Raw genomic sequence first — 56026 nt, forward strand, 5'->3', positions numbered from 1 at the left:
ATACGCGGGTGGGGTGCTGCTCTGCCAGGCCGGCTGGCTGGGGCTGCTGTTCCTGCCGGAGAGCGGCCGGGGGTGGCTGTTCCTGGCGATGGTGGTGCTGGAGCTGTGCGTGCCGGCGTTCGCCGAGCGCAGGCACGCCTCGTCCTGGCATCCGCACCACATCTCCGAGCGGTACGGGCTGCTCACGATCATCGTGCTCGGCGAGACCATCGCGGCGGCCACGGTCGCGGTGAAGTCGGGCATCGAGGAGAACGACGCGCTGGGCGAGGTCCTCCCGATCGCGGCCGGCGGGCTGCTGATCGTCTTCGCGGCCTGGTGGATCTACTTCGTGGTTCCCGTCCACAGCCACCTGCGGTCCAACAGACAGTCCTTCCTGTGGGGATACGGCCACTACCTGGTGTTCGCCTCGGCGGCGGCGATCGGGGCGGGGCTGGAGGTGGCGGTGGAGCAGGCCGTGGGCAAGGCGCACGTCTCGGCGCTCGCGGCGTCCTTCGCGGTGACCCTGCCGACCGCCGTCTTCCTGCTCACGGTGTGGGGGCTGCACGCGCGGCACTTCAAGGTGGGCGTCGCCGAGCAGCTCGTCCTGCCGACGGCCGCGCTGCTGGTGCTCGCCTGCACCTTCCTGGGCGGCGGGGAGGCGGTGCTCGTGGCGGGGATCGTGCTCGCGCTGGCCGTCGCGGCCGGGGTGTCGCTGACCGCGCGACGCACCGGACGGGAGCGGAGGGCTGCGACACAGGCCGCCTGAGGAGCGGCTCGGACTGCCTGAGCAGCGGCTCGGACTGCCTGAGCAGCAGCTCGGGCTGCCTGAGGAGCGGTTCCCATCGTCCGAGGCGCGACACCCTCTCGCGCCGTCCGGGGAGGGAGCGGTTCCGCCCCTCCGGGAACGGTGACGGCCGTCTGAGGAGCGGCTCCGCACCTGTCGCGCCGCCGGGCCTCGTCGGCCGCGGTTCCGCCGTGGGCGGCTGGACGAGACTGGCCGTATGACAGTTGACGCATTGACGGATGTCGCCGGTCTGCGGGTGGGGCACGCGACGCGGGCCGGCGACGGATGGCTGACGGGGACGACGGTGGTGCTCGCGCCGGAGTGCGGGGCGGTCGCCGCCGTGGATGTGCGCGGCGGGGGCCCCGGCACCAAGGAGACCGACGCCCTCGATCCGCGCAACCTCGTGCAGAAGGTGCAGGCGGTGGTGCTGACCGGCGGCAGTGCCTACGGGCTCGACGCGGCATCGGGGGTGATGGCCTGGCTGGAGGAGCGGGAACGCGGGGTGCGGGTCGGCCCCGACCCGGCGCACGTGGTGCCGGTGGTGCCCGCGGCCTGCGTCTTCGACCTGGGGCGCGGGGGCGACTTCCGCGCCCGGCCGGACGCGGCCACCGGATACGCGGCGGCGGAGGCGGCCCACGCGAGCGCGCCGGGCGCCCAGATCGCCGAGGGGTGTGTCGGGGCGGGCACCGGTGCCGTGGTCGGCGCGCTGAAGGGCGGGGTGGGCACCGCGAGCACGGTGCTGGACACGGGGGTCACGGTGGCGGCGCTGGTGGTGGCCAACGCGGCGGGGTCGGCGGTGGATCCGGAGACGGGGGTGCTGTACGGGGAGTTGCTCCGCGGCGGGCGGGTGGCGTACCCGGCGCCGGAGGTCCACCGGGCCGCCGGGCGGAGGCTGGCCGAGGCCGCGGTGAGGAACGCGCCGCCGCCGCTGAACACCACGCTCGCCGTGGTCGCCACCGACGCCGTTCTGTCCAAGGCGCAGGCGCAGAAGCTGGCCGGCACCGCGCACGACGGCATCGCGCGTGCCGTACGGCCGGTGCACCTGCTCAACGACGGCGACACGGTGTTCGCGATGGCCACCGGGGAGCACCCGCTCGACGCCGGGCAGCCGCTCGCACTGAACGAGGTGCTGGCCGCCGGCGCGGAAGTGGTGACGCGGGCGATCGTGCGCGCGGTCCGCGCCGCCGGGCCGGTGGACGGCCCGGGCGGGGCCTGGCCGTCGTACGGGGAGCTGTACGGACAGTCGTAGGAGGTGCGAGCGCGAAGGGACCGTGCGGGTGCCGGGCGGGCAGGCCGGACGACGGTGTGAACAGGCGGTCTTCCGGGGCGGGTTGCACCGTGCGCGTTGCGATTGTCCGCGTTTTGTCACGTGTCGCCGCAGCGGGCGACCGGCGGGAACCCCACGGGCCACCGGGGCCCTCTACACCGCTGAAGCGCACACCGCACAACACCCGAACCTGGAGCAGCCCGTGACAACGCCGGACATAGCCACGCGGCGCGTACTGGGGGCCTGTGCCGCCCTGGTGGTCGGCGCCCTCACCCTCACCGCCTGCGGCGGAAGCGCCAGCGCCGACACCAAGAAGGACGGGAAGGGCGCCGGGGCCGCCGACACCTCGGTCGCCAAGCTCGTGATCTCGGCCGAGGACGGCTCGACCGGCGCCTCGATCAACTCGACCGGCGTGAAGGTCAGCGACGGCAAGCTGACCGAAGTGAGGATGACCGTCGCGGAGACGGGCGCCGCCGTGCCGGGCACGGTGTCGGACGACGGCGGGAGCTGGAAGCCGAAGGAGCAGTTGGAGCGCGGCACGAAGTACCGCATCACCGCGCGGGCGAAGGACGCCGACGGCCGCCCGGCCGCCGCCGACTCGGTCTTCACGACCGTCTCCACGCAGAACAGCTTCGTCGGCACGTACACCCCGGACGGCGGCAGCACGGTCGGGGTGGGGATGCCGGTGTCGTTCACGTTCGACAAGGCGATCACCGACCGGAAGAGCGTCCAGTCGCACATCACGGTCACCTCCAGCAGCGGGCAGAAGGTGGCCGGGCACTGGTTCGGTGCCCAGCGGCTCGACTTCCGGCCCGAGGAGTACTGGAAGGCCGGCTCCAAGGTCACGATGAAGATCGACCTGGACGGGGTGGAGGGCGCGAACGGCGTCTACGGCGTGCAGAAGAAGACGGTGACCTTCACCGTGGGCCGCGCGCAGGTCTCCACGGTGGACGTGAACACGCAGACCATGACGGTCGTGCGCGACGGCAAGACGCTCAAGTCGGTCCCGATCTCGGCGGGCAGCGCCGCGAACCCGACGTACAACGGGCAGATGGTGATCTCGGAGAAGTCCGAACAGACCCGTATGAACGGGTCGACGGTCGGGTTCGGCGGCGAGTACGACATCCCGGACGTGCCGCACGCGATGCGGCTGAGCCAGTCCGGCACCTTCATCCACGGCAACTACTGGTACAGCCGCGGCAATCCACCCTTCGGCTCCCAGGGCACCAGCCACGGCTGTGTCGGACTCGCGGACGTCCAGGGCGCGCAGGGCGACACCCCGGGCAAGTGGTTCTACGACAACTCCCTGATCGGGGACGTCGTGATCGTCAAGAACTCCCCCGACAAGACGGTCGCGCCGGACAACGGCCTCAACGGCTGGAACATGCCCTGGAGCGAGTGGATCGCCGGAAGTGAGGCCTGACTCGCCTCTGAGCAGGGTTTTTTGACGCTTCGTCGGGCCGCGCGGGAACTTTTCGCGCGGCCCCCGCGTTTTTCGTGCGTACGTTTTCCCGGTTCCCGGACACGACGCCCGACGGAGGGCTACGGTATGCACCCACAAGGTGACATGCAGCAACGCCGGGAGAAACCTTGAGCGTTCCGTACGAGACGGCAGCGTACGAACCCCCCGAGTCGCCCGAGTCTCCGGAGGAGCACCTCATGCGACTGCTCGGTCGCGCCCTGAACTCCTTCGAGCTGCCCGACGAGATCCTGCGGCGGCTGGACTGCGCGCTGGCGCACGACGGTTCGCTGCACTCCGCGCACCACAGCGCGGGGCTGCACCGCGAGACGTACCGCCACACCTGGCTGCTCCCCGACGGCTCGGCGCTCACCCTGTGGGAGCTGGTCCACAACACCGCCCCGGGCAGCGAGCCGCAGCACGAGGTGTACGTCGACGAGGAGGAGCTGCGGGCCGCCGGCTCCCGGCTCGCGCTGCAGCCGGACCCGCCCGGTTTCGAGCTGCCGGCGCAGGTGCCGTTGTCGCCCGTGCCCACCCCGCGACACGCTTACGTCCCCGACGCCTCGGCGGACCACGCCCGCCGGCTGCTGCGCCGCGCGGAGAACGCGGACCGGCCCGGTGCCGACCTCGCCGAGCGGCTGTCGACGGCGTGCGGGCACCAGATCACCCAGGCCTTCGGCGGTCCCGGCCGCGCGGGCCGCGCCCGGATCGGCTTCTCGCTCTACGAGCACGCGTTCCTGCTGCGCGACGGCGTCGAGGTCTCCCTGTGGGAGGTCGAGCACACCGCCACGCCGGACGGGCGGCACATGTGCGAGGTGTACGACAGCGAGGAGACGGCCCGCCTCGCGATGGAGCGGCGCGCGGCACGGGTGTCCCCGTAGCGCGCACCGCTCCCGTCCGGCCCCCTGGAGAGGGTTCCGGGCGGAGAGTGTTCTAGGCGGCCACCGGCTGCCTCTCCCCCGGCGCCGGTGCCGACGGGTCCGCGCCGTCCGGTCCCTGGGCCGCTGCTCCCGGCGCCGGCCTGCGCAGCCCCTTGAGGACGATCACCAGTGCCGCGGTGACGGCGACACCGGCCGCGACGGCGACCAGGTAGAGCAGCGGGTTGCCGATCAGCGGCACCACGAAGATGCCGCCGTGCGGGGCGCGCAGCGTCGCCCCGAAGGCCATCGACAGGGCCCCGGTGACCGCACCGCCCGCCATGGACGCCGGGATGACGCGCAGCGGGTCGGCCGCGGCGAACGGGATCGCGCCCTCGGAGATGAAGGAGGCGCCCAGGACCCAGGCGGCCTTGCCGTTCTCGCGCTCGGCGGCGTTGAAGAGCCGGCCGCGCACCGTGGTGGCCAGCGCCATCGCCAGCGGCGGGACCATGCCGGCCGCCATGACCGCCGCCATGATCTTCATCGCCGAGTCGCTCGGACTGGCGACCGCGATGCCCGCGGTGGCGAAGGTGTAGGCGACCTTGTTGACCGGGCCGCCGAGGTCGAAGCACATCATGAGGCCGAGCAGCGCACCGAGCAGGATCGCGTTGGCGCCGGAGAGGCCGTTGAGCCAGTCGGTCATCGCCGACTGCGCGGACGCGATGGGCTTGCCGATCACGACGAACATCAGGAACCCGACGACCGCCGCCGAGATCAGTGGGATCACCACCACCGGCATGATGCCGCGCAGTGCCTTCGGTATGCGGATCCGCTGGATCGCCAGCACCACCGCACCGGAGATCAGTCCGGCCGCCAGACCGCCGAGGAAGCCGGCGTCGATGGTGAGCGCGATCGAGCCGCCGACGAAGCCGGGGACCAGGCCCGGCCGGTCGGCCATGCCGTAGGCGATGTAGCCGGCCAGCACCGGGACGAGGAAGGCGAAGGCCACGCCGCCGATCTGGAACAGCAGCGCGCCCCAGCTTTCCGCCTGGGTCCACACGAAGTGGTCCATCACGGAGGGTGCCTTGTTGATCTCGTAGCCGCCGATCGCGAAGCCGAGGGCGATCAGCAGACCGCCGGCGGCGACGAACGGGACCATGTAACTGACGCCGGACATGAGCCACTTGCGCAGCTTGGTGCCGTAGCCCTCGCCGGACTCGCCGCCGCGCTCGACGGGTGTCGCGTCCGCGGACCGCGTCGCACCCGGGGAGGCGGCGGCCTCGCCGCGGGCCGCCTTGTCGCGGACCTCGCCGATCAGCTCGCCCGGCCGGTTGATGGCCGCCTTGACGCCGGTGTCGACGGTGGGCTTCCCGGCGAAGCGGTCCTTCTCCCGTACGGCGACGTCGTGGGCGAGGATCACGCCGTCCGCCGCCGCGATCACCGCCGGGTCGAGGCGGGTGAAACCGGCCGACCCCTGGGTCTCGACGACGACCTCGACGCCCGCCTCGCGGCCGGCGTTCTCCAGCGACTCGGCCGCCATGTAGGTGTGCGCGATGCCGGTGGGGCAGGAGGTGACGGCGACGATCCGGAACGGGCGCGCGGGTCCGGCCGGCTCCGGCGTCCCGTCGTCCGCGACCGTGGCGGGCCCGGCGGAGGCCGCCGCCGGGCCCGCCACGGAGTCCTGGCCACCGTCCGCCACGGAGTCCTGACCGCCATCCGCCACGGAGTCCTGACCGCCGTCCGCCACGGAGTACTGGCCACCGTCCGCACCGACGTCCTGGCCGCCTTCCGCACCGGCGTCCGCCGCGGTCGCCTCGGCGGCGGTGGGTTCCTCCCCGCGGATCAGCGCGGCGGCGCCCGCCGCGTCGCCCGCCGAGCGCAGCGCGGCGGTGAACTCGGCGTTCATGAGCTGCCGGGCCAGTGCGGAGAGGATCGTCAGGTGGGCGTCGTCGGCGCCCGCCGGAGCTGCGATCAGGAAGATCAGGTCGGCCGGTCCGTCCGCCGCCCCGAAGTCGACGCCGGCCGCGCTGCGCCCGAAGGCGAGGGTCGGCTCGGTGACGTGCTCGCTGCGGCAGTGCGGGATGCCGATGCCACCGTCGAGGCCGGTCGGCATCTGCGCCTCGCGGGCGGCCACGTCGGCGAGGAAGCCCTCCAGGTCGGTCACCCGGCCCAGGGCCGCCATCCGCTCCGCGAGGGCACGCGCCGCCGCTTCCTTGGTGTCGGCGGACAGGTCGAGGTCGACCAGGTCCGCGGTGATCATGTCGCTCATCGCGGGCTCCTTAGCTCGCGTATCGCCCGGAACGCGGGGCGCCGGGCGGGGAGGGGGACGGGGGCACTGCGGTGGGGGCTGGGGGCGGCCCCGGGGAGGGGGCCGTGAGCGGGGTGGGACGTCATGCCGCCGGCACCTCCTGGAGGCGGTCCGTCAGGACGCGGTCCACGGGCACCTCGGCGGTGACCGTGACGGCGGCCGGGTCCAGGTCCTGCGGCGTCGGCATCACGCTGCCGGGCAACCGGACGGCCGCGGCGCCGTGCGCGACGGCGGAGGCGAGGGCGCCGGGGCCGCTCCCGCCGGCGACGAGGAACCCGGCGAGGGAGGAGTCCCCGGCGCCGACGTTGCTGCGTACGGCGTCGACGCGGGCGGTGGCGAACCAGGTGCCCGCCTCGTCCACGAGCACCTGCCCGTCGGCGCCCAGGCTGGCGAGCACGGCCCCGGCGCCCAGTTCCCGCAGTTCCTCGGCGGCCTTCACGGCGTCGCCGACCGTGGCCAGGGGACGGCCGACGGCCTCGGCCAGTTCCTCGGCGTTCGGCTTGACCACGTCGGGCCGCTCGCGCAGCGCCCGCAGCAGGGCGGGTCCGGAGGTGTCCAGGGCGATGCGGACCCCGGCGGCGTGCGCGCGGGCGACCAGGTCGGCGTACCAGGAGGGGGCGAGTCCGCGGGGCAGGCTGCCGCAGCAGGCGATCCAGGCCGCGCCGGGCGACTGGCGCCGTACGGTCTCCAGGAGCAGTTCCCGTTCGGCCGGGGAGAGTTCGGGGCCCGGCGCGTTGATCTTCGTCAGGACGCCGTCGGCCTCGGCGAGCGCGATGTTGGAGCGGGTGGGCCCGGCGATCGGGACCGGCGCCACCTCGATGCCCTGCGCGTCGAGCAGGTCGGCGACGAGGGCGCCCGGCGCCCCGCCCAGCGGCAGTACGGCGACGGTGCGCTGCCCGGCGGCGGCCACCGCGCGCGAGACGTTCACGCCCTTGCCGCCGGGGTCGACCCGTTCGCCGGTGGCGCGGACGACTTCGCCGCGGTCGAGGGAGGGCACCTCGTAGGTGCGGTCCAGCGACGGGTTGGGGGTGACGGTCAGGATCATGCGCGTACCACTTCCGTGCCGGCGCGCTCGATGCCGGCCGCGTCCTCGGGGGTCAGTCCGGTGTCGGTGATGAGCAGGTCCACGTCGCCCAGGGCGCCGAAGCGGGCGAAGTGCTCCTGGGCGAACTTGGAGGAGTCGGCGAGCAGCACCACGCGCCGGGCGGCGGACAGGGCGGCCCGCTTGACGGCGGCCTCGGCGAGGTCGGGGGTGGTCAGGCCGTGTTCCGCGGAGAACCCGTTGGCGGCCACCACGGCCACGTCGGCGCGGATCTCGCCGTACGCGCGCAGCGCCCAGGCGTCCACGGCGGCGCGGGTGCGGTGCCGTACGCGTCCGCCGACGATGTGGAGCTGGATGCCGGGGTGGTCGGCGAGGCGGGCCGCGATGGGCAGGCTGTGGGTGACCACGGTCAGCGAGGTCTCCCGCGGGATCGCCGCGGCCATGCGGGCCACGGTCGAACCGGCGTCGAGGATCACCGTGCCCTCGGCCGGCAGTTCCGCCAGGGCCGCCCTGGCGATGCGGTCCTTCTCGTCGGCGGCCGTGGACTCGCGCTCGGCGAGGTCCGGTTCGAAGTCGAGCCGTCCGGCGGGGATCGCGCCGCCGTGCACCCGGCGGAGCAGACCGGCGCGGTCGAGGGCCTTGAGGTCGCGGCGGATGGTCTCCGCCGTCACCTGGAACTCCTCGGCCAGCGACACCACGTCCACCCGGCCGACGTCCCGGGCGAGCCGGAGGATCTCCTGCTGCCGCTCCGGTGCGTACATGACCGTTCACCTCCGACCGTGCCCGAACCTGTTGTTTCTCGGGGAGGCTACGCCCGGTTGTCCGGAATGTAAACAGTAAATGGAAACGTTCGGACTCAAGCAGGCATGAACGGGCATCGCATCGATGTGGCGGGAACCGGGCCGGGCACCGAGACGGGAAACGGGCCCGGCACGAGTGCCGGGCCCGCCCCTGGTCCCTCTTCGACCGGTCCTACTTCGCCCGGTCCGGTGTCGGCCGGTTCCGTGTCGGCCGGTTCCGTGTCGGCCGGTTCCGTGTCGGCCGGTCCGGTGTCGGCCGGTTCCGTGTCGGCCGGTCCCTCCTCGGCTCCGGTCCGTCTCAGGCCAGGACGGGCTCCTTGTCCTCCGACCGGTCGTTCTCCGCACCGGCGCCCTCCACGTGCTGGGCCGGCCGCCGGGGCAGCGCGAACATCAGCAGGAAGATCGCGACCAGCACCCCGGCCACCCAGCCCAGCGCGTTCTGGAAGGCGTCCACGTAGGCCGGTCCGACGCGGGCGGGGGTGAGGTGGTCGCTCATCGTGCCGAAGAAGACCACCGACACGAGGCCGAGTCCGAGCGCGTTGCCCATCTGCTGCACGGTGTTGATGAGCCCCGACGCCGCCCCGGCGTGCTCGCGCGGCACCTGGGAGAGCACCGCGTCGGTCAGCGGCGCGACGATCAGGCCCATGCCGAGGCCCATCACGGCCAGCGGCAGCGCCATCTGCCAGGACGTGATGGCCTGCCCGTAGTGCCCGGACTCCAAGACGTAGAGGAGCACTCCGGCCGCCATCACCAGCGCGCCCGTCTGCAGCACCTTGCGCCCGAAGCGCGGGACCAGTTTCTGCACCGAGATCCCGGCGGCCGTGGACACGGCGACCGAGAACGGTACGCCGGTCAGGCCGGCCCGCAGCGGGCTCCAGCCGAGCCCCACCTGCATGTACAGCGTCCACACCAGGAAGAAGACGCCCAGCCCGACGCCGAAGACGGTCTGCACGGCGATCCCGGCCGCGAAGCTCTTCACCTTGAACAGCGACAGCTCCACCAGCGGCGAACCGTCCCGCGCGCTCTTGCGCCGCTCGTAGGCGACCAGCACCGCGAGGACCACGACCGACCCGGCCATCGAGAGGTGCCCCCACAGCGGCCAGCCCAGCTCCTCGCCCCGGGTGAGCGGGTAGACCAGCATCAGCAGCCCGAGGGTGACCAGCGCGACCCCGACCAGATCGAGCCTCAGGGCGCGCGGCGCCTTGGACTCCGTGATGAAGCGGCCGCCGAGGACGAGGCCCGCGATGCCGACCGGCAGGTTGATGAGGAAGATGGGCCGCCACTCGAGCCCGAAGAGGTTCCACTCGGTGAGCAGGGCGCCCAGCAGCGGACCGGAGACCGCGCCGAGTCCGACGATCGCGCCGAACAGCCCGAAGACCTTGCCGCGTTCGTGCGCCGGGAAGGTGGCGTGCACGATCGACAGCACCTGCGGCACCATCAGCGCCGCCATCCCGCCCTGGAGGATGCGGGAGGCGACCAGCATCTCCGGGTTCACGGCGAGGCCGCACAGCGCCGACGCGAGGGTGAAGCCGCCGATGCCGACGAGGAAGACCCGCTTGCGGCCGTGGATGTCGCCGAGCCGCCCGCCGGTGATCAGGCCGGCCGCGAAGGCGAGGGCGTATCCGGCGGTGATCCACTGGATCTGGCTGAAGGAGGCGCCCTCGTCCTGCTGGATCGAGGGAATGGCGATGTTGACGATGGTGACGTCTACCAGGTCCATGAAGGCCGCGGTCATCACGATCGCGAGCGCGAACCAGCGGCGTCGGTCGCCCGGGCCCGCCGCAGCGGCGGGCGGAACGAGTGCCGGTTCCGGGGTGTGCGTGGAGGTCATGGGAGCAACCTAGGAGGGCAGTAGGTCAGATCATGTCCTAGATCTGCGGCATCCTCGGCCCATGACGACGGACACCCCGGCCCGGCTGCTGACGCTCCTCTCCCTCCTCCAGACGCCCCGCGAATGGCCCGGCGGCGAGCTGGCCGAACGGCTCGGCGTCTCCCGGCGCACGGTCCGGCGGGACATCGACCGCCTGCGCGAGCTGGGCTATCCGGTCCAGGCCACGATGGGCTCCGACGGCGGCTACCGGCTCGTGGCGGGCAAGGCGATGCCGCCGCTGGTGCTCGACGACGAGGAGGCGGTGGCCATCGCCGTCGGGCTGCGGGCGGGCGCCGGGCACGCGGTCGCGGGCCTGGACGAGGCGTCGGTGCGGGCCCTGGCCAAGCTGGAGCAGGTGCTGCCGTCCCGGCTGCGGCGCCGGGTCACCACGCTCCAGTCCGCCACCACGCCCCTGACCAGTGGGGACGGGCCGAGCATCGCGCCCGAGACGCTGACCGTGATGGCCTCGACGGTGGCCGGGAACGAGCGGCTGCGGTTCGCCTACCGCGCGGCGGACGGCACCGAGACGCGGCGCGTGACCGAGCCGTACCGGCTGGTGTCGACGGGGCGGCGCTGGTACCTGGTCGCCTACGACCTCGACCGGGCCGACTGGCGGACCTTCCGGGTCGACCGGGTGAGCGAGCCCTTCGCCACCGGGGCGCGGTTCGCTCCCCGGGACCTCCCGACCGGTGACGCGGCCGAATACCTGCGGCGCTCGATGTACCGGCGGAACGACTCCTACGGGATCACGGTCGTCTTCCACGCGCCGGCCGAGACCGTCGCGCCCCTGCTGCCGCCGTGGCTGGGGGTGCCCGAGCCGGCGGACGACGGCGGCTCGTGCGTGGTGCGGGCGACCGTGTCCGGTTCGGTGGAGTGGACCGCGGTACGGCTGGCGACGACCGGGCTGGAGTTCCGGGTCTCGGAACCGGCGGAACTGGTGGAGTGCGTACGGGAGATGGGGGCGCGCCTGGGACGGGCGGCGGGGGACGGCTGACCCTGCTCCCACCGGACCTGCCCGCCCTCGTGCGTGTGACGCCCGCCCTCGTGGCTGTGACGCCCGCCCTTACGCCCGTGACGCCCGCTCTTACGCCCGTGATGCCCGCCCTCGCGCCCGTGACGCCCGCCCTTACGCGTGTGACGTGCGCTCTCACGCCGTAGGCCGGGCCGGCAGCCGTAGGGCCGGGCTGACAGCCGTTGGGGCGGGCCGGCAGCCGTAGTGCCGGGCCGACAACCGTTGGGACGTATCGCCAGCCGTTGGGACGTATCGCCCGCTCCCCCGCCCGAGGCGCTCTCACTCCCGTGGCGCCGGGCCGTCCTCCCAGGCGAAGTCCCGCAGCACCGCCAGGTTCAGCAGCGCCTGCTCCAGGGGGCCGCGCACGTCCTGCGGGGGCGCGGACGCCCAGTTCTCCGCCGCGACGCGCACGGCCGCTCCCGCCACCGCGGCGGCGAAGTGCAGCCGCGGAGCGGCGGCCAGGCGTGCGGCAACGTTGTCGTCACCGCCGGACATCCGCGCGGCCAGCGCCTCCACCAGTCCCCGCTCCGTGCGGTGGCAGACCTCCGCCCACACCTTGCGCAGCGCCGGGCTGCTCCCGGCCAGGCCGATGAGGGTGCGGGCCCACTCCCAGGAGCGCGCCGAGACGCCCGCGCCCGGGGTCAGCGTGTGCCGTGCGGCGTGTTCGAGTGCCTCGGGCGGGGACAGTGCGGCCGGGGCCTCGCGCACCGCGCGCACCCAGCGCTCGGCGCCCAGGGCGTAGAGCGGGGCGACGGCCTCCTCCTTGGCCGCGAAGTAGCGGTAGAAGGTGCGGGGGGCGACCCCTGCGGCCCGGGCGATGTCCTCGGCCCGCGTGGACCGCAGGCCCTGGCCGGCGAAGAGACGGGCCGCCGCCCGGGCGATCTCCATGCGGGTCTCGGCCTTGCGCCGCTCGGTCAGGGAGGCCGGTCCGTCGGCGGGATGTGCGGGAACGGTGGTGCTCACTTCGGCAGGCTATGCCGCTGTGGCAGAATCTGCCATTCGGCGGGCCACCCCGGGGTTCAGGTTCGGGGTGCCCCGCCCCTTCTCGCACCGGCGCTGTCGCACCGGCTCACCGGCCGTCCCGGGGCAACGAGGAAGGAGCCGGGCTGCGGCGCCCCGGGGGGAGAGGCGCCGGGCAGCCCGGCTCGGGAAGTCCCGGCGCCGGGGGGAGTGCGTCGGGACGTGGTCTGCGGTGCCGCGCGGAGCGCGCGGGACGAGCCGCGCTGTCGGGGCCCGGCCCCGGACGAACGGGCTCGCCCGTCTCTTTCCCGGCCCCGGCGGGTTGAAGCAGCGTTGTACGGCCATGTTTGCGCCGGGTTCAGCACCCGGCGTACGCCCCACCCGCCACGTCACGCCCCCCGCGTCACGCGGCCGCCTCGAAGCCGGTGTCGCGGGCCAGCTTCTTCAGCTCCAGCAGCGCGTGCTTCTCGATCTGGCGGATGCGCTCGCGCGTGAGGCCGTGCTCCTTGCCGACCTCGGTCAGCGTGCGCTCGCGGCCGTCGTCGATGCCGTACCGCATCTTGATGATGGAGGCCGTGCGCGGGTCGAGGCGGCCGATGAGGTCGTCCAGCTCCTCGCTGCGCAGCAGAGTCAGCACCGACTGCTCGGGCGACACGGCGGAGGTGTCCTCCAGCAGGTCGCCGAACTGGGTCTCGCCCTCGTCGTCCACGGACATGTTCAGCGAGACCGGGTCGCGGGCCCAGTCGAGCACGTCGGTGACGCGCTCGGGCTTCGAGCCCAGCTCGGCGGCGATCTCGGCGGGCTCCGGCTCGCGGCCGTGTTCGCGGTTGAACTCGCGCTGCACGCGCCGGATCCGGCCCAGCTCCTCCACCAGGTGGACGGGCAGCCGGATGGTGCGCGACTGGTCGGCGATGGACCGGGTGATGGCCTGACGGATCCACCAGGTCGCGTACGTCGAGAACTTGAAGCCCTTGCGGTAGTCGAACTTCTCGACGGCGCGGACCAGGCCGGCGTTGCCCTCCTGGATCAGGTCGAGGAGCGGCAGGCCGCTGCGCGGGTAGCGGCGGGCGACGGCGACGACCAGGCGGAGGTTGGAACGGATGAAGACGTCCTTCGCCCGCTCGCCCTCGTCGACGAGGGCCTGGAGCTCCTCACGGGTGGCGTCGGCCCCGGTCTCCTCGTACCCTTCGAGGACCTGCCGCGCGAACACACCCGCCTCGATGGTCTGGGACAGCTCGACCTCCTTGGCGGCGTCGAGCAGCGGTGTCCGGGCGATCTCGTCGAGGTACATGCCGACCAGATCGCGGTCGGCGAGCTCGCCGCCGTTCGCGCGGACGCTGGTTGCCGAGCCGGAGGTCTCGCCGGTGGCGGACTTACGACGGGCGACGGCACGGGTTGCCATGCGTGCTCCCTTGCGATGGTGGTTCAGCGGGTGGTCCTGTGGACGCTCGGGCGCCGTGCGGGTGGTCTCCGTGTGTCTGGATCCCTCTCGGGACTCTCCTCGGGTGCCCTGCATCCGATGGAAACAACGACTGGAATCCGGACAGAATTCCCAACCCGCCCCTCAATTTTTCTGATCATGCAGTACCCTGTGCCGCCACACGAGGAGGCGGGATGCTGCGGGGAACTGCGGAGGTCCAGGTCAGGCCGGGAGTCGAGGCCGATCTCAAGGCCCTCACCGACCTCTACAACCACTACGTGCGTGAGACGCCCATCACGTTCGACACCGAGCCGTTCACCCCGGAAGAGCGCCGCTCTTGGCTGCTCTCCCACCCTGAAGACGGCCCCCACCGGCTGAGGGTTGCGAGGGACGCGGAGTCACAGGAGATTCTGGGGTACGCCACCTCCAGCCCCTACCGCGCGAAGCCCGCCTACGCGACCTCGGTGGAGACCACCGTCTACGTCGCTCCGGGGGCCGGCGGCCGCGGCATCGGCTCGCTCCTCTACACGTCCCTCTTCGACGCCCTGTCCGGCGAGGACCTGCACCGGGCCTACGCGGCCGTCGCCCAGCCCAACGAGGCGTCGGCGCGACTGCACGCCCGCTTCGGCTTCCGGCACGTCGGCACCTACCGCGAGGTGGGCCGCAAGTTCGGGCGGTACTGGGACGTGGCCTGGTACGAGAAGCCGCTCTAGGCAGGTCCCGGGTCCGCCGCTCAGCCGAACTGGACCGAACGCTTGGCCAGCCCCATCCAGAACCCGTCGATCACCGACCGCCGCAGGTCCAGCTCGCCGGCCGCGTCCGCCGCGCCCATGGCCACGAACAGGGGCGCGAAGTGCTCGGTGCGGGGGTGGGCGAGCCGCCCGGCCGGGGACTTGCCGGCGAAGTCGAGCAGGCCGTCCACGTCCCCGCCCTCCAGCGCGCGCCGCCCCCAGTCGTCGAACTCGGCGGACCAGGAGGGGATGCCGCCCTGGCGCAGCGCGGCGAGGTTGTGGGTGAAGAAGCCGGAGCCGATGATCAGCACCCCCTCGTCGCGCAGCGGCGCGAGCCTGCGGCCGATCTCCATGAGCCGCGCCGGGTCGAGGGTCGGCATGGAGACCTGGAGGACCGGGATGTCGGCGCCGGGGTACATCTCGACCAGCGGCACGTAGGCGCCGTGGTCGAGGCCGCGGTCGGGGACGTCCTGGACGGGCGCGCCGGGGGCGCGCAGCAGCTTGCGCACGGACTCGGCGAGCGCGGGGGCGCCGGGGGCCTCGTAGCGCACCTGGTAGTAGTGCTCCGGGAAGCCCCAGAAGTCGTAGACCAGGGGCACGGTCCGGGTGGCGCCGAGAGCGAGCGGGGCCTCCTCCCAGTGGGCGGAGACGACGAGGATCGCCTTGGGGCGGGGCAGGGCGGCGGACCAGGCGGCGAGTTCGCCCGGCCAGACGGGGTCGTCGGCCAGCGGCGGGGCACCGTGGCTGAGATAGAGGGCGGGCATGCGTTCCTGCGGGGCGACGGTCATGGCGGACCCTCCCATACTTGAACTCTCAACCTTTACTTGCCGACAATCTACCCCTTGTTTGTTTAAGATTCAAGGAACCGTCTCGTACAGTGGGCGGCATGAACGACGAACCCCGATGGCTCACCGCCGAGGAGCAGCTCGTCTGGCGCTCCTACATCGAGGCCGCCACCCTCCTCGAGGACCACCTCGACCGACAGCTCCAGCGCGACGCGGGCATGCCGCACGTCTACTACGGCCTCCTGGTCAAGCTGGCGGAGTCGCCGCGCCGGCGGCTGCGGATGACGGAGCTGGCCAAGTACGCCAAGATCACCCGGTCCCGGCTCTCGCACGCGGTGGCCCGTCTGGAGAAGAACGGCTGGGTCCGCCGCGAGGACTGCCCCTCCGACAAGCGCGGCCAGTTCGCCATCCTCACGGACGAGGGCCACGAGGTGCTGCGCCGGACCGCACCGGGCCACGTGAACGCCGTACGCCAGGCGGTCTTCGACCGGCTCACCCCCGAACAGCAGAAGTCCCTCGGCGAGATCATGCGGATCGTCGCCGAGGGACTTCAGCCGAGCGAAGCGGGTGCGGACCTGCCCTGGCTGCGCTGAGCGCGCTGCCAGGGCAGGTCCGCGGGGAACCGTGCGTACGGGGCGTCCCCTCCCCGTCCGCACGGGTGGAGCAGGGGCCCGAGTGGGTACCGGGTCCGGCGTCGTCAGTGGACGACGACCGGCACCGGCAGCTCGTCCTCGGCCGCCTCGCCCGTACCGGACCCGGCGACGGGGCCGCCGCCCGGGCGCCCGGCGTTGACGAAGGTCAGGGCGACGGCGGCCGCCACGACCAGGATGCCGACGGCGAACCAGATCGCGCTGGTGTAGCCCTGCACCTGCCCCTGCAACTGGACCAGTTGCTGCTGGGAGCGGGAGGACGCGCCCCCGATGTGGTCGGCGATGTACGACGTGGTCGCCGAGGCGGCGATCGTGTTCAGCAGCGCCGTGCCGATCGCGCCGCCCACCTGCTGCGAGGTGTTGACCATCGCCGAGGCGACGCCGGCGTCCCGCGGCTCCACACCCGTGGTGGCCAGGGACATCGCCGGCATGAACGCCGTACCCATGCCGAGGCCGAGCAGGAGCATGCCGGGCAGCAGCACACCGGCGTAGGAGGTGTTGATCTCGAGCTGGGTCAGCAGCAGCATGCCGACGGCGGCGACCAGGAAGCCGGGGCCCATCAGCAGCCGGGCCGGGACCCGGGTCATCAGGCGGGTGCCGATCTGGGTGGAGCCCGTGATCATGCCGACGACCATCGGCAGGAAGGCGAAGCCGGTCTTGACCGGCGTGTAGCCCTTCACGATCTGCAGGTAGTAGGTCAGGAAGAGGAACAGGCCGAACATCGCGATGATCGCCAGGCCCAGCGAGAGGTAGACGCCTCCCCGGTTGCGCTCGGTGATCACGCGCAGCGGCAGCAGCGGGCTCCGGACCTTCGACTCGACCAGCACGAAGGCCAGCAGCAGCACGGCGGAGCCGACGAACATGCCGATCGTCACCGCGTCGCTCCAGCCCTCGGACTCGGCACGGGTGAAGCCGTAGACGAGCGCGACCAGTCCCAGGGTGGACAGGATCACGCCGGGGATGTCGAGCGGGGCGCCGTTGCGGCCGCCCTTCGGCTCACGGACGACGAGGTAGGCACCGGCCGCGGCGACGACGGCGAACGGCACGTTGACGAAGAAGGTCCAGCGCCAGTTCAGGTACTCGGTGAGGAAACCGCCGAGGATCAGGCCCACGGCGGCACCGCCACCGGCGATCGCGCCGTAGATGCCGAAGGCCTTGGCGCGCTCCTTGGCGTCCGTGAACATCACGGCGAGCAGGGAGAGCGCGGCGGGCGCGAGCAGGGCGCCGAAGACGCCCTGGAGGGCGCGGGAGCCGAACATCATCGCCTCGTTGGTGGCCGCGCCGCCGAGCGCGGACGCCGCGGCGAAACCGGCCAGACCGGTGATGAAGGTGCGCTTGCGGCCCCACTTGTCGGATATGCGGCCGCCGAACAGCAGCAGACCGCCGAAGGCGAGGGCGTAGGCCGTGACGACCCACTGCCGGTTGCCGTCGGAGATGCCGAGGTCCTGCTGGGCGGAGGGCAGGGCGATGTTCACGATGGTGGAGTCGAGGACCACCATCAGCTGGGCGAGCGCGATGAAGACCAGCGCTTTCCAGCGGCCGGCGTCCGGGGCGTCGGGCACGCCGGAGGCCTGGACGGCTGACTGAGACATGGGGATACCCACTTCGGACTTCGTGACGGAAAAAGACGAGAAAAGGGACGAGCGGTCCCACGACACCGACCCACCGTCAGCGACGGTGCTGACGGTGCGACGCCGGTGACGGAACCGGTGGAGCCGGTGAAACCGATGAAGCCAATGGAGCCGGTGAAACCGATGGAAACGGCGGAACCGGTGGAACTGACTGGAAAGACTGGAGGAGTCGGAGGACTGAACGGGCTGAACGGACCGAACGAACTGAACGGGCTGAACGGGCTGAACGGGCTGAACTACTGGTCGCAGGGCCGGCGCAGGTCCTCCAGGGTCACGGCCGTCCCCGGCAGGGCGGAGCGGGCGGGAACCCGCAGCCCGTCCAGGAAAAGCTGGAGATGACGGTGGACGAACCGGTCGGCGCTGACACACCCCGTACCGGCCGGTGGCCGGCTGAGCTGGGCGGCGGCGATCATCAGATCGCCCACGCCCACGTCGTCACGGAGCTGACCGGCCGCCTTCGCCCGGTCCATGACCTCGGCGACGAGTCGTTCGACCCGTTCGCGCGCCGCTTCCAGGTCGGGGTGGTACTGGTCGAACGTGCTGGACACCATGGGGCACAGCGCGCTGATGCGCTCGTCGGCCGAGGCGTGCACGAAGCGCTCCAGCGCCTCGAACGCGTCCCCGGTCTCGTCGAGCGCCAGCTCGGCCGCCCGCGCCGTACGGTCCATGACCGAGCAGACGACCTCGCGGACGAGGGCGTCGCGGTCGGGGAAGTTGCGGTACACCGTGGCGTTGCCGACGCCGGCCCGGCGGGCGACGTCGTCGAGCGGCACGTCCGGTCCGTGCTCGACGAACATCTCCCGGGCGGCGGCGACGATCCGCTCCCGATTGCGCAGAGCATCGGCGCGGGGCCGGGCCGCCTTGCGCTGCTCGGGGGTCGCGGTCTGCACGGCGCACTCCTTGGTCTGTCTGGGTCAGTGGGCTCACGATCCGGGGAGCCAGTCCCCGTTTCGCTCGGACACAGGTCTAAACGGGGAAACGATCCCCGGTTATTTCCCGCTCCCGAAGAACTTTCCGGTGACCTGGCTCACACTCCCGACCGCTCCGGTCCGCATGCCACCCGATCGGCGGCTACCGGCGAGAAACCCACGATCGGCCCCTCCAGCGCGCGCCCGCCCACCCGGCGGCACAGGGTGAGCCCAAGGGCGCAGCCGGTGTCGGGCGGCTGCCGTGGCACGGGGAGGTCCGCATGCGGTCGCACGGGCAGGCGCAGCCACCGAGCCGCCGCATACGCCCGCGCCGACTGGCCGCGGCCACGACCGTCACCGTCCTGACCCTCGCCCTCAGCACCTCGGCCGGCACCGGCCGGCTCGCGCCCGGCACCTCGACCTCGGGCCCCGGCCCCGCCGCCCTCTCCCGCTCCTCCGCGCACGGCCCCTGCATGATCAGCGGCGGCTCCGAGATCCAGATGTCCGAGGGCGTGCCGACCTCCGCCGGGTACGCCCGCTCGACCGGCACCGTCCGCGCCCTCACCCTGATGATCGACTTCTCCGACGCGCCCGGCGAGGGCAAGGCGCTCGACCGGTACGCGGAGTTCTTCCCGCAGACCCAGGAGTGGTTCCGCACCAGCAGCTACGGCCGTCTCGACTACCGCCCCGAGACCCCGATCCGGGACTGGCTCCGGATGCCCAAGTCCTTCGCGGAGTACGGCATAGAACGCGGTGCCCCCTTCGAACCCGGCTACCGGAAACTGGTCCAGGACATGGTCGCCGCGGCCGACCCGAAGGTCGACTTCCGGGCGTACGACCTCGTGAACGTCCTGGTCACCCCGAACGCCGGCCCCTCCGCCCTGGACACGGTCCTGTCCGTGACCTTCGCCGGCAACAAGGAGGCCCCGGTCGCCGACGGCGTCCCGGTGGCCAACGCCTCCTTCGTCTACTCCCGCCAGGACGACGGCTCCGGCTCCTACGACGAGACCGGCTACCGGGTCCTCCCCCACGAGAACGGCCACGTCTTCGGCCTCCCCGACCTCTACACCCAGGAGGGCGGAGGCGCCGTCGGCCACTGGGACATCATGAGCGAGGACTGGGGCGCCGACAACGACCTGCTCGGCTGGCACAAGTGGAAGCTGGGGTGGCTCGACCCCACCCAGGTGCACTGCGCGTCGGCGCCCGGCACGACCGAGTACACCCTGACGCCGCTGGCCCGCAGGGGCGGCGACAAGCTGGTGGTCCTCCCGCTGAGCGGCACGTCCGGCTACGCGCTGGAACTGCGCACCCGCGAGGGCAACGACGCGACGGTGTGCCGGCCCGGCGTACTGATCTACAAGGTCGACGCGGACGTGGACACCGGAATGGGCCCGGTGCGGGTCTACGACTCCCAGCGCGACAGCGGCGGCTGCACCCGCAGCCCCAACGTCCACGCCGAGCTCTCGGACGCCGCCTTCACGGAGGGCGAGACCTTCAAGGACCCGCGCAAGGGCATCACCGTCAAGGTGACCGGGAAGGACGCGAAGGGCGACGTACGGGTGCGGGTCACCCGCAGGTGACGCAGGGGGCACGGGGCGGACGACCGGGACGCGGACGACGGCCGGGGCACGGACGGAGGGGAGCACGAGCAACCCTGCGGACGGGCCGGACCGACGCGGGGACGGTCCGAGCCACCGTACTAACTCGCCGGACCGCCGCGGGGACGCACCGAGCCACCGTACGGACGGGCGGACCGGCGCGGCGACGGGCCGGGCTACCGTAGGCGACCTGCCGTGACCGCCGTACCGGAGAGCCGATGCCCGCCCACAGTCCTGACGACGCCGCCCCCGACAGGGCCCACGCCCCGGCTGCCGCCGCCGCACCGGACGCGGGTGCCCCGGCGAGGACGGCCCCGGCGGAAACGGACCGGACGGAAGCGGTTCTGCCGGAGCCTGGCCCGGCGGAAACGGACCGGACGGAAGCGGTTCTGCCGGAGCCTGGCCCGGCGGAAACGGACCCGGCGGGAACGGTCCTCCCGGATACGGTCCCGTCCGAGGCGGTCACCCCCCTCCTCCGGGGCATCGCCGTACTCCGCCGGCTGACCGAGGCGGACGACGGCACCCTCAGCCTCAGCGCCCTGGAGAAGACCACCGGCCTGGCCCGCTCCACGGTCGACCGCCTCACCGCGACCCTCGCCCGCATGGGATACGTCCGCCTGGACGGCCGCGACGTCACCCTGGCCCCCCGCCTGATGGAACTGGGCAACGCCTACCTAGCCGCCCTGCGCCTGCCCGCCCTGCTCTCCGCCCGCGCCGACGCCCTGGCCGACGAACTCGACGAGTCGGTCTCCCTGGCGGTCGGCGACCGGGACGGCATCCGCTTCATCCACCAGGCCACCCGCCGCCGCGCCATGTCCCTGAGCTTCCGCATCGGCGACCTCCTCCCGGCCGAACGCACGGCCCCGGGTCCCCTCTTCGCCACGGAGTGGACCGGCCCCGACTGGCACCACTGGCGCACACGCCGGGCCGCAGACCCGTCGGACCGCACCTTCCCGGCCGTACCGCCCCGCGAACACCCCACCCCCGACGAGGACTTCGTCCGCCGTACGACAGCGGCGGCGGCCGACGACCACGCACTGGACGACCAGTTGATCGAACCGGGCCTGGTGGCACTCTCGGTCCCCGTACGGCACCCCGGTACCGGCCGGGTGGCCTGCGTGGCGAGCGTGGTGAGCCACACCAGCCGCCACACGGCCGCCGACCTGCGGACGGCCCTGCTCCCCCGCCTGCGTACGGCGGTGGCGGCGATGGAGGACGACCTGCGCACCGCCCCTCCCCCGGCCCCCGGCCCGCCCCGGGCCGGCCTGGCCACCTGGACGGGCGCGTCGAAACAGGAACTGGGCCGGGAGTTCGTGGAGTCCCTGGCCCGCGGCCTGACCGTCCTGACGGCGTTCGGCGAGGGGCGCTCCGCCCTGACCCTGACCCAGGTCGCGAAGGCGACGGGCCTGGCCCGGGCAACAGCACGCAGGGCCCTGATCACCTTCACACACGCGGGCCTGGTCTCCCCCGCCCCCGACGCCGCCTACGCCCTCACCCCGCGCGTCCTGTCCCTCGGCTTCCCGCCCCTCTCCCGCACCTCCCTGCCCGAGATCGCCCAGCCCCACCTGACCGCCCTGGCCGACCGCGTCCACGAATCGACGTCCCTCGCCGTCCTCGCCGACTCGGGCACGGAGATCCAGTACACGGCCCGGGCGTCCACACCCCGCGTCCTGAGCGCCCGCGTCACCGTCGGCGCCCGCCTCCCGGCCCGCGCGACAGCCCTGGGCCGCGTCCTGCTGGCCCTCCCCGAGGTCCGGGCACGGGGCTACGCCCTGGTCGACGAGGAGCTGGAGGCGGGCCTGCGCGCCGTCGCGGTCCCGGTCCGCGACCGCACGGGAAGCGTGGTCGCGGCCCTGAACGTCGCCACGCACGCGGCCCGCCGCACGACGCAGGCCTGCGAAACGGAGATCCTCCCCGAACTGACCCGTACGGCATCCGCCATCGAGGCGGACCTCCGCGTGGCGGGCCACTTCGTCCACGTCCCCCCGGCCTGACCCCCTCCCTCACGACCGCGCTGCTCACCACCGCCTCCACCCCGGCCCCCGATCCGCTAACCTGTTGCCACCGCCGCCCACAGCGGCAGGCCCCGCCTTCGTAGCTCAGGGGATAGAGCACCGCTCTCCTAAAGCGGGTGTCGCAGGTTCGAATCCTGCCGGGGGCACCGGTTCAGACGGGGCCCATCTCCGGATTTTCGGAGGTGGGCCCCGTCTGACATCAACGCGGGCGGTCACTGTCGCGTGTGTCCTCATCTGAGGTCGCGGACTCGCGATGGCAGACGACCTTCAGGATGCGTCGGCGTAGGCGAGGTGGACGCCACAGACGGTGCACCGGAAGAGCATGGCGGTCATCCCCTCGCCGAGGTGGGTCAAGAGGCGCTCAAGCTGGCTTTCGTCGTGGTGGCCGTCGAGGCGCATGTCGCCCCGCATCTGGTCGAGGGCTTCGGGGTGCTCGGCCAACTCGGTGTATCCGACTTCGCCCACGAAGGCACCCGCGTCATGGCAGTGGACGAGCCAATGCGGATCTTGCCAAGCACGGAATCCAGGTGTGCGGCGGGTGACCTCGTGCAGCACGTCGTCGCTCACGCCGTCGAGTCCGTAGGAGTCAGTGAATTCACCCTCGAAACGCTCAGCCGCGCTCCCGTCTGCAATGCACCAGGGGCAGAAGCGTCCGCTGACCTCTTGCGCAGAGTAGAAGGTTGCCGTGTAGATCCAGCCCGTGCTGCGGCCGCAGCAGGCGCACGACTCGGCGGACGCGCGGATGGACCCGCTTGCCAGGGGATCCGGGTGATATCGGAAGAAGGGCAGGTCGGCGCTCATCGCAGCTTCCTGATTCGCGCATCGGCGGGTATGCCTACGGGTCCCATGACGGGCAGTCTGTCCGCAAGGAAGTACGGGATCAAGCGGCATCATCGAACTGCTTCCGGCCCGCCGAAGGGCCCCAGACCAATAACCGTCCGGGGCCCTTGATACCTGTGTGCTTGGACGCCGTTGGTCACTGACGACCAGGACGCCTCCGCAGCGGCCGGTTCATGCGGCTCATGGCCTCACGCCGGGTGTCCGGCACGACGTGGGTGTAGACGTCCATGGTGATGCTGATCTGCGAGTGCACCCGGATCTCCATGACGACACGCGGCGCGACTCCGGCCTCTGTGAGGAGGGTGGCGGTGCTGTGACGGGCGTCGTGCAGCCGGATGCCGCGGAGGCCGGCGGACTCGGCGACGCGGGTGAATGAGCGGTAGACGTTCAGTGGCTCGACCTGGCGGCCGGTGCGAGTGGTGAAGACGCAGGCGGACTCCTGCCACTGCTCCCCCGACCTGAGCCGAGCAGCCCCCTGCCGCATCCGGTGCCGACGCAGGGGCGCGATGCAGAGAGGGCGGCAGCGGGACGGCCCGGCGACGGCGGGTCTTGGGGGCGTCGTCGTAGAGGAGGCGGGCGACGAGGCCCTTGGCCAGGCAGGGTGGGAGTCGTCCCCGCCCGCCAGCGCGGGGTACCACGGGGAGCCGTCCAAGGGCGTGGTGACGACGATTCCGCTGAACGTCACGAGGAGCGTGCTGATCACATGCCGGAAATCCGTCGAGACTGATCCTGTGGTGGCTCTACCCTTTCCACAAGGCTCATGCCAAGACCTCGTACGTTTGCCTGCCCTGCCGGGCCTCGTACAAGCAGCCCTACCCCGGGTACCACGACCACGACCGGGTCTGTCCACGCTGCACCGAACCACTGATCCACGTCGGCTCCGCCTTCGCGGCACCGAAGAGGCGGGACACCACCGCCTGGCGCACCCTCTCCGTTCTGCTGCACGCCGGTGTGCGCTTCCACAAGAGTTGCTGCGGCGGCCCCGGCTACCGCCCGCGCACCCTCAGTGAGGTGCGCGAGCGGATGGCCTGTGCCCGCGCCACCGGAGAACCGTTCGCTCAGGCCTTGGTCCGCCGCGACCTGCCCCAGCAACCCGACAGACCTTGTCCAGGCGGTCCGGGAAGAGATGCCCGTACGTGTCCATGGTCAGCATCGCGGACTTGTAGCCCAGCATCGTCTGTACGACGTTGACGTCCGCACCGCTGACGGTCTGCTGCGCAGGAGCACCGCAGGCAAGTGAGCAGTAACCGCGTTGAGCCGATGGTGGGCGACGGGCACCGGCTCCGTGCCTACGGTGGGTCCATGCGTATACGTCCATTCCTGCCGTTCTGCGTCGCGGCGATCGCTCTGCTCGCAGGCTGTGCCGAAGCGGGGAAGGAGACGAACGGCGCGGCGGACCGGTCGTCGGCGCCCGTCGAGGGGCAGAGCAAGCCGCCGGCCGACGGCAGCCGCGCCTGGGAGCCGGACGACGCGATGCAACGGGCAGAGCGGGCTCTGGAATCGGCCTCCGACAGCGACGCGCGTCCGGAACTCGTCGACACCGCGAGCGCGTTCGTCGCGAGCGGCATGGACAAGAAGCACCACACGTCCGGCGACCGGCCGTATCTCTTCAGCGTGACCTGTGACACGGACGGGATCTCGGAACTCACCCTCACCCTGTCGCGAGGCGATCAGGAGCAGGCGTACGGGATCGAGTGCGGGGACCGGGAGGCCGACCGGTTCAACATCCCCGCGGGTAAGCCCTTCACCGCACGGGTCGACCCGGTCAGGAACGGCACCGGCCTGATCCTGTGGCGCCTGGACACCATCGCCCGGGATGCGGTGGAGGGGTGTGACGACGACGTCGATGGTTGTGGCACCTGAGCGGTGGGCGTTGTTTGAGCGACGGGGGCGGAGCCACCCGGGTTCTGTGCGGCCACGATCCGCACCCACACGGTGGGCCGGGCACGCGCGGTCCGGTGTCGCCGACCCGGTGGCCGCCCTGTGATGTCCGGGGCGGCCGGGGCTACGGGTGGGTGTTCGTGGTCGCGATGACCTCGTCGAGGCGGTCCAGGGCGGCCTGCAGGTCGTCGACCTTGGCCTGGATGCGGGCGCGCTCGGCGTGCAGCATGGCTCGCTGCTCGGCATCGGTGTGCCCGGTGTCCCAGCACGGGAGCAGTTCGGCGATCCTTCGGCTGGTCAGGCCGGCGGCGTACATCTGCTGGAAGAAGCGGACCAGGGGGATGGCGTCCTGCCGGTAGAGACGCTGGCCGGACGGGCTCCGTTCGGCCCGGAGCAGTCCCTGCTGCTCGTAGTAGCGCACGGCGCGTACCGAGACGCCGGCGCCCCGTGCCACCTCGCCGATGCGCATCAGCCGCTCGGCCTCGGTTTCGGTCTCGGCCTCGGTGACGGGCATGGTGGCTCCTCTCGCCCGGCCGCCCTGACGGTCGGCACTTGCCTCTGACGTCAACGTCAGGTTTTAGCGTAGCGGGCATGGACCTCAACAACTCAGTTGCCCTTGTCACCGGAGCCAACCGCGGTCTGGGCCACGCCTTCGCCCGCCGCCTGGTCGAACGCGGCGCACGCAGGGTCTACGCGACGGCTCGCCGCCCCGAGACCGTGGACCTGCCGGGGGTCGAGGTGCTCCGCCTCGACATCGCCGATCCGGCGTCTGTGAGGGCCGCCGCCGAGGCCGCCCCGGACGTCTCGCTGCTCATCAACAACGCGGGGATCCAGACGGGGACCGACCTGCTGACCGGTTCGCTGGACGCGGTGCGGCGGGAGCTGGAGACCAACGTCTTCGGCCACCTGGGAATGATCCGGGAGTTCGCACCGGTGCTGGCCGGGAATGGCGGGGGCGCGGTCGTCAACGTGCTCTCCGCCATGTCGTGGTTCGGGGGCAAGGGCGCGAACGCCTACCACCTCACCAAGGCCGCCGCCTGGGCCATGACCAACGGTGTCCGCCTGGAACTCGCCGAGCAGGGCACGCTCGTGACGGCGGTGCACCTCGGGCTGGCCGACACCGACATGGCCGCGGGGTGGCCCGTGGACAAGATCGCGCCGTCGGACTTGGCGGACGCGGCGCTGGACGGTGTCGAGGCGGGCTCGGCCGAGGTCCTCGCCGACCAGTGGAGCCGGGACGTCAAGTCCCGGCTGCCGCTGGCGCCGGAAGAGTTCAACGCCGCGATGGACCGTGCTCTGGCCGCCCTGACCGCGGCGTGAGAGTCCCCCGGTCGAGGCGACTTGGGCCTGTTGCCACAGCCCGGGGTGGGCAGCAGGGCGTGTCAGCGGGCGGGGACGGAGGCGAGCAGGGCTGCTCCGGCTCCCAGGACGACCAGTTGCGCAGTGCCGGGGAGGCGCCGGTTCAGCGCGAGAAGGCCGCCGCCCGTGACGACTGCGCCGCCGGCCAGGAGCCACGCTCCCCGCAGCGCTTCTCTGCGCGCGCCGGGCGGGGCTCCCCCGTTGTAGCTGTCCGCCCATGCCGTCATGCCGTACTGGATGACCACCAGCCAGGCAATGACCACCAGGTCGATGACGAGCAGGGCCGCGGTGACTCCCACCTGCTCGCCGGTCGACGGCTCACGCCGGGGGGTCACGACGACCACCGTGCCCGTCTCGATCGCATGCCGTTCAGCATGGTGCCGCGGCAGGCGCCACGCATGAGCACGGGTACTCAGTCGCGCCGCTCCGGCCGCGCGTCACTCTCCGCGGCGCCCGCGGCACGGCTCCCCTCACAGGTCACTGTCGGCTCAGTGCCCGGGTGATCCCCGCGGTGACCGTCGTCGCCAGGATCCAGCCGGCCGCGATCAGGGTGTAGGAGAGCCACTGGCCGGTGCCCCGGGGGGCGTACGCGGGTTCCTGGCCGAAGGTGATGATCGGGACGAGCAGGTCGAGGGTGTAGAAGACGGCGTTGAAGGGCGGGGCCTTGCCGGGTTCGAGGGGGGCGGGGGTGTGGAGGGCGAAGTACAGGGTGCCGCAGGCGAGGAGGGCCAGGAGCCACAGGCCGGCGCGGAGGGGGCGGTAGCCGTAGCCGACGGAGACGTCCTGGACGTGGCCCCACAGGCGGGTGTGTGCGGGGAGGCCGGTGCGGCGGTGGCGTTGCTTGGCGAGGAGGACCGTACGGGCCTCGTCCTCGTGGCCCAGGCGCCGGTAGGTGGCGGCCAGTTGCTCGTACGGCTGGGGGAGGTAGCCGCCGGGTGGGCGGCGCAGCCAGCCGACGCGCTCGGTGGCCGTCAGGGGGAGGGTGAGGGTGTCGTACGTCGTGTCGGCCAGGCGGAGGTCGGCGGGCCAGGTGACGGGGTCGTCGTGCAGGGTGCCGAGGTGGGCGTTGCGGGCGTCGACCGTGCCCTCGATCGGCTGCCGGGTGCGCAGGTCCGTGTCCCGTGCCCGGGTCGCCCGCAGGGACAGGGCGATGCCGCCCGGGTGGGTCAGTTCGGCGGCGCGGAAGCTGAGTTCGGTGCCGACGTGGGTGCCGTCGAGTCTCACCGCGCCGTCGACCTTGAGACCGAGGCCCAGGTCGAAGTTGCGGGCGACGGTGACGTCCACCGCCTCCAGCGCGATGTCCCCCGGGTTGCTCAGCCGGGCCCCGCAGAAGCCGATCGCCGCACCGACCGTGGCGCCGGAGAGGATGAGCCGGCCCTCGGCGCTGAAGCCCGGATGGCAGGTGAAGTCCTCGGCGACCCGCACGTGGTAGGCGTCCAGGGCGTGGCGGCCGGGGGCGCTGAGCCGGGCGCCCTCCAGGTCGAACTCGCCGTCCACGGAGGCGCCGGAGAGGCGGAAGGTCCCCTCGACGGCGAGGTCGGCGCACAGGGCGTTGCCGGACACCTGGGCGTGCACGGCCGATATGGCCTCACCGCCGGGATGGCTGATCGTCGTGTCGCGCAGGTCCAGGTCGCCGTTGATCTGGGCGCGGTTGAGGACCAGGGGGCCGGTGAGACGGCAACGGGTGAGGGTCAGGCCCGCGTCGATCTGTGCCGTGTCCGCGACGAGGCCCGGCAGGGTGCAGCCCGTGAGGGACAGCTCCCGGACCTGGGCGGCCCGTAGCAGCGGTGCCTCGTCGAAGCGGCAGTGGGTCAGGTGCACCGGCGCCGCGATGTCCGTGAAGCCGAGGTCCAGGCGGCCCGTGATCCGCGCACCGGTCAGGCGCAGTGCGGGGCGGTCGCCGGGCGCGCCCGCGGTGTTGGCGCCCAGCAGCAGTGCGGCGACGACCTCGGCGCGGATCACCTGCTCCGGGGACCCCGGGTCCGCCGGGTCCGCCGAGGGCGCCGGGTCCGCCGAGGGCGTTGGGTCCGGCGGGGGTGCCACGGGACGGCCCTGTGGGTAGGCATTCCACAACCGGCGTTCGTCCGCGCTGAGTTCGTCGAGGTCGTCCAAGTGCACGGACGACGATCTTCCCGGGGTGGCGGGGCTCGGGCAAGACCCGCTCCTTCCTTCCCTCTACGCCTTCCCTTTGCGCCTTCCCTTTGCGCCCGGCCTCCTCCGCGTCAGGTCCTCGGCTCCGCGCCCACCGTCACGTGCTCGCCCGGGGCGCACCGCAGCAGGCGGGCGGTGTGGCCCCGGCGGCCGGCCTCCGTGAGGAAGTCGTCCAGCGGGGAGCGGAAGACCGTGTAGTCGTCGTAGTGGACGGGCATGGCCCGGCGGGGGCGCAGCAGGTCGAGCAGGTCGGCGCCCTGCCGGGCGTCCATGGTGACCATGAGGCCGCCGGGCAGGGTCGTGCCGCCGAGGTGCAGGACGGCCAGGTGGATCTCCGGGTGGCGTACGGCGATCTCGCGCAGGCCGTCGTGCATCAGGGTGTCGCCGGAGAGGTAGAGGACCAGCCGCGTCCCGCCGGTGCGGTCGCCGAACTCCAGCAGGCTGCCCATGACCGGCGGCAGCAGGAAGCGGGCGGGGCCCGGAGCGTGGCGGCCGGGGAGCGAGGTGATGCGCACGGTGGAGTCGCCGTGCCGCAGGGTGCGGGTCTGCCAGGTGTGCAGGCCGGTGGCGTGCCGGAAGCCGTACAGGCCCTTCAGGAGGCGGGCGCCGTGCGGGGTGGTGACGAACGGCAGGCCCCGGTCCAGGCCGTGGCGGGCCACCCGGTCGAAGTGGTCGCCGTGGAGGTGCGAGAGGACCACGGCGTCCAGGTCCGCGTGCGGCAGTTCCGTCACGTCGAGGGCGGGTTCGGTGACCCTGCGCGAGACCAGTCCGTAGCCGAGGTGGGCCCGCTGTCCGCGGTGGAGGAAGTTGGGGTCCGTCAGGAGGGTCAGGTCGCCGTAGCGGATGAGCAGGGTGGCGTTGCCGATGAACTGGAGGTCCGCGGCGCCCTCGGGCGGGATTCCCGGCTTCCTCGGGTCCGCCGGGCTCCTCCTCTCCCGCGGGGGCTCCGCGCTCGGCGGCGCGTGCCCCGGGTTCTTCTCGGGGTTGTCCGGGCCAACCGGGTTCTCCGAGCTGTTCGAGCTGTCCGAGCTGTCCGAGCTATCCGGATTCTCCGGGTTCTCCGGGTTCTCCGGGTTCTGCGGTTCGGGTGAGTGGTGCGGCACGGTCGGCTCCTTCCGTCGCTCGCGACTCCCCCGGTACCCCACGGGTGCTCGTACGGCTCACGGTCACACCCCCGGTCGGGCCCGTACGCGTGTCCTCCGGGCAAGGCGCACCGCCGGTCACGCCAGTTCGCGCGCCCTCCGGGTCAGCCGCACCGCCGAGGCCAGGAAGAAGACCCCGCCGAGGAAGGCGTACCCCGCGAGGCTCCCCAGGGACGGGTCGTCGGCGCCCGCCTGCGTGACGAACGAGATGCCGGCCAGTGTCGAGATCGCGCCGCTGACGATCATCGGCCACTGACCGCCCAGCCCGCGCCGGACGGCACCCGCGACGAGCTGGGTGACGCCCGCGGCGACGGCCCACGCGCCCCACACCCGCAGGACGGCGGGGATGCCCGAGGTCGTGGCCAGGGCGAGGGCCGGAACCGTCAGGGTGCTGATCGCGATGTTGGCGTACAACGGCGTGGCCGGGCCGCCGTTCTCCTTGGCCGACCGGACGTCGACGACCGCGGCCGCCACGTCGAACAGCGGATAGACCAGCAGCAGGGTCGTGCTCAACGGGCCCAGCGCGTCGGTGGTGGTCAGGAGCAGGGCGGCCCATGCGGCGGCGAAGGCGAAGCGGAGGAAGTACAGCTTCCGGAGGGTGGCGGGAACGCTGGTGGGCGGTGCGGCGACGGCGCTGTCCACGGGATGGCCTTTCGGTGGGGTGACGGAGTACGGGGCGGATAGAGGGAGAACGTTCGGTCTCTTCTCGGAGCAGTCAAGGGCCTCCGCGTCCCGGTGTCAAGACCGAACGTTCTCCCTCACCGACTTGGTACGGTGGTCGCATGAGCCCGAGCACAGAAGCCGCCCGTACCCCCTCCGCAGCGCGCACACGGCTGCTCGGCACGGCGACGAAGATCTTCTACGCCGAGGGGATCCACTCCGTCGGCATCGACCGGATCACCGCGGAGGCGCAGGTCACCCGGGCCACGCTGTACCGGCACTTCGCGGGCAAGGAGGACCTCGTCCTCGCCTACCTCGACAAGGCCGACCGGGGGATCCGGGAGCAGGTGGCCGCGGCCGTGGAGAGCACCCCCTCGGCCGCCGGGCAGGTCAGGGCGGTCGCGCGGTCCCTCGTGGACGGGATCCGGTCACCCGGGTTCCGCGGCTGCGCCTTCCTCAACGCCGTCGCCGAGTACCCCGATCCGGCCCATCCGGTGCACCGGGCCGTCCTGGCCCACCGGGAGTGGTTCCTGCGCACCGTCACGGAGCTGTTGGCCCGGGCCCGCGAGGGCGACGCGCCCGCCGGGGCCGCCGGGGCCGCCGGGCGGCACCTCGTCATGCTCCGCGACGGTGCGATGGCGGCCGGGTGCCTGACCGACCCGGAGCTGGTGGCCGAGACCTTCCTGCACGGTGTGGAGGGGCTGCTGAAGGACCTCGCGGAAAAAACCTCCGTCTGATCCCTCCCGCCGTGTCGAGAACGCGCGTCCGGCTCCGTCCCAGGGGTGAAGGCGGCCACAATGGGCCGCACCAGCACCGAGGAGACGACGGACCATGGCCAAGTACCTGCTGCTCAAGCACTACCGAGGCGCCCCGGCACCGGCCAACAACGTGCCCATGGACCAGTGGACGCCGGACGAGATCTCGGCGCACATCCAGTACATGAACGACTTCGCCGCCCGCCTGGAGAAGACCGGCGAGTTCGTCGACGGGCAGGCGCTCGCCCCCGAGGGGACGTGGGTGCGGTACGACGGCGAGGGGCGTCCCCCGGTCACCGACGGGCCGTTCGCCGAGACCAAGGACCTCATCGCCGGCTGGATGGTGATCGACGTCGACAGCTACGAGCGCGCCGTCGAGCTGGCCGGGGAGCTGTCCGCCGCGCCGGGGGCGGGCGGGCGGCCGATCCACGAGTGGCTGGAGCTGCGCCCCTTCCTGGGCGCGCACCCGACCGTCACGGAGTGACCTCGCCGATGGACGTGGCCTCCACGGACCCCGTAAACCCCGTGGCTCCCGTGGACCCCGTAAACCTGGACGAGGCCCTGGTCAGGAGCCTCACGCCGAGGGTGCTGACCGTCCTCGTCCGCCGCGGGGCCGACTTCGCGGCGGCCGAGGACGCGGTCCAGGACGCGCTGGTCGAGGCGGTCCGCAGGTGGCCCGACGACCCGCCGAAGGACCCGAAGGGGTGGCTGGTCACCGTGGCCTGGCGGCGCTTCCTCGACGCGGCCCGCGCCGACACCGCCCGCCGGCGGCGCGAGGACCGGGTCGAGGAGGAGCCGGCGCCCGGTGCCGCTCCGGACGTGGACGACACGCTCCAGCTCTACTTCCTGTGCGCGCACCCCTCGCTGTCGCCGTCCTCGGCCGTCGCGCTCACCCTGCGCGCCGTCGGTGGGCTGACCACCCGGCAGATCGCCCGGGCGTACCTGGTGCCCGAGGCGACCATGGCCCAGCGGATCAGCCGGGCCAAGCGCACGGTCTCCGGCGTGCGGTTCGACCGGCCCGGCGACGTCGGCACCGTGCTGCGGGTGCTCTACCTGGTCTTCAACGAGGGGTACTCCGGCGACGTCGACCTGGCCGCCGAGGCCATCCGGCTCACCCGGCAGCTCGCGGCCTCCGTCGACCATCCCGAGGTGGCGGGCCTGCTCGCGCTGATGCTGCTCCACCACGCGCGCCGCGCGGCCCGGACCGCGCCCGACGGCAGCCTGGTGCCGCTCGCGGAGCAGGATCGCGGACGGTGGGACACGGCGGCGATCGCCGAGGGGGTGCGGATCCTCCAGGCGGCGCTCGCCCGGGACCGGCTGGGCGAGTTCCAGGCGCAGGCCGCGATCGCCGCCCTGCACGCCGACGCGCCCACCGCCGAGGAGACCGACTGGGTGCAGATCGTGGAGTGGTACGACGAGCTGGCCCGGCTGACCGGCAACCCCGTCGTCCGGCTCAACCGCGCGGTGGCCGTCGGGGAGGCCGACGGTCCGCGCGCGGGTCTCGCCGCGCTCGCCGCGCTGGACGACACGCTGCCGCGCTACGCGGCGGTGGCGGCGTACCTGCACGAGCGTGACGGCGACCTGGACACGGCGGCGCGGCTGTACGCCGAGGCGGCCCGCAAGGCGCCCGACCTCGCCGAGCGCGACCATCTGACGCGCCGGGCCGCGCGCCTCAACTCCCGGCGCCGCGAGGGGCGGTGACCGTCCGGCCGGGTGCCGGGTCCGGGGCGCGGCGTCCGTAGTCGGCGAGGGCCGGGGCCAGCAGGTCGAAGGCGCGCGGCGCCTCCCGGGCCAGCACCCCGGCGGCCTCCGCGTTCGTGTGCCCCGCCAGGGTCAGTTCCTGGATCCGGTCGAACAGGACGCGGTGGACCCCGCCCAGCAGGACCGCGGCCGTGCGGGGGGTGATGTCGCCGGGGGGAGTGCCGGTCGTGTCGGCCAGGGCCGCGGCCAGGGCCTCCTCCCGCCGGTCGTGGAGGCCGCGCAGGCACGAGGTGAGGGTGGGACTGTCGGCGATCATGCGGATGAACGGCTCGCCGGCGAAGCCCGCGACCGGGTCCTGGGCCGCGACGGCCGCGAGAAAGGCGGTGCGCAGGGCCGTCAGCGGGGTCTGACCGGCTTCGCGTGCCGCCACGGTGGCGGCAAGGGCGCCGACGAACTCGTCCTGGTGGTCCAGGGCCAGGTCCTCCTTGCGCGGGAAGTAGTTCGTCACCGTCTTCTTGGCCACCCGGGCCGCCTCGGCGATGTCGGCGATGGTCGTGCGCTCGAAGCCGCGCTCGATGAACAGCCTGGTGGCGTGATCGGAGATCAGCTGCCGGGTCTCGCGCTTCTTGGTCTCGCGCAGGCTCGGCGCGGAGGTGTCGGTCAAGTCCATGAGGGAAATTCTACCTCGGTAGTAAATTTATCTTGACGGAATGAGTAGCCTCGCAGTAACTTTATGTCCGATGAACGAATTTACCGAGAGGCACGAGACCGTATCCGTACGGGAGTTGACCGTGAGCGACGCGGGCGCGGGCCCCTACGGGCTCACCGCAGGACCGGACGGCGCCCTGTGGTTCACCCTCGTCCACCAGGGGGCCGTCGCCCGCAGGGACCCGGACGACGGACTGGCCACCGTCCACCCGGTCGGCGACGGGCCGACCGTGATCACGGCGGGCGCGGACGGCGCCCTGTGGTTCACCGAGTACCGGTCGCACCGCATCGGCCGGATCACGCCCGGGGGCGACTACGCGTCGTTCGCCCCCCTCACGCCCGAGGGCGGGCCGTACGGGATCACGGCGGGGCCGGACGGGGCGGTGTGGTTCACGCTCGGCTCGGCCGACCGCATCGGCCGGATCACAGCCGACGGCGAGGTCACCGAGTACCCGGCCCCCGGCGCCTTCCCGTCCGCCCTCACGACCGGGCCCGACGGCGCCCTGTGGTGCACGCTCAACCAGGGGAACGCCGTAGGACGCCTGACCACCGACGGCCGCGCCCGCGCGTACCCGCTGCCGACCGGGGGCGCCGCGCCGGTCGGCATCGCCACCGGGCCCGACGGCGCGCTGTGGTTCACCGAGATCGGGGCGGGGCGCATCGGCCGGATCACCGTGGCCGGCGACATCACCGAGTACCCCCTGCCCGACCCCGCGGCCAGGCCGCACGCGGTGACGGCGGGGCCCGACGGCGCGCTCTGGTTCACCGAGTGGGGCAGCGGCCGGGTCGGTCGCGTCACCGTCGACGGCCGCGTCACCTCGTACGCGCTCTCCCGCGCCGACAGCGAGCCGCACGGCATCACCGCACACGACGGCGCCCTGTGGTGCGCCCTGGAAACCGGCTCCCTGGCCAGAATCGAGGTCCGGTCTTGACCGACGCCACGTCCAGTCCCGCGCCCGAGTCCAGTCCCACGCCCGAGTCCGCGTCCGCGTCCGGCGCCGAGCGCGGGGCCGTTCCCGATCCCGGTGTGCTGCACCCGTTGGCGCAGCACCCGCGCGTCGTCCTCCTCAAGCCCCTCGTCACCGACGAGCGCATCCAGGTGGGCGACTTCACCTACTACGACGACCCCGACGACGCCACCGCCTTCCAGACCCGCAACGTCCTCTACGCCTACGGTCCGGAGCGGCTGGTCATCGGCAAGTACTGCGCCATCGCGACCGGCACCCGGTTCCTGATGGCCGGGGCCGAGCACCCCACCATGGGCGTGTCGACGTTCCCGTTCACCATGTTCGGCGGGGCCTGGGGCGAGGCCACGCTCGACCTGGTCACCGGCATGCCCAGCCGCGGCGACACGGTCGTCGGCAACGACGTGTGGTTCGGCTACGGCGCCACCGTCATGCCAGGCGTGCGCATCGGGGACGGCGCGATCGTCGCCGCCGGGTCGCTCGTCACCGCCGACGTGCCGCCGTACACCGTGGTCGGCGGCAGCCCGGCCCGGCCGATCCGGACCCGGTACGACGCCGAGGACGTGGCGCGACTGCAACGGGCCGCGTGGTGGGACTGGCCGGTGGAGCTGGTCACCCGCCACGTGCGGACGATCATGTCGGGCACCCCGGCCGAGATCGAGGCCGTCGCGGCGAAGGAGCGCCCCTGACCACCGACGCGCCGGCCTTCCCCGGCCGAACCGGCGAAGGACCCACGAGGACCCCGAGGACCCACCAGGACCCACCAGGACCCACGGAAGGAAGAGCCCGCTTGACCGACTCGACGCACTCCCCCGCCTTCGACGCCGCCGCCGAGTTCGACCGGCAGGCCGGCACCCTCGTCGCGCTCGGCTACCCGGCACTGTCCGGCCGCACCCCGGAGCAGTTCGCGGAACTGGTGGCGCCACTGCGCGCCGAGGCCGTGGCCCGCGCCGGGACCGCGGCGTACGACCCCGCCACGACCGGCCGGGTGCCCTTCGTCCTGGTCGTCGGGCGCGAACTCGCCCCGATCGAGGCGACCATGCCGCTGATCACCCTCCACGGTGGCCGGCTGCCCGGGTTCGTCGACCGCAGCTTCGAGCCGGGCTCCCTGGAACGGTTCGTCGCCACCGAGCCGTCCCGTCCGCCCGGGCGGAACGGCGTCCACCTGCTGTTCGACGTCGAGCGCGGTGAGGAGTTCTGCGGGGTCGTACCGGCCGACGCGATGGCCACCGTCGCGGAGCGGGGCCGCACGCTCCTGACCATCGAAGAGGGCATCGCCCTGCTGACCGCGTTCCCCGAGATCCTGGTCAAGAACAAGTGCTTCGAACTGGGCGGTTCGCGGTGCGGCGACCGCCGGGTCCCCGCGCTCTGGATCAGCAGGCGGGCACCCAAGCTCGGCTGGTGCTGGGAGGGCAACCCGCACACCTGGCTCGGCATGGCGTCGGCCGGCGCCCGCCACGGCTGAGCACGGCGGGGGCACGGCCCACGCCGGTCCTCCCGGGGCGGCGGCGGGCTTCAGTCGGCCCGGACCACCCGGGCCGGCAGCAGTCCGCCGTCGGGCGCGTCGCGTCGGCCGGCCACCGTCAGGGTGAGCGTCACCGCGAGGGAGGCGACGGCCATCACGGTCATGGCCGTCGCCGGTGAGGTGAGCTGGGCCACCGTTCCGGCCAGGGTCGCGGCGACGCCCTGCATGGTGAGCATCCCGGCGGAGTGCAGTCCGAGGGCGTGCCCGGAGAGGCCGTCGGGGGTCAGGGCGAGCAGGCGCTCCTGCTGCACCAGGGTCGCGCCGAAGCCCACCGAGGCCAGCGCGACCAGCACGGCCGTGAGCGGCAGCGGCGGGCGCAGGAACAGGACGAGGTACGGCGTCGCCAGCAGCACCAGGAGCGGCACGCCGAGGCGCGGGCGCAGCCGGGCCGGAAGCAGCCGGCCCACCGTCACGTCCCCGGCCAGCATGCCCAGCGCGGCGCAGGCGAACAGCGTGCCAGCGGCGCGGGGGTCGTAGGAGACGTACAGCGACTCGCAGCCGACGACGAGGCCGTTGGGGATCCACAGGGCCAGGTAGAGGTGGCGGCGCGGACGGGCGGACCACAGGCGGGCGTTGGCGCGCCAGGTGGCCCGTACGGAGGGGCGGCCCGCGGTGCGGGGCGGACGGCGGGTCAGCCGCAGGGCGACGACGGCGGCCGTGGCGTACAGACCGGCCGCGAGGAGCAGGCACAGGCGCGGGGAGACCACGGTCACCAGGACGCCGCCGGCCGCGTAACCGGCGATCTGCAGGACGCCGTTCATCATGTTGAAGAGCGAACGCCCGGACAGGTAGCCGTCCTTGGAGAGGATCTCGGTCAGCAGGCCCCAGCGGACCCCGCCGCCGAGGGAGGCGATCAGGCCCTCCACGAAGACGATGGCGAGCATGCCCCACACCGGCAGGCCGGGCAGCGCGAGGGCCGCGGTGGCGGCGGCGAAGGACAGGGAGAGGCCCGCCAGTGTGGCGCGCGGCGGCAGCCGGTCGGCGCCGGAGAGGAAGAACGTGGCGCCCAGCACCTGGGCGAGCGCCGGGCCGAACATGCTCAGCGCGGACAGCAGCGGCGAGTCGGTCGCCCGGAACACCAGGGTGCCGAGCGCGAGGCCGCTCACCGTCTGCGCGGCGAGGTTGGCGGCGGAGGAGAGGAAGAGCGGGCTGAACTCCGGGGTGCGGAAGAGGTCCGCGTAGCTTCTGCGGCTCGTGTCGGGCATGCGGGGAGTGTGGGGCGGCCGTCGGGGCGGCCGTTAGTGTTTCGCGCGGACGCGAAAGGCCGGAGGGAGGGGAGAGCGCATGGGCTGGTGGGAGGTCAACGCGGACACCCTCGCCCGCAGCCGTTTCGTGGTCTCGCCGCTCGACGAGGCCCTCGCCTGTCTGAAGCTGCTGCACTGCGGGGTGGCCGGGCATCCCGGTGAACGGGCCTGGCTCGACGCCCACCGCCCCGCCCATCTGCGCCGGATGGCGGCCGACCCGGTGGCCGCGCTGCTCGTCGGGGCGGGGCTCGGCCGGGAGTGGAACGCCGACTTCCTCACCCCCACGCCGGTCGAGGGCCTGAGCTTCGAGGAGGGCGTCGCGCGGATCCGGGCGACGCACCCCGACGAGGCGCGCGCCGACCTGGCCGTCTCCCTCGGGGGCGGCCCGCTCCCGGCCGCCCTGGACCGCGACGACCTGCCGGAGCGGGCCGCCGCGCTCCTGGAGGAGGTCTGGGCGCAGGCGGTACGGCCGGACTGGGAGCGGCGTCGCCGGATCCTGGAGGCGGACGTCGTCGCGCGGACCGCGCAGGTGAGCCGGGGAGGCTGGGCGACGGTCCTGGACGCGCTGCGGCCGGGCACCCGCTGGCTGGGCGACAGCCGGCTCCAGATCAACCTGAACCCGTATCCGCCGCGTGAGCTGTCCGGGGCCGAGCTGATCCTCGTGCCGATCACTCCGCAGCGGCACGGCTGGGTGGCGTGGGAGGAGCCCGAGCGGTACGCGGTGGTCTACCCGTGCTCGGGCGCCCTCGCGGACGACGACGCCCGGCGCGTGCCCGCCGCCCTGGGCGCGCTGCTCGGCCCGGCCCGCGCGACCGTGCTGACGCTGCTCGGCACCCCGATGAGCACCAGCCACCTGGTCGGCGTGACCGGCCAGGGCCTCGGCTCGGTCGGCCGGCACCTGCGGGTGCTGCTGGACGCGGGTCTGGTGGAGCGGCGGCGCGCGGGCCGCTCGGTGCTGTACTCGCGGACGCCGGCCGGGGAGGTGCTGGTGGAGGCGGGCGGCGGTGGGCGCACCGGGTGCCGGGACTAGCATCCGGTCCATGACGACCTCATCGAACACGCGGAACGACGACAGCCTGCCCCTCAACGTGGAGATCGGCGCCCTCGGGGGCGGGTCCGCGGACCTCTCCCAGTACGCGGGCCGGGTCGTACTGGTGGTCAACGTGGCCTCCAAGTGCGGGCTCACCCCGCAGTACTCCGGCCTGGAGCGGCTGCACGAGCGGTACGCGGAGCGGGGGTTCACCGTGCTGGGCGTGCCCTGCAACCAGTTCATGGGCCAGGAGCCGGGCAGCGCCGACGAGATCGCCGAGTTCTGCTCGGCGACGTACGGGGTCACCTTCCCGATGACCGAGAAGGTCGAGGTGAACGGGGAGGGACGGCACCCGCTGTACGAGCGGCTGACCGGGTTCGCGGACGCCGAGGGGCACAGCGGGGACATCCACTGGAACTTCGAGAAGTTCCTGGTCGGGCGGGACGGGAAGGTCGCCGCCCGGTTCTCCCCGCAGACCGAGCCGGAGGCCGCCGAGGTCGTCGCGGCGGTCGAGGCGCACCTCGCCGGTTGACCTTGCCCCTGGGTCAGGCCCGAGTGTCCGCGTCGCCGGGCGGAACGGCCGCCCGGCGACGGAGGACGAGGACGTGGACGGCGGGAACGAAGGGGGCGGTGGCGGCATGACCGACCGCGTGAAGGTGGTGCGCGACGACACGCTGCTGACGATCGGCGCGTTCGCCGCGCGGGCCCGGCTGTCGGCCAAGGCCCTGCGGCTGTACGACCGGCTGGGCCTGCTGGCACCCGCCCACGTGGACGAGGCCACCGGCTACCGGTACTACCGCGCCGGGCAGGTCGAACGCGCGCGGCTCGTGGCCCTGTTGCGCCGGCTGGACATGCCGCTCGCCCGGATCGCCGAGGTGGTCCACGCGGACGGCGACCGGGCCGCCGGTCTGCTCGACGCCTACTGGGCGGGCGTGGAGGCCCGGGTGGCCGGGCAGCGCACGCTCGCCGAGTACCTCCGTGGACGGCTGACGGGAAGGGATTCCGACGTGTACGGGAAGTTCGTGGTCGAGACGGTGGACGTGCCCGAGCAGGTGGTGCTCAGCGAGAGCCGGCACGTGCTGGCGGACGAGCTGCCGACGTGGATCGGCGCCTCGCTGGGGCGGCTGGAGGAGGCGGCGCGGGACTGCGGGGGTGTGACGGCGGCGCCGTTCGTCGTCTACCACGCGGACGTGTCGGCGGAGAGCGACGGCCCCGCCGAGTCCTGCGTGCCGGTGGCCGACGCGGCGGCGGCGCGGGCGTGGAGCGAGGAGCGGGGACGGGCCCGGCAGACCCGGGTGCGGGTGGAGCCGGCCGGGCGGCTGGCCTACACCCGGATCACCAAGGCCCAGGTGGCGTTCCCGCAGATCCTGGCCGCCTTCGGGGCGGTGGAGGAGTGGATCGCCGCGCGGGGCCTGACGGTGACGGGACCGTGCCGCGAGGTGTACTTCGCCGACTGGGAGGCGGCGGGCCCGCAGGACCCGGTGTGCGACGTGGCGTTCCCCGTGAGGTGACGCGGGCGGGACGACGGGTGCCCTCTCGGCAAGGTCGGCGAACTGGTCGAGAGGGCACCGCCGGCGGTATGGGCGGGCTAGGCGTGGCGGCTACTCCTTGACGGAGGTCACGAAGGCGTTCCACGCGTCGGCGGGGAAGGCGAGGACCGGGCCGTCGGTCACCTTGGAGTCGCGGACGGCGAGCGCCGCCACGAGCGGTGACCTGACCTCGACGCACGCGCCGTTTCCTCCGGAGTAGGAGGACTTGGTCCACGATTCCTGGGCGCCCTGAAGAATTGCCATGTCTGCTCCGATGGCGAGTCGCGGGTGTGGTTTACGCCAATGACGTGTGATCTTTGGCGTGATCGACGCTACTCGCTGGCCTCTCCGTGCGGAGCAGCCATTCACTCGACCGGATGGCATATTCCAGGCGAGTCTTCCTGTACATCGGGGCAGCCGTGTACTATGCCGCCCCGTTCCGCCCCTTTCAGCGTGCGTACTCCTTCGCCACGTCCTCGATGCGCTGCCGGGACTGCTCGACGTTCAGGGCCTGCGCCCGCAGGTGCTCGTACATCACCGTGTACTTCTGCACGTCCGGCGCCTTCTCCAGGTACAGGTCGCTGGTCACGCCCTCGATGTACACCACGCTGGAGTCGGCCGTGTCGGCGAACTCCAGGATGGAGTACTGGCCGTTGATGCCGGGGTGCGCGCCGACGTCGAACGGCAGCACCTGCACGGTGATGTGCGGTAGCTGCGACATCTCGGCGACGTGCTCCAACTGCTCCCGCATCACCTGCCTGCCGCCCACCACCCGGTGCAGGCTGGCCTCGTCGAGGACCACCCACAGCCGCAGCGGGTTGTGCTCGGCGGAGATGCGCTCCTGCCGCCGTATGCGGACCTGCACCCGCTTCTCGACGTCGGCGGCCGACGTCTCGGGCAACGCGCCCTGGATGAGCGCCTCCGCGTAGGGCCGGGTCTGCAACAGGCCGGTGATGATCTGGGGTTCGTAGGTGCGCAGCGACTCCGCGTCGGTCTCCAGGCCGATGTAGACGCTGTACGGGATGTCCCCGAAGGCGTGCCACCAGCCCTGCTGACGCGAGTCCTTGGCCATCTGCATCAGCGAGTCGACGATCCGCTGGTCCTCGACCTCGTAGACCCCGCACAGGTCGCGGACGTCCCGCTGGCTGATGCTGCGCCGCCCGTTCTCCAGGCGGCTGATCTTCGACTGGGAGACCAGCAGCCGCTCGGCGACCTCCTCGGCCGTCATGCCCTTCTGCTCGCGGAGCCGGCGCAACTCCTGGCCCAGCCGACGCCGCCTTACGGTGGGATTGACACTCGACGCCACGGGACGTGCACCTCCGGCTGGGTGACTCTTGCCTGCCACTATGTGTATCTGCTGTTGAGCAGATTGCCACCAAGGTGCGTTCTGCCGCTGGGAAACGGTCGATATGCGCCGCGTACGAGCCGGTTCCTCGCGCCCCCGTCATGTGGCCGCGCGGGGCGGCGGAACCTTTCCTCGGTCCGGCGTGCCGGACGTACGGTCGGTTCCGCCGCCCCGCGCGGACCTGCGGCTCCCGTGACCGGGCCTGGGGGACTGGCGGTGCGGCGTTGCTGTGGTGCGGTCGTGCGGGTCGTTCGGTTGTGCGGTGTGCCCGGTTGTGCGGGTCGTTCGGTTGTGCGGTGTGCTCGCGGGCTAGTGGGCCGCCGCTCGCGCCATGGATCCGTGGCGCGGCTGCGCCGGAACACCGCGGGCGGGTTCCGGGGCGGACCTCGCCCCCGGTCCCGGGGCCTGGCGGCCGGCCGGGGCCGGACTGCGGCGTGGCTGTGCCGCAGCGCCGTTCTGGACGTCCATCACCGCGTGCGCCACCAGGCCGCCCATGGGGTCGTGCCGGATGAGGTCCCGCAGCCGGGACCGCGACGAGCGTCCTTCGTTGCCCGGGTAGAGGTGCTTGCCGAGTCCGACCGCGTGGGCCAGCGCGGCGAGCGCCGCGGTCCGCGGGTCCGGCGGTACGCCGGTGCGGATCGCCGAGTCCAGCCGGGCCTTGATCTCCCTGCTGATCGCCGTGTCCGTCGCCTGGTAGCGAGTCGTCGGCAGCACCCCGCACATCTGGCCCTCCACGGCATGGACCATGCCGCAGCGCTCCAGATGCGAGAGATAGGTCTGGCGGAGCCCCAGCCGGGGTCCGCCGATCCAGTTGACCGCCCGGACCGGAGCGCCGCGCCTTCGCAGCAACTCCAACGCGCAGTCCAGGGTTGGATCTCCTGTCGGCCGTGGGGCCACCACGGCGATACGATCCCCGTCTGGGGCTATCCGTCCGGCCAGCGCCAGCTCCACAAGCTGTGCTCCGGCCAGACCGAGGTCGAGCGACTGCGGCTGTGCGGTGGTACCCGTGGTCGGGTCCAGCGCCAGCAGCAGAAGCTCCTCCGGAAGTGTTCTGCGGCTCCTGCCCATCCATGCCTCCCCGCGTGGATGACAGACAGGGTGACCCCTCTCACATTGGTCTGTCGAGGGTGCGTGACCGCTTCGTAGTGGAACCAGTAGGTATGTCGTTCTCGTCTTCCGCGTGGGTTCCACCCGTACACAGGACACTGGTAAATGGTTTCGGTACGGGTTCGGTAGCGCGCACGGGACGTGCGGCGCATGGAGGAGGCATCGGTGGCGGGCGAGTCCCCCGACAGGTCGAAGCAGCGCGAGTCGTCGGAAGAACCGACGTCGGGGAGCGCGGGTCCGGTTCCCGAAGCCAGGACCGGTTCGAGCGAACCGCGTGATCCGCGGCTGGCGGTGGCGCGGGAGGACGCGAAGCGTTCCGCGGGGGCCGGTGGCGGATCCCGCGGGGGCGTCGACACGGCGACCCGTGTGCTCTCGGTCCGCGAGCCGGAGCCGGACGCCTCCGGCGAGGACGAGGACGAGGACGCCGCAACGCCCGGCACGCCGTCGGACCCGTCCGGGGCGGCCGGCGCCGAGGACGCGGTGCCGGGCACCGGGAAGGACGGCCGGCTGAGGGACGCCGTCGCGGCCTGGGTGGCCACCGCGGAGGAGCGTGCCGCCGCCAACGCGCAGCTCGTCGAGGCGGAGGGCTCCGCCCGGGACGGCCACCGGAACGGCGACGCGCAGGACGACGCCGGGGACGGCACGGGGAAGCCCGACGGCGCCTCGGGCACGGGCACGGGTACGGACACGGGTACGAGCCCGGTGGCCGACTCCGACTCCGACTCCGACTCCGACTCCGGCACGGGGTCCGCGTCCGAGGACGGCGAGGACTCGGCCGCCGACGGTTCCGACGCGCGGTCCGCGTCCGAGGAGCCGGCCGCCGACGCCGGTCCGGCCGCGGCCGCGGTCTCCGGCACGGGCACCGACTCGGGCTCCGGCGCGGAGGCGGATACGGCACCGGAATCGAAGCCCGGACCGGCCGCCGAGCCGGACTCCGACACCACGCCCGACGCGAAGCCGGGACCCGGGGCCACGTCCGGTTCGGAAACCCGGCCCGGCCCCGGCGCGAAGCCGACGGCAGAGGCCACGTCCCGCTCCGATGCCCGGCCGGGAACCGGCACCAAGCCCACGTCGGACCCGAAGCCGGACCCCGACGCCAAGCCCGGCTCAGGCACCCCGACCGGCTCGGACACCAAGCCCGGCTCAGGCGCCGCGACCGGAGCCGGTGCGACGCGCGACCCCGGTACCGAGCCCGGGTCCGGCAGCAAGTCGGCGTCCGCGCAGGACCTTGACGCCGACGGCGGCGACGACGACGCGCCGCAGGTCGATCAGCCCACGGCCGTGTTCAAGGCGCCGCGGCTGGACAAGCCTGCCGTCGATCAGCCGACGACGATGCTGAAGCTGGGCGGCGCCCCCGCCTCCCCGGCCGAAGGGGACGCCGAGCGGACCAGCAAGTTCGTCGCGCTGCGGAATCCCGACGACCCGGCGAACCGCAAGCCCCCGCAGGCGGCGCAGGCCCCGGAGACGCCCAAGCCCCGCACCGGTGTCACCGCCGCCAGGTCGCACGTCGGGCCGGACCGGACCACCCAGCAGCCGCTGCCGCCCAAGCCGCCGCTGGACCTGCTGGCGGAGCTGACGAACACCCCGCCGCCCCCGGAGACCCCGCTGCGCACGACGGTGCGCCGGGTGAAGATCTGGACGCCGCTGGTCGTCCTCCTGGTGATCATCCTCGGTGTCGTGCAGTCCATGCGGCCGCTGCCCGCGCCCACGCTCGACCTCACGGCGCAGGACAGCTTCACCTTCGAGGGTGGCAAGCCGGAGATCCCGTGGCCCGCCAGCGGGCAGGCCGCGCTCGACGTGCAGGGCATCGGCTCGTTCGGCTCGTCCGGCGACCAGAAGCCGGTGCCGATCGCCAGCGTCGCCAAGGTCATGACCGCGTACCTCGTCCTGCGCGACCACCCGCTCAAGAGCGGAGCCGAGGGCCCGAAGATCAAGATCGACCAGGCGGCGGAGGAGCAGTCGGAGGCGGGCGACGAGTCCACCGTGCACGTCTACGCCGGTGACTCGATCTCCCAGCGCGAGGCCCTCAGCGCCGTCCTGATCGCGTCCGCGAACAACGTGGCGCGGCTGCTGGCCCGCTGGGACGCGGGCTCGGAGAAGGCGTTCGTGGAGAAGATGAACGCCGCCGCGAAAGACCTCGGCATGACCAACACGACGTACACCGACCCGTCCGGGCTGAACAACACGACGGTGAGCACGGCCGTGGACCAGGTGAAGCTGGCCAAGGCGGCGATGAAGGAGCCCGCCTTCCGCGAGGTCGCGGCGATGATGTCGTACAACGACTACAAGGGCGAGAACCACCCCAACTGGAACCAGCTCGTCGGGCACAACGACGTCGTCGGCATCAAGACCGGCACCACCACCTCGGCGCTCGGCAACCTCGTCTTCGCGGCGAAGAAGGAGATCGGCGGCGAGACCCGGACCATCGTCGGTGCCGTGGTGCGCCAGCCGGACGTCGGCGGCGGCATCCTCGCCGCCGCGCTGGACTCCAGCGACAAGCTGATCCGGGCCGCCCAGGACACCCTGAAGTCGTCGACGATCCTGAAGAAGGGGAGCGTCGTCGGGTACGTCGACGACGGCCTCGGCGGCCGGACGCCGGTCGTCGCCACCAAGGACGTCAAGGCCGTCGGCTGGGGCGGACTGACCGTGAAGCTGACCTTCGCCGCGGACGACCTGCCGCACACGGCGAAGGCCGGCACCAAGGTCGGCACCCTCACGGTCGGCGACGGAGGCACCAGCGGCGCGGTGCAGGTGCCGGTGGCGCTGCGGGACGACCTCGTGGAGCCCGGGTTCACGGACAAGCTGACCCGCCTGGGCTGACGTCCGGCCCGCACCGGGCCGAAGCGACGCCCGCGCCCCCGCGCCCGTACGGCCGCGGGGGCGTCCGCGTCGTCCGGGGGAGCCGGAAGGGTCCCCGAAAACGCGGGAGGCACCGGTGCGGGGCCGCGTGCTAGCGTCACGAAACGGGGCAGTCGCCGGTCGTGGGAACGGGACACGGCCCAAAGGAGAAGACGGGACACGGGGAGTGCCTTCAGGTGGCCACTGCGGAGCCGACACGCGCCGACGACGCCGATTCGAGCCCGGGAGCCGGACCGCGACCACGCGTGCCCGAACCCCGTGGGGACCGCGATGAGCCCCGCCCGTCCGGATCCCGCCCGTCCGACTCACGCGCGTCCGACTCACGCGCGTCCGACTCACGCCCGTCCGGCCCCGGCCCGTCCGGGTCGCCGCCCGACCGGCCCGTGCCCGTCGAGCCGAAGGCGCCGTCGGCCGTGAACACCGCGCTCCTGGCCCTGCGCGAGCGCATGCTGCGCCACCCCGTGCTGTCCGTGACCGCCCTGGCCGGGGTGCTCCACATCGTGTGGTTCTTCACGTTCGCGAACAGTGGTGGCGACCTCGCGGCGCAGGACGCGTGGGCCGAGTTCGTCGGCCGGCACCCGGACTCGGCGTACAACCTCGCCTGGTACGGCGGCATGCACCCGGTGTCGTACAGCGTGATCTCGCCGTACCTGATGTCGGTGCTCGGCGTGCGCACGACGATGATGATCGCGGGGACGGTGTCGGCCGGGCTGCTGACGATGATCCTGATCCGCAGCCGGGCGGTCCGCAATCCGCTGTGGGCCTCGCTGGCGGGCCTGTTCGGGCTGCTGGCCAACGCGGTGTCGGGCCGGGTGACGTTCGGGCTCGGCATGATGCTCGGGCTCGGCGCGGTCGCCGCCGTGTTCTGCTGGCCCCACCGCTGGCGGCACGAGCGCTGGGCCAAGGGACTGTGCGCGGCCCCGCTGGCGGCCCTGTCGACGATGGCCTCGCCGGTCTCCGGGCTGTTCGTGGGCCTGGTGGCGGTGGCCCTGTTCCTGCAGAAGCGCCGCCCGGGCGCCTGGGCGCTGGGCGTGGCGCCGAGCGTGGTCGTGGCGCTGTCGGCGGTGCTCTTCCCCTTCTCCGGCACGCAGCCGATGGGCTTCGGTTCGGTGGTGCTGCCGGTGCTCTTCTCCGCCCTGGTGTACTGGGCGGTGCCGCGCACCTGGAAGACGGTGCGGATCACGTCGGCGGTCTACGGGCTGGCCGTGCTGCTGGTGTGGCTGATCAGCTCGCAGATCGGCTCCAACGTCACGCGGCTCGCGATGCTCTTCGCCGGGGTGGCGCTGGTGGCGGCGCTCCCGTTCACGGTGCCGAAGTCGCGCAAGTGGTACGCGCTGGTGGTCTCGCTCACCGGCTTCGTGGTCTGGATCGGCTTCAAGTCGGCCGACGACGCCATCCACACCACACCCGCCGCCTCCTGGGCGCGCGAGCTGGCCCCCCTCGTCAACGAGCTGCAGAAGGTCGGCGCGGAGCAGGGCCGGGTGGAGGCCGTGCCCGCCCGCTCGCACCGGGAGGCGTCGGCGCTGGCGCCGTACGTGAACCTGGCCCGCGGCTGGACCCGCCAGGCCGACATGGAGCGCAACCCGATCTTCTACGACGACACGCTCAACTCGGCGAACTACCACGACTGGCTCAAGCGCTGGGCGGTGCACTACGTGGTGCTGCCCAAGGGCGAGCCCGACGGCGACGGGGGCAAGCGCGAACGGGAGCTGCTCCAGCGGGGCCTGCCGTACCTGAAGCAGATCTGGGGCGACGCCAACTGGCAGCTCTTCCGGGTGACCGATCCGACGCCGCTGGCGGAGCCCCACGCGGTCGTCCGGCGGGCCGAGCAGGACGAGTGGGTCATCGACGTGCAGGAGCCCGGCCGCATCCTGGTGCGGATGCCGTACTCGCCGTGGCTGAGCCTGGTCGACGAGGAGGGCAACAAGCTGAAGCCGCCCCAGGAGACGGACGCCTCCAAGAACGCCCCGGAGGGCACCCCGAAGACGTACGACAACGTCAACGGCTGTCTGACGGAGACCGAGGAGACCGCGGACGGCGACGTGTGGACGACGCTCGTCGCGCCCGAGGCGGGGACGTACCGGCTGTCGGCGCCGTACGGGCTGAAGCGGGGCACGCCGTGCCCCGACGAGCTGAAGTAGCGCACCGGGCGGCCCCTTCGAGGGCCGCCCGATTGTTCATGTAGGTGAACACAGGTCAGCAAGGCGAACCTTTTTACCTGCTCTTGACCTTCCGCTTTCTTGTCGTGCCCGCGTCGGCGAACTCACGATGAGCGGGCACTTCGCGGCCTGCCACGCCCCTACCCCGCTCAAGCGAAGTGCCAACCGGCTGGGCGGAGTTCACAAGGCGGACCCCGGAAGGGGGGCACATGAACGGTCTCGACTGGTCCGTGCTCATCGGCTACTTCGCGGTGATGGTGGCGATCGGCGTCTGGTCGCACAAACGGGTGGACGACGTCAGCGACTTCTTCACGGCCGGCGGCAAGATGCCCTGGTGGCTGTCGGGCATCTCGCACCACATGTCGGGCTACAGCGCGGTGATGTTCACCGGCTACGCCGGCATCGCCTACACCTACGGCGTCACGTCCTTCGTGACGTGGTCGTTCCCGATCGCCCTCGGCATCGCCATCGGCTCCCAGCTCTTCGCGCCGCGCATCAACCGGCTGCGCTCACGGCTGCACGTGGCCTCGCCGCTCGAATACCTCAAGAACCGGTACAACCTGCCCACCCAGCAGGCGCTGGCCTGGTCCGGCATGCTGCTGAAGATCGTGGACGTGGCCGCGAAGTGGGCGGCCATCGCCACGCTGCTGTCCGTCTTCACCGGCATCACCCTCAACCAGGGCATCCTGATCACCGGCGTCATCACGGGCATCTACTGCACGATCGGCGGCCTGTGGGCGGACGCGCTGACGGAACTGGGCCAGTTCGTCATCCAGTTGCTGGCCGGCGTGGCGATGTTCGTGGCCGTCGTCCTCAAGCTCGGCGACCACGGCGGCTTCTTCGGCGTCTGGGACGAGCCCGCTCTCCAGGGCCACGCGAAACCACTGGTCGGCCCGTACGGGACGGTGTTCCTGCTGGCCTTCCTCTTCATCAAGCTCTTCGAGTACAACGGCGGCATGCTCAACCAGGCCCAGCGCTACATGGCCACGGCCAACGCCCGCGAGGCCACCCGGTCGGCGCGGCTGTCGGCGGTGCTGTGGCTGGTCTGGCCCCTGGTGCTCTTCTTCCCGATGTGGATGTCGCCGCTGCTGGTGCAGGCGCAGAAGCCGGACGGTTCCGACTCCTACGCGCTGATGACCGAGCAGTTGCTGCCGCACGGGCTGCTCGGGCTGGTCATCGTCGGTTTCTTCTCGCACACCATGGCCATGTGCTCCTCGGACGCCAACGCCATCGCGGCGGTGTTCACCCGTGACGTGGCGCCGGTGCTGTCCAAGCGGGCGCGGGGCTGGGGGCAGCGGTCGGGGCTGCTGGCGGCACGGCTGACGACGGTGGTCTTCCTCGGTCTGTCCATGGCGGTGGCGACGCAGGTCGACTCGCCGACGTTCAAGGACATCATCACCGTGGTCATCAAGTGGGTCGCCGGACTGATGGGCCCGATCGCGATCCCGATGATGCTCGGACTGCTGCGGCCCTTCCGCCGCTCCGGCCCGACGGCGGCGCTCACCAGTTGGGCGCTGGGCCTGGTCGCGTTCTGGCTGGTCAACTACCCGATCAACTGGAGCGTGGACGGCGGGGTGCCGCTCGAGTACCAGGTCTCCGTCCCGCTGGCGGTCTCCCTGGTCCTGTACGTCCTGGTCGGCTGGCTGAGGCCGGAGGACACCCCGGAGCGGCTCGCGATCATCGAGCGCGTCAACACGGACGGGGACGGCGACGACGCCTCCGGTGCGGCGGCCGCGGTCCCGGCACCGGCGGGCGGGGTGGACGGCGCGGTGGGGCGCAGCCGGGTGGGCGACTGAGGCCCGCCCGGACGGCGTACGGCCGGTGACCACCGCGGGTGGGCGCCGGCCGGGCCGCTCAGCGCAGTTCCTGGATGCGGATCTGGTTGCCGGCCGGGTCCCGGAAGGCGCAGTCCCGGACGCCGTACGGCTGCTCGGTCGGCTCCTGGACGATCTCGGCGCGGCCGGCGCGCACCTGCTCGAAGGTGCCGTCGAGGTCCTTGGTGGCCAGCAGCAGCCAGCCGTAGGTGCCCTTGGCCATCATCTCGGCGATGGTGCGTCGCTCGGTGTCGGTGATGCCGGGGTCCACGGCGGGCGGCGCGAGCAGCAGCGAGACGTCGGGCTGGCCGGCCGGTCCGACCGTGATCCAGCGCATCTTGCCGTTCCCGACGTCCTGGCGGACCTCGAAGCCGAGGACGTCCCGGTAGAAGGCCAGGGACGCGTCCGGGTCGTCGTGCGGGAGAACGGTGGTGTGAATGCTGATGTCCATGGCAGTCACGCTAGCCGCGGCGCCCGGGACGCCGCTTCTCGAAAACTGACGCGTTCCCCCGTGAGCCGCCCGGGAGCGCCTACCCCCGCGGGTACCGCGCCAGCCACCCGGGGGACGAGCCCGCCGGGCCGTGCAGGGCGGGGCCCTGGGTCATCTCCATGGCGAAGTCGTCGGCCAGTTCCAGGAGGGTGGGGCGGCCCTCCAGTTCGGCCAGCCAGGCCGGGGGCAGCGCCGTCTCGCCGTGCAGGGCGCCGAGCAGCCCGCCGGTCAGGGCGCCGGTCGCCGCCGAGGGGCCGTCGTGATTGACGGCCAGGCGCAGCCCGTGCCGTACGTCCTCGCCGACCAGGGCGCAGTACACGGCGGCGGCGACCAGGCCCTCCGCCGTCCCCGCGCCGATCAGCTCGGTCACCCGGGCCGGGTTCGGCAGTCCCTGCCGCACCGTGCCGAGGGCCTGCTGCAGGGCGGTCGCCACGGCTTCGTGCCCGGGCCGGGTCACGAGCAGCGCCAGCGCCCGCTGCACGGCGGCGTCCAGGCTCTCGCCGCGGGCCAGCCCGTGCACGACCACGGCGTAGGCGCCCGCCGCGAGGCGGCCGGTGGGGTGGCCGTGGGTCTGTGCCGCGCACTCCACGGCGAGCTGGGCGACCAGTTGGGGCTCCCAGCCGACCAGGAGCCCGAACGGCGCCGAGCGGGCGGCGGCCTCGGGGCCGCGCTCGTCGGGGTTCTTGGGTGCCTCGGGGGTGCCCATCGTCTCGTCGCCGAGTCCGAGCAGCAGGGCGCGCGGGGCACCCCGGCGGACGTACAGCCACTCCTCGCGGGCCAGCCAGCCGTCGTCCTTTCGCCGCAGGTCGGGGCCCCAGTCGCGCTGGGTGGCCGCCCAGCGCCGGTAGGCCCGGTGCAGGTCGGTCGGCGGATGCCAGGCGCCGGTGTCGCGCCGTACCTGGGCGCGGATCAGCCCGTCCACGGAGAAGAGGGTGAGCTGGGTGAGGTGGGTGACGGCACCGCGCCGGCCGTAGGCGGAGGCCAGGTCGGACAGCCCGTCGGTGCCGTGGGCCTCCCGGATCGCGTCGAGGGCGAGGGAGTCGACGGGCGCCCCGAGGGCGTCGCCGACGGCCACGCCGAGCAGCGTCCCGCGCACCCGGCTGCGGAAGTCCTGCTGCTCGGCACGCCCCCAGACGGCACCGGTCGTCCCGCCCACCTGGACCTCCCCTCGGCACTGTCCACCACTGTCCGTACGTACGACGTCCAGCACTGTATGCGAACGGGGACGGTCGGTTCAGGGGCCGGGCGGGCGGGATCGGTGTGTAAACGTTCACGACCGGGGTGGTGGAAGGGACTCCCCGCTTCCGCCGTCCGGACCCATCGGGCGGGAGGCCCGTTCGCGAGAGGCTCAAGGCGTTCCGAGTCCGGCCCCGTCGAGGGGAAACCCCGTGTCCGTTCGCCCCGCCGCCGCCCCGTCCCGGCCGAAGACGCAGCGCGGGCGCGTGCTGCCGGTCGTCGCCGCGCTCGCGGTCCTGGGCGGCGGTCCCGCCGCGACCGGCTCCCTGGCGGCCCACGGCGCCCGGACCCGGCCGGCATGACGGCGGCCCACCAGCACCTCTTCGACCTGGTGGACACGGCCGTGTGCGGGACCCTGTGTGCCGGCGCCGTCGCGGGCTTCGCAATAGTGCTGCCATGACCAAGATTTCCCGCAACACCGTGTTACTGGCCTCCACCGTGCTCACCGCGGTCCTCGCCCTCTACATCGCCCTCGTGGCCCTCGGGAACATCACGGACTTCGACAACAACCAGCAGTACGTCCATCACGTCCTCGCCATGGACACCACGTTCAAGGACGACGACCTCATGTGGCGGGCGATCACGAGCAAGGGTCTCCAGGACACCGCCTACGTGGCGATCATCGTCTGGGAGACCGCGGCGGCACTCGTGCTGATATGGGCGACCTGGCTGTGGATACGCGGGCAGCAGGCACCCGCGCGGCGTTTCACCACGTACGGGACGCTCATGCTGATGCTGCTGTTCGGGGCCGGGTTCCTCGCGATCGGCGGGGAGTGGTTCGCCATGTGGCAGTCGAAGGACTGGAACGGGCTGGACGCCGCGACGCGGGTGCTGCTCTTCAGCGGCGTCGTGCTGATCGTGGCGCACCTGCCCTCGGGCGAGGCGGAGGCTAGGCGACCACGGTGACCGTCGTGCCGGACGTGCCGAACTCCCAGAGCGCGTCCCCGTCCGCCTTGGGCAACCGTATGCCGCCGGTCCTGGCACCGGCGGCGGCCGGCGGGGGCGAGGAGCCGTCCACCGCGTTGGAGAAGGCGACCCAGACGCCGTCGGCCTGGGTGAAGTACATGATCTGCTCGATCCGGACCCCGTCGGAGCCCGTCGTCGGGTCCTGACGGCGGGTGCCGACGCTGTACTTGCCGGGGGCGGGGTCGACCGTCCCCGGCCACACCTTGAAGGACCGCCGGGTGGCGTCGCTGGCGTCGACCAGCCACACCCGGTCCTGGCCCACCGAGTAGACGACGCGCCGCCCGGTGCCGGAGCCCTCCGGCACCGGGGCCGGCGCGGTCTCCTTCGGCGTGGGGTGCGCGTCCGCCGACGCCGACGGGCGCGGCTTCGCCGCGGCGGCGGCGGTGGGGTGGGGTCCCTGGTCGGCCTGCACGGCCAGGACGGTCACCGCCGCGATCGCCCCCACGGTCAGACCGGAGACCCACGCCCAGGAGGGAAGTCGGGCTGGCACGGGCACGCATCTCCTCAGCTACGAGAACCCCGACACACCGGGGGCCCGATCATCGTACTGCGCGCCCGCCGCCCTCCCGAAGCGCGCGCCCGCGGCTCTCAGTCCAGGACCGGCAGCAGCTCCGGCAGGTGCCCGTCCGACTCCCGCGCCGCCCGCTGCCGTTCCTCGGGGACCGGTCCGTACAGGGTGGTGCGCGGCTTCGCCGGGCGGCCCGCCGCGTCCGCGACCGCGATCAGGTCCTTGACCGACTTGTACGACCCGTACGACGAGCCCGCCATGCGGGAGATCGTCTCCTCCATGAGGGTGCCGCCCAGGTCGTTGGCGCCGGAGCGGAGCATCTCCGCCGCACCCTCGGTGCCCAGTTTGACCCAGCTCGTCTGGATGTAGGGGATGTGCGGGTGCAGGAGCAGGCGGGCCATCGCCGTCACCGCGCGGTTGTCCCGCAGGGTGGGGCCGGGCCGGGCGATGCCCGCCAGGTAGACCGGCGCGTTGGTGTGGATGAAGGGGAGGGTCACGAACTCCGTGAAGCCGCCCGTGCGCTGCTGGATCCCGGCGAGGGTGCGCAGGTGGCCCAGCCAGTGGCGGGGCTGGTCGACGTGGCCGTACATCATCGTGGACGAGGAGCGGATGCCCAGCTCGTGGGCGGTCTCGATCACCTCGATCCAGGTGGCCGCCGGCAGCTTGCCCTTGGTGAGGATCCAGCGGACCTCGTCGTCGAGGATCTCCGCCGCCGTGCCCGGGACCGAGTCGAGGCCCGCCTCCTTGGCGGCGCTCAGCCACTCGCGGACCGACATGCCGGTGCGGGTCGCGCCGTTGACGACCTCCATCGGCGAGAAGGCGTGCACGTGCATGCCGGGGACGCGGGCCTTGACCGCCTTCGCGATGTCGAAGTACGCGGTGCCGGGCAGGTCCGGGTGGATGCCGCCCTGCATGCAGACCTCCACCGCGCCCACCTCCCACGCCTGCTGGGCCCGGTCGGCGACCTGGTCGAGGGAGAGCGTGTAGGCGTCGGCGTCGGTGCGGCGCTGGGCGAAGGCGCAGAACCGGCAGCCGGTGTAGCAGACGTTGGTGAAGTTGATGTTGCGGGTGACGATGTACGTCACGTCGTCGCCGACGACGCTCTTGCGCACGTCGTCCGCGACGCCGCACAGGGCGTCCAGGGCCGGGCCGTCGGCGTGCAGCAGGGCGAGGGCCTCGGCGTCCGTCAGCCGCGTCGGGTCGTCGGCGGCCGTGGCCAGCGCGGCGCGCACGTCGGTGTCGATGCGCTCGGGGGCCATGCCGGGCGCGGCGGCCTCGCGCAGGGCGCCCCAGTCGCCGTACACCTCGTCGAAGTCGTCGCGGCGGTCCGAGGTGCGTCCCTCGGTGTCGATGGTGGTGTGCAGGTCGGTGCGGCCGCTCGCGGTGAACACCTCGTCCGGCTCCTGCCAGGCGTGTCCCTCGACCACCGCGTCCTCGCGGGCGAGGCCCGTCTCCGGGTCGGCGAGCGCGGCCACGTGCGGGCGCAGCCGCGGGTCCAGCCAGGGCTCGCCGCGCCGCACGAACTCCGGGTACACGCAGAGGCGTTCGCGCAGCTCGAAGCCGGCCGTCCGGGACTTCGCGGCGAGTTCGTCGATCTGCGGCCAGGGACGCTCGGGGTTGACGTGGTCGATGGTGAGCGGGGAGACGCCGCCCCAGTCGTCGATGCCGGCGCCGATCAGCCGCTCGTACTCCGCGTCCACCAGGTTCGGCGGGGCCTGGAGGCAGGCGGACGGTCCCATGATGTGCCGGGCGACGGCGACCGTGGCGACCAGCTCGTCCAGCTCCGCGTCCGGCATGCCGCGCATCGCGGTGTCCGGCTTGGCGCGGAAGTTCTGGATGATCAGCTCCTGGATGCCGTGGTACGCGCGGGAGACGCGGCGCAGCGCGAAGAGGGACTCGGCCCGCTCCTCGTAGGTCTCGCCGATGCCGATGAGGATGCCGGAGGTGAAGGGGACCGAGGAGCGCCCGGCGTCCTCCAGGACGCGCAGCCGCACGGCGGGCTCCTTGTCCGGGGAGCCGTGGTGCGGGCCGCCGGGCTCGGACCACAGGCGGGTCGCGGTGGTCTCCAGCATCATGCCCATGGACGGCGCGACGGGCTTGAGACGCTGGAAGTCCGTCCAGGTCAGGACGCCCGGGTTGAGGTGCGGGAGGAGGCCCGTCTCCTCCAGGATCCGGATCGAGATCGCCCGGACGTAGGCGATCGTGTCGTCGTAGCCGTGCGCGTCCAGCCACTCCCGGGCCTCCGGCCACCGCTCCTCGGGCTTGTCGCCGAGGGTGATGAGGGCTTCCTTGCAGCCGAGGGCGGCGCCCTTGCGCGCGATGTCGAGCACCTCGTCCGGCGACATGAACATCCCGTGGCCCGACCGGCGCAGCTTGCCGGGGACGGTGACGAAGGTGCAGTAGTGGCACTTGTCCCGGCACAGCCGGGTCAGCGGGACGAAGACGCTCTTGGAGTACGTGATGACGCCGGGCCGACCGGCGGCCTCCAGGCCCGCGTCCCGGACCCGGGCGGCGGACGCCGTGAGGGCGTCGAGGTGCTCGCCGCGCGCCTGGAGCAGCACGGCGGCCTCGGCCACGTCGAGGGCGACCCCGTCCCGGGCGCGTTTGAGGGCGCGACGCAGGGAGTTCTCGGTGGGGCCGGCGTTGTCGGCGGGTCCGGTTCCGGAGGTCGCGGGAGTCGTCATCCTTCGAGGATACGAGCGGCGTGATCAACACGGGGATCCCGTCCCGGCCGCCCGCGGGCGGTTTCCGGCCCTCCATGCCGTCGCCATGCCGCGTCCACGCCGACTCCATGCCGACTCCATGCGCCGAACCCCTTTCCTTGCCCGGGAGTTCACGGCTCAATACGAGGGTTGCACGCACCACCCCGCGCCACCGATGTCATGTCACTGACGACACTGGGAGCAGCAGCATGTGCGAGAGCGACCACGGGCACGACCCCACCGGAATCGGCAGACGCACGGTGTTCGTGACGGGAGCCGCCGCCGCGCTTACCTTGGGTGGCGTGAGCTTCGCCTCGGCCGCACCCTGGGAACGGCGGACCAGGACCCTGCGCGGCACCCTGCCGCCCGGCTCCCCCGACTTCGTGTACGTCCCGGTCGACGTCCCCGGGGGCGTGCGCGAGATCCACGTCGCCTACACCTACGACCGCCCCGCCGTCCCGGCCGGCACCCAGGGCAACGCCCTCGACATCGGCCTCTTCGACGAGCGCGGCACCGGCCTGGGCGGCCCGGGCTTCCGGGGCTGGTCGGGCGGGGCGCGCACGGAGTTCTTCGTCCGCGCGGACGCCGCCACCCCGGGCTACCTCCCCGGGCCGGTGCGGCCGGGCACCTGGCACATCGCGCTCGGCCCGTACACGGTGGCGCCGCAGGGGCTGTCGTATGAGATCACGGTCACCCTGACCTACGGCGAACAGGGCGAGACCCCGCGCCCGGTGTACCCGCCCGAGCGGGCCGTGGGGCGGGGCCGCGCCTGGTACCGGGGCGACTGCCACCTGCACTCCGAGTACTCCGACGGCCGCTACACCCTCGCCGAGATCGCGGAGCTGGCGCGGGCGGCGGGCCTGGACTTCATCAACTCCTCGGAGCACAACACGCATGCCGCGCACGCGCACTGGGCGGATCACGCCGGGGACGACCTGCTGGTCCTGCTCGGCGAGGAGGTGACGACCCGCAACGGCCACGTCGTCGCCCTCGGCACCGAGCCCAGCACCTTCGTCGACTGGCGCTACCGGGCCCGCGACAACCGCTTCGGCCGCTTCGCCCGGCGCATCCGCCGCGCCGGCGGCCTGGTCGTCCCGGCCCACCCGCACGCCACCTGCATCGGCTGCAACTGGAAGTTCGGCTTCGGCGAGGCCGACGCGGTCGAGGTGTGGAACGGTGCCTACACGCCCGACGACGAGGTGGCCCTGGCCGACTGGGACGGCATGCTGGTCGCCTCGGTCCGCGACGGCGGGCGGGACTGGCTCCCGGCCATG

50 protein-coding genes, 1 tRNA gene and 2 pseudogenes (2 of these 53 running past the window's edge) are annotated in these 56026 nt (G+C 72.8%); 28 read left to right on the forward strand and 25 right to left on the reverse strand.

Annotation, left to right across the window (positions count from 1 at the left end):
* From IG88_RS0108305 to IG88_RS0108320, 4 genes are all read left to right on the forward strand, one after another.
* Window positions 1–745, forward strand: the 3' portion of a protein-coding gene (locus IG88_RS0108305; RefSeq protein WP_031036811.1) for a low temperature requirement protein A. 503 nt of this gene lie to the left of the window's left edge; the window shows 745 of its 1248 coding nt (coding positions 504–1248); the start codon falls outside the window, past its left edge; the stop codon is at window positions 743–745.
* A 235-nt stretch (window positions 746–980) separates the two neighbouring features.
* Window positions 981–2012, forward strand: coding sequence for a P1 family peptidase (locus IG88_RS0108310; protein WP_031036813.1), 1032 nt, complete (start codon window positions 981–983; stop codon window positions 2010–2012).
* Between the two features lie 220 nt (window positions 2013–2232).
* Window positions 2233–3453: a L,D-transpeptidase gene (locus IG88_RS0108315; RefSeq protein ID WP_031036816.1), complete on the forward strand. Its 1221-nt coding sequence runs from the start codon at window positions 2233–2235 to the stop codon at window positions 3451–3453.
* Window positions 3454–3620: 167 nt separating this feature from the next.
* Window positions 3621–4370 (forward strand): DUF6227 family protein, encoded by a 750-nt coding sequence (locus IG88_RS0108320; protein WP_031036817.1) that lies wholly within the window; start codon window positions 3621–3623, stop codon window positions 4368–4370.
* A 52-nt stretch (window positions 4371–4422) separates the two neighbouring features.
* Here IG88_RS0108320 and IG88_RS0108325 read toward each other — a convergent pair whose 3' ends face one another.
* The 4 genes from IG88_RS0108325 to IG88_RS0108340 form a co-directional block, all read right to left on the reverse strand.
* Window positions 4423–6615: a PTS fructose transporter subunit IIABC gene (locus IG88_RS0108325; RefSeq protein WP_031036820.1), complete on the reverse strand. Its 2193-nt coding sequence runs from the start codon at window positions 6613–6615 to the stop codon at window positions 4423–4425.
* 121 nt (window positions 6616–6736) lie between these two features.
* Window positions 6737–7699, reverse strand: coding sequence for a 1-phosphofructokinase (pfkB, locus tag IG88_RS0108330; RefSeq protein WP_031036823.1), 963 nt, complete (start codon window positions 7697–7699; stop codon window positions 6737–6739).
* On the reverse strand, window positions 7696–8457 hold the full coding sequence (locus tag IG88_RS0108335; protein ID WP_031036826.1) for a DeoR/GlpR family DNA-binding transcription regulator: 762 nt from the start codon (window positions 8455–8457) through the stop codon (window positions 7696–7698). The genes pfkB and IG88_RS0108335 overlap by 4 nt, the downstream gene beginning before the upstream one ends.
* Before the next feature lie 337 nt (window positions 8458–8794).
* Window positions 8795–10327 carry an MFS transporter gene (locus IG88_RS0108340; RefSeq protein WP_031036829.1) on the reverse strand — a complete coding sequence of 511 codons (1533 nt, stop codon included), beginning with the start codon at window positions 10325–10327 and terminating at the stop codon, window positions 8795–8797.
* Between the two features lie 61 nt (window positions 10328–10388).
* Between IG88_RS0108340 and IG88_RS0108345 the strand changes: the two genes are divergently transcribed.
* Window positions 10389–11360: a helix-turn-helix transcriptional regulator gene (locus IG88_RS0108345; protein ID WP_031036831.1), complete on the forward strand. Its 972-nt coding sequence runs from the start codon at window positions 10389–10391 to the stop codon at window positions 11358–11360.
* A gap of 297 nt (window positions 11361–11657) precedes the next feature.
* On the opposite strand, the gene IG88_RS0108350 is transcribed toward IG88_RS0108345, so the two are convergent.
* Entirely contained in the window at window positions 11658–12341 is a 684-nt protein-coding gene (locus IG88_RS0108350; RefSeq protein WP_031036834.1) for a TetR family transcriptional regulator, read from the reverse strand.
* 400 nt (window positions 12342–12741) lie between these two features.
* Window positions 12742–13740 carry a sigma-70 family RNA polymerase sigma factor gene (locus IG88_RS0108355; RefSeq protein WP_031036837.1) on the reverse strand — a complete coding sequence of 333 codons (999 nt, stop codon included), beginning with the start codon at window positions 13738–13740 and terminating at the stop codon, window positions 12742–12744.
* 215 nt (window positions 13741–13955) lie between these two features.
* On the opposite strand from IG88_RS0108355, the gene IG88_RS0108360 reads away from it, so the two are divergent.
* Window positions 13956–14471 carry a GNAT family N-acetyltransferase gene (locus tag IG88_RS0108360; RefSeq protein WP_107452098.1) on the forward strand — a complete coding sequence of 172 codons (516 nt, stop codon included), beginning with the start codon at window positions 13956–13958 and terminating at the stop codon, window positions 14469–14471.
* Between the two features lie 20 nt (window positions 14472–14491).
* Here the strand turns inward: IG88_RS0108360 and IG88_RS0108365 are convergent, their stop codons facing one another.
* On the reverse strand, window positions 14492–15277 hold the full coding sequence (locus IG88_RS0108365) for a dioxygenase (RefSeq protein ID WP_031036843.1): 786 nt from the start codon (window positions 15275–15277) through the stop codon (window positions 14492–14494).
* 98 nt (window positions 15278–15375) lie between these two features.
* Here IG88_RS0108365 and IG88_RS0108370 point away from each other — a divergent pair, with 98 nt between their 5' ends.
* The gene (locus tag IG88_RS0108370; protein WP_030399256.1) at window positions 15376–15867 is read left to right on the forward strand and encodes a MarR family winged helix-turn-helix transcriptional regulator; all 492 of its coding nucleotides are present in this window, start codon (window positions 15376–15378) and stop codon (window positions 15865–15867) included.
* A gap of 104 nt (window positions 15868–15971) precedes the next feature.
* Here the strand turns inward: IG88_RS0108370 and IG88_RS0108375 are convergent, their stop codons facing one another.
* Window positions 15972–17516, reverse strand: a complete 1545-nt coding sequence (locus IG88_RS0108375) for an MFS transporter (protein ID WP_031036846.1) — start codon at window positions 17514–17516, stop codon at window positions 15972–15974.
* 275 nt (window positions 17517–17791) lie between these two features.
* The gene (locus IG88_RS0108380) at window positions 17792–18445 is read right to left on the reverse strand and encodes a TetR/AcrR family transcriptional regulator (RefSeq protein ID WP_031036849.1); all 654 of its coding nucleotides are present in this window, start codon (window positions 18443–18445) and stop codon (window positions 17792–17794) included.
* 299 nt (window positions 18446–18744) lie between these two features.
* On the opposite strand from IG88_RS0108380, the gene IG88_RS0108385 reads away from it, so the two are divergent.
* From IG88_RS0108385 to IG88_RS0108400, 3 genes are all read left to right on the forward strand, one after another.
* Window positions 18745–20043, forward strand: a complete 1299-nt coding sequence (locus IG88_RS0108385; RefSeq protein ID WP_031036852.1) for a M6 family metalloprotease domain-containing protein — start codon at window positions 18745–18747, stop codon at window positions 20041–20043.
* Between the two features lie 236 nt (window positions 20044–20279).
* Window positions 20280–22055, forward strand: a complete 1776-nt coding sequence (locus tag IG88_RS0108395; protein ID WP_234332078.1) for an IclR family transcriptional regulator domain-containing protein — start codon at window positions 20280–20282, stop codon at window positions 22053–22055.
* Window positions 22056–22149: 94 nt separating this feature from the next.
* Window positions 22150–22222 (forward strand) — tRNA-Arg (locus tag IG88_RS0108400).
* 121 nt (window positions 22223–22343) lie between these two features.
* On the opposite strand, the gene IG88_RS0108405 is transcribed toward IG88_RS0108400, so the two are convergent.
* Both IG88_RS0108405 and IG88_RS38485 read right to left on the reverse strand, forming a co-directional pair.
* Window positions 22344–22877, reverse strand: coding sequence for a CbrC family protein (locus tag IG88_RS0108405; protein ID WP_031036857.1), 534 nt, complete (start codon window positions 22875–22877; stop codon window positions 22344–22346).
* 175 nt (window positions 22878–23052) lie between these two features.
* Window positions 23053–23488, reverse strand: a pseudogene (locus IG88_RS38485) (tyrosine-type recombinase/integrase); the annotation flags it as partial.
* 157 nt (window positions 23489–23645) lie between these two features.
* Between IG88_RS38485 and IG88_RS44185 the strand changes: the two are divergent.
* Both IG88_RS44185 and IG88_RS43300 read left to right on the forward strand, forming a co-directional pair.
* A pseudogene (locus IG88_RS44185) lies at window positions 23646–24002 on the forward strand (deoxyxylulose-5-phosphate synthase); the annotation flags it as partial.
* Between the two features lie 216 nt (window positions 24003–24218).
* A complete protein-coding gene (locus IG88_RS43300; RefSeq protein WP_158853852.1) occupies window positions 24219–24779 on the forward strand; it encodes a hypothetical protein in 561 nt (186 codons plus the stop codon).
* A gap of 142 nt (window positions 24780–24921) precedes the next feature.
* On the opposite strand, the gene IG88_RS0108420 is transcribed toward IG88_RS43300, so the two are convergent.
* Window positions 24922–25311, reverse strand: coding sequence for a MerR family transcriptional regulator (locus IG88_RS0108420; RefSeq protein ID WP_031036863.1), 390 nt, complete (start codon window positions 25309–25311; stop codon window positions 24922–24924).
* A gap of 77 nt (window positions 25312–25388) precedes the next feature.
* Between IG88_RS0108420 and IG88_RS0108425 the strand changes: the two genes are divergently transcribed.
* Window positions 25389–26117 (forward strand): SDR family oxidoreductase, encoded by a 729-nt coding sequence (locus IG88_RS0108425; protein ID WP_031036865.1) that lies wholly within the window; start codon window positions 25389–25391, stop codon window positions 26115–26117.
* 62 nt (window positions 26118–26179) lie between these two features.
* Here IG88_RS0108425 and IG88_RS0108430 read toward each other — a convergent pair whose 3' ends face one another.
* The 4 genes from IG88_RS0108430 to IG88_RS0108445 form a co-directional block, all read right to left on the reverse strand.
* Window positions 26180–26491 (reverse strand): hypothetical protein, encoded by a 312-nt coding sequence (locus IG88_RS0108430; RefSeq protein ID WP_031036868.1) that lies wholly within the window; start codon window positions 26489–26491, stop codon window positions 26180–26182.
* A 142-nt stretch (window positions 26492–26633) separates the two neighbouring features.
* On the reverse strand, window positions 26634–28274 hold the full coding sequence (locus IG88_RS0108435) for an oxidoreductase (protein WP_234332079.1): 1641 nt from the start codon (window positions 28272–28274) through the stop codon (window positions 26634–26636).
* 104 nt (window positions 28275–28378) lie between these two features.
* On the reverse strand, window positions 28379–29206 hold the full coding sequence (locus IG88_RS0108440; RefSeq protein WP_031036872.1) for an MBL fold metallo-hydrolase: 828 nt from the start codon (window positions 29204–29206) through the stop codon (window positions 28379–28381).
* A gap of 321 nt (window positions 29207–29527) precedes the next feature.
* Entirely contained in the window at window positions 29528–30091 is a 564-nt protein-coding gene (locus tag IG88_RS0108445; RefSeq protein ID WP_031036875.1) for a hypothetical protein, read from the reverse strand.
* Window positions 30092–30231: 140 nt separating this feature from the next.
* Here IG88_RS0108445 and IG88_RS0108450 point away from each other — a divergent pair, with 140 nt between their 5' ends.
* The 3 genes from IG88_RS0108450 to IG88_RS0108460 all read left to right on the forward strand — a co-directional run bounded on the left by IG88_RS0108450 (window position 30232) and on the right by IG88_RS0108460 (window position 32565).
* On the forward strand, window positions 30232–30846 hold the full coding sequence (locus IG88_RS0108450) for a TetR/AcrR family transcriptional regulator (RefSeq protein ID WP_031036877.1): 615 nt from the start codon (window positions 30232–30234) through the stop codon (window positions 30844–30846).
* Window positions 30847–30940: 94 nt separating this feature from the next.
* Window positions 30941–31348: a YciI family protein gene (locus IG88_RS0108455; protein ID WP_031036881.1), complete on the forward strand. Its 408-nt coding sequence runs from the start codon at window positions 30941–30943 to the stop codon at window positions 31346–31348.
* A gap of 65 nt (window positions 31349–31413) precedes the next feature.
* Complete coding sequence (locus IG88_RS0108460; RefSeq protein WP_031036882.1) at window positions 31414–32565, forward strand: RNA polymerase sigma factor; 1152 nt, start codon at window positions 31414–31416, stop codon at window positions 32563–32565.
* Here IG88_RS0108460 and IG88_RS0108465 read toward each other — a convergent pair.
* Window positions 32537–33235: a TetR/AcrR family transcriptional regulator gene (locus IG88_RS0108465; protein ID WP_051851836.1), complete on the reverse strand. Its 699-nt coding sequence runs from the start codon at window positions 33233–33235 to the stop codon at window positions 32537–32539. The two genes, IG88_RS0108460 and IG88_RS0108465, sit on opposite strands and share 29 nt — an antisense overlap.
* Before the next feature lie 70 nt (window positions 33236–33305).
* Between IG88_RS0108465 and IG88_RS0108470 the strand changes: the two genes are divergently transcribed.
* From IG88_RS0108470 to IG88_RS0108480, 3 genes are all read left to right on the forward strand, one after another.
* A complete protein-coding gene (locus tag IG88_RS0108470; RefSeq protein ID WP_031036889.1) occupies window positions 33306–34205 on the forward strand; it encodes a virginiamycin B lyase in 900 nt (299 codons plus the stop codon).
* Window positions 34206–34300: 95 nt separating this feature from the next.
* On the forward strand, window positions 34301–34927 hold the full coding sequence (locus IG88_RS0108475) for a CatB-related O-acetyltransferase (RefSeq protein ID WP_031036892.1): 627 nt from the start codon (window positions 34301–34303) through the stop codon (window positions 34925–34927).
* A 101-nt stretch (window positions 34928–35028) separates the two neighbouring features.
* The gene (locus IG88_RS0108480; protein WP_031036895.1) at window positions 35029–35703 is read left to right on the forward strand and encodes a DUF5701 family protein; all 675 of its coding nucleotides are present in this window, start codon (window positions 35029–35031) and stop codon (window positions 35701–35703) included.
* A 50-nt stretch (window positions 35704–35753) separates the two neighbouring features.
* On the opposite strand, the gene IG88_RS0108485 is transcribed toward IG88_RS0108480, so the two are convergent.
* A complete protein-coding gene (locus tag IG88_RS0108485; protein WP_031036897.1) occupies window positions 35754–36968 on the reverse strand; it encodes an MFS transporter in 1215 nt (404 codons plus the stop codon).
* Between the two features lie 79 nt (window positions 36969–37047).
* Here IG88_RS0108485 and IG88_RS0108490 point away from each other — a divergent pair, with 79 nt between their 5' ends.
* The 3 genes from IG88_RS0108490 to IG88_RS0108500 all read left to right on the forward strand — a co-directional run bounded on the left by IG88_RS0108490 (window position 37048) and on the right by IG88_RS0108500 (window position 39548).
* Complete coding sequence (locus IG88_RS0108490; RefSeq protein WP_031036900.1) at window positions 37048–38037, forward strand: ArsR/SmtB family transcription factor; 990 nt, start codon at window positions 37048–37050, stop codon at window positions 38035–38037.
* Between the two features lie 10 nt (window positions 38038–38047).
* Entirely contained in the window at window positions 38048–38569 is a 522-nt protein-coding gene (locus IG88_RS0108495) for a glutathione peroxidase (RefSeq protein ID WP_031036902.1), read from the forward strand.
* A 106-nt stretch (window positions 38570–38675) separates the two neighbouring features.
* Window positions 38676–39548, forward strand: a complete 873-nt coding sequence (locus IG88_RS0108500; protein WP_031036906.1) for a MerR family transcriptional regulator — start codon at window positions 38676–38678, stop codon at window positions 39546–39548.
* A 90-nt stretch (window positions 39549–39638) separates the two neighbouring features.
* Here IG88_RS0108500 and IG88_RS0108505 read toward each other — a convergent pair whose 3' ends face one another.
* The 3 genes from IG88_RS0108505 to IG88_RS0108515 all read right to left on the reverse strand — a co-directional run bounded on the left by IG88_RS0108505 (window position 39639) and on the right by IG88_RS0108515 (window position 41979).
* The gene (locus IG88_RS0108505; protein WP_030399277.1) at window positions 39639–39830 is read right to left on the reverse strand and encodes a DUF397 domain-containing protein; all 192 of its coding nucleotides are present in this window, start codon (window positions 39828–39830) and stop codon (window positions 39639–39641) included.
* A gap of 184 nt (window positions 39831–40014) precedes the next feature.
* Entirely contained in the window at window positions 40015–40872 is an 858-nt protein-coding gene (locus IG88_RS0108510) for a helix-turn-helix domain-containing protein (RefSeq protein WP_031036909.1), read from the reverse strand.
* 348 nt (window positions 40873–41220) lie between these two features.
* Window positions 41221–41979, reverse strand: a complete 759-nt coding sequence (locus tag IG88_RS0108515; protein ID WP_030399279.1) for a GOLPH3/VPS74 family protein — start codon at window positions 41977–41979, stop codon at window positions 41221–41223.
* Between the two features lie 189 nt (window positions 41980–42168).
* Here IG88_RS0108515 and IG88_RS0108520 point away from each other — a divergent pair, with 189 nt between their 5' ends.
* The 3 genes from IG88_RS0108520 (at window position 42169) to IG88_RS0108530 (ending at window position 48832) form a co-directional block, all read left to right on the forward strand.
* A complete protein-coding gene (locus IG88_RS0108520; protein ID WP_234332080.1) occupies window positions 42169–44838 on the forward strand; it encodes a serine hydrolase in 2670 nt (889 codons plus the stop codon).
* Between the two features lie 215 nt (window positions 44839–45053).
* Complete coding sequence (locus IG88_RS0108525; protein ID WP_031036913.1) at window positions 45054–47018, forward strand: MFS transporter; 1965 nt, start codon at window positions 45054–45056, stop codon at window positions 47016–47018.
* A gap of 227 nt (window positions 47019–47245) precedes the next feature.
* On the forward strand, window positions 47246–48832 hold the full coding sequence (locus tag IG88_RS0108530) for a sodium:solute symporter family protein (protein ID WP_031036915.1): 1587 nt from the start codon (window positions 47246–47248) through the stop codon (window positions 48830–48832).
* 58 nt (window positions 48833–48890) lie between these two features.
* Here IG88_RS0108530 and IG88_RS0108535 read toward each other — a convergent pair whose 3' ends face one another.
* A complete protein-coding gene (locus tag IG88_RS0108535) occupies window positions 48891–49301 on the reverse strand; it encodes a VOC family protein (protein WP_031036917.1) in 411 nt (136 codons plus the stop codon).
* A 79-nt stretch (window positions 49302–49380) separates the two neighbouring features.
* Window positions 49381–50496 carry an ADP-ribosylglycohydrolase family protein gene (locus IG88_RS0108540; protein WP_031036918.1) on the reverse strand — a complete coding sequence of 372 codons (1116 nt, stop codon included), beginning with the start codon at window positions 50494–50496 and terminating at the stop codon, window positions 49381–49383.
* A gap of 232 nt (window positions 50497–50728) precedes the next feature.
* Here IG88_RS0108540 and IG88_RS43305 point away from each other — a divergent pair, with 232 nt between their 5' ends.
* Window positions 50729–50878 carry a hypothetical protein gene (locus IG88_RS43305; RefSeq protein ID WP_158853855.1) on the forward strand — a complete coding sequence of 50 codons (150 nt, stop codon included), beginning with the start codon at window positions 50729–50731 and terminating at the stop codon, window positions 50876–50878.
* Between the two features lie 94 nt (window positions 50879–50972).
* A complete protein-coding gene (locus IG88_RS0108555) occupies window positions 50973–51482 on the forward strand; it encodes a DUF2165 domain-containing protein (RefSeq protein ID WP_031036920.1) in 510 nt (169 codons plus the stop codon).
* Here the strand turns inward: IG88_RS0108555 and IG88_RS0108560 are convergent.
* Both IG88_RS0108560 and IG88_RS0108565 read right to left on the reverse strand, forming a co-directional pair.
* Window positions 51466–52032, reverse strand: a complete 567-nt coding sequence (locus IG88_RS0108560; protein WP_031036922.1) for a hypothetical protein — start codon at window positions 52030–52032, stop codon at window positions 51466–51468. The two genes, IG88_RS0108555 and IG88_RS0108560, sit on opposite strands and share 17 nt — an antisense overlap.
* A 98-nt stretch (window positions 52033–52130) precedes the next feature.
* A complete protein-coding gene (locus tag IG88_RS0108565; protein WP_031036925.1) occupies window positions 52131–54734 on the reverse strand; it encodes a bifunctional FO biosynthesis protein CofGH in 2604 nt (867 codons plus the stop codon).
* Window positions 54735–54961: 227 nt separating this feature from the next.
* Here IG88_RS0108565 and IG88_RS0108570 point away from each other — a divergent pair, with 227 nt between their 5' ends.
* Window positions 54962–56026, forward strand: partial view of a CehA/McbA family metallohydrolase gene (locus IG88_RS0108570; protein WP_031036927.1) — the 5' portion only. It continues 456 nt past the right edge of the window; 1065 of the gene's 1521 nt are visible here — the first part of the coding sequence; its start codon is at window positions 54962–54964; the stop codon falls past the right edge of the window.

Source organism: Streptomyces sp. NRRL F-5650, assembly GCF_000721365.1.
Classification (GTDB): Bacteria; Actinomycetota; Actinomycetes; order Streptomycetales; family Streptomycetaceae; genus Streptomyces; species Streptomyces ardesiacus.

What these genes read in the sequence shown, in the direction of transcription:
- IG88_RS0108310 (WP_031036813.1), top strand. Translation starts at nt 981, where the DNA reads ATGACAGTTGACGCATTGACGGATGTCGCCGGTCTGCGGGTGGGGCAC.
- IG88_RS0108555 (WP_031036920.1), top strand. Translation starts at nt 50,973, where the DNA reads ATGACCAAGATTTCCCGCAACACCGTGTTACTGGCCTCCACCGTGCTC.
- IG88_RS0108505 (WP_030399277.1), bottom strand. Translation starts at nt 39,830, where the DNA reads ATGGCAATTCTTCAGGGCGCCCAGGAATCGTGGACCAAGTCCTCCTAC.
- IG88_RS0108465 (WP_051851836.1), bottom strand. Translation starts at nt 33,235, where the DNA reads ATGGACTTGACCGACACCTCCGCGCCGAGCCTGCGCGAGACCAAGAAG.
- pfkB (WP_031036823.1), bottom strand. Translation starts at nt 7,699, where the DNA reads ATGATCCTGACCGTCACCCCCAACCCGTCGCTGGACCGCACCTACGAG.
- IG88_RS0108500 (WP_031036906.1), top strand. Translation starts at nt 38,676, where the DNA reads ATGACCGACCGCGTGAAGGTGGTGCGCGACGACACGCTGCTGACGATC.
- IG88_RS0108490 (WP_031036900.1), top strand. Translation starts at nt 37,048, where the DNA reads ATGGGCTGGTGGGAGGTCAACGCGGACACCCTCGCCCGCAGCCGTTTC.
- IG88_RS0108565 (WP_031036925.1), bottom strand. Translation starts at nt 54,734, where the DNA reads ATGACGACTCCCGCGACCTCCGGAACCGGACCCGCCGACAACGCCGGC.
- IG88_RS0108335 (WP_031036826.1), bottom strand. Translation starts at nt 8,457, where the DNA reads ATGTACGCACCGGAGCGGCAGCAGGAGATCCTCCGGCTCGCCCGGGAC.
- IG88_RS0108420 (WP_031036863.1), bottom strand. Translation starts at nt 25,311, where the DNA reads ATGCCCGTCACCGAGGCCGAGACCGAAACCGAGGCCGAGCGGCTGATG.
- IG88_RS0108495 (WP_031036902.1), top strand. Translation starts at nt 38,048, where the DNA reads ATGACGACCTCATCGAACACGCGGAACGACGACAGCCTGCCCCTCAAC.
- IG88_RS0108355 (WP_031036837.1), bottom strand. Translation starts at nt 13,740, where the DNA reads ATGGCAACCCGTGCCGTCGCCCGTCGTAAGTCCGCCACCGGCGAGACC.
- IG88_RS0108340 (WP_031036829.1), bottom strand. Translation starts at nt 10,327, where the DNA reads ATGACCTCCACGCACACCCCGGAACCGGCACTCGTTCCGCCCGCCGCT.
- IG88_RS0108375 (WP_031036846.1), bottom strand. Translation starts at nt 17,516, where the DNA reads ATGTCTCAGTCAGCCGTCCAGGCCTCCGGCGTGCCCGACGCCCCGGAC.
- IG88_RS0108455 (WP_031036881.1), top strand. Translation starts at nt 30,941, where the DNA reads ATGGCCAAGTACCTGCTGCTCAAGCACTACCGAGGCGCCCCGGCACCG.
- IG88_RS0108370 (WP_030399256.1), top strand. Translation starts at nt 15,376, where the DNA reads ATGAACGACGAACCCCGATGGCTCACCGCCGAGGAGCAGCTCGTCTGG.
- IG88_RS43300 (WP_158853852.1), top strand. Translation starts at nt 24,219, where the DNA reads ATGCGTATACGTCCATTCCTGCCGTTCTGCGTCGCGGCGATCGCTCTG.
- IG88_RS0108395 (WP_234332078.1), top strand. Translation starts at nt 20,280, where the DNA reads ATGCCCGCCCACAGTCCTGACGACGCCGCCCCCGACAGGGCCCACGCC.
- IG88_RS0108325 (WP_031036820.1), bottom strand. Translation starts at nt 6,615, where the DNA reads ATGAGCGACATGATCACCGCGGACCTGGTCGACCTCGACCTGTCCGCC.
- IG88_RS0108425 (WP_031036865.1), top strand. Translation starts at nt 25,389, where the DNA reads ATGGACCTCAACAACTCAGTTGCCCTTGTCACCGGAGCCAACCGCGGT.
- IG88_RS0108485 (WP_031036897.1), bottom strand. Translation starts at nt 36,968, where the DNA reads ATGCCCGACACGAGCCGCAGAAGCTACGCGGACCTCTTCCGCACCCCG.
- IG88_RS0108515 (WP_030399279.1), bottom strand. Translation starts at nt 41,979, where the DNA reads ATGGGCAGGAGCCGCAGAACACTTCCGGAGGAGCTTCTGCTGCTGGCG.
- IG88_RS0108385 (WP_031036852.1), top strand. Translation starts at nt 18,745, where the DNA reads ATGCGGTCGCACGGGCAGGCGCAGCCACCGAGCCGCCGCATACGCCCG.
- IG88_RS0108405 (WP_031036857.1), bottom strand. Translation starts at nt 22,877, where the DNA reads ATGAGCGCCGACCTGCCCTTCTTCCGATATCACCCGGATCCCCTGGCA.
- IG88_RS0108450 (WP_031036877.1), top strand. Translation starts at nt 30,232, where the DNA reads ATGAGCCCGAGCACAGAAGCCGCCCGTACCCCCTCCGCAGCGCGCACA.
- IG88_RS0108520 (WP_234332080.1), top strand. Translation starts at nt 42,169, where the DNA reads ATGGAGGAGGCATCGGTGGCGGGCGAGTCCCCCGACAGGTCGAAGCAG.
- IG88_RS0108535 (WP_031036917.1), bottom strand. Translation starts at nt 49,301, where the DNA reads ATGGACATCAGCATTCACACCACCGTTCTCCCGCACGACGACCCGGAC.
- IG88_RS0108470 (WP_031036889.1), top strand. Translation starts at nt 33,306, where the DNA reads ATGAACGAATTTACCGAGAGGCACGAGACCGTATCCGTACGGGAGTTG.
- IG88_RS0108345 (WP_031036831.1), top strand. Translation starts at nt 10,389, where the DNA reads ATGACGACGGACACCCCGGCCCGGCTGCTGACGCTCCTCTCCCTCCTC.
- IG88_RS0108530 (WP_031036915.1), top strand. Translation starts at nt 47,246, where the DNA reads ATGAACGGTCTCGACTGGTCCGTGCTCATCGGCTACTTCGCGGTGATG.
- IG88_RS0108365 (WP_031036843.1), bottom strand. Translation starts at nt 15,277, where the DNA reads ATGACCGTCGCCCCGCAGGAACGCATGCCCGCCCTCTATCTCAGCCAC.